We start from the raw sequence: 57,671 nt of genomic DNA, 5'->3' as shown, positions 1-57,671 counted from the left end.
TTTTTTTGACGCACTCGACGCCATTAGACTCCCAGAATCGCCGAATTGGTGAATTGGTGGGACAACTTTCGAAGGCAGCCCCAAGGACAAACGCTGCCACCCCTGGGCAGCCGTACCTACATGGCACTTGCAACCGAGCAAGGACATCATGCGAATAGTCGATCCGCAAATGCCGGCCACTGCAAACCACTGACCGGCAAGCGCAGTTCTTTTAATAGCTATCTACCAGCGAGCGATAACTCAGCGCAGCCAACGCGTCTTTACGAGTTGTATCCTGATTGAACTCGACGATGATCTCGCGCGGTTCGTCAGGATACAGATCAAAACCATTATCTGACGCGACGTATGGCATTCCCTTGAAATCGAAGGTGAACGCATGCAGGTATTGCGCTGAGACAACACTCAACACGACCGAACTTTTCGTCGCCTTCTTCAGGGTGACTTTGGCCTGAGCCTTAGGCAGCTCAATAAAGCGAGGTGGCGCGAGAAGCACCGTTTGCTGACTCACAGTCACACTGTCGATATCAAGCGCGATACGCAGATAGAGATTGTCGCGACCATGCTCCTCCATTGCCTTACCGAGCTTGAGCTTCTTTTGCTGTCGGCTTTCACCATAGCGGAGTGTCACCTTTTTCGAGCCATCCAAAAGCTTGCGACCGTCCAAGTGAAACAGATCCCAACGCAAAAATCCCTTAGCCGTTTTCGGCGAATCATAAACCGTAAAGAGATTAACCTCATCGACCGTTGTCTTGCGATAGTTGCCAATGCCCACCTGCTCATCACCGGGCACAAATGCACTGACCAGTGCCGGCGCAAAGAAGCGCTTTGCAGCATAGTGCAGCGCCTTCCAACGGCCTGTATATTCAATCGACGACCAAGATGCGACAGGCCAGCAGTCATTAAGCTGCCAGTACATTGCCCCCATGCAGCGTGGCATTAAACGGCGATAATGCTCAACGCCAACTTGCATGCAGTAGGCTTGGTTAAGCTGCGAAAGCCAGATCAGATCATCCTGAGATTTCGGAAAGCGATACCGTTGAGCCACGTAATGCAGAATCACCTGATTGCCCGCGGTATTCTTCTGGTGGTTCTCCATGATCGGGCCAAAGACGTTGGAGCCCTCCGGTGCGAAAGTGGCATTGGTCTCCGGCGAGGAGTAGCTCTGCATTCCGAACTCCGAACAAAAGCGGAATTTCCACTTTTCATAATCCTTAACCGGATGACGTGCGTGCCACACATCCCAGTAGTGCGTGTCGCCAGATTTCTCTCCCAACTCATGTCCACTCTCAAAAACGCCGCGCCACTCCGAGCTTGGCCAGTAATCGGTGCCTGCACTGAGAGACTCAACTATCGGCGGCAGCAGTTCGTGAAACAGCTTTTCGTAATCGCGCTTCAGTTTGGGGCGATCTCCGAAGAATTTTTGATTGAGCTGCGGCAGCTCATTATTGCCACACCAAAGAGCTAGGCAGGCGCGGTCACGCAGGCGGATAACCTGCTGCTCCGCCTCGACCTTGACACTCTTCAAGAAACTACGATCGGCTGGAACGAGAATGCAGGAAAACATAAAATCTTGCCAAACCATGAGCCCCAGTTCATCACAGAGATCGTAGAAATCCTCACTCTCATAGATCCCCCCACCCCAAACGCGAACGCAGTTCATGTTGGCTTGAACGGCGGCGTTTAAATCACGCGCATAGTCAGCTCGCGACAAGCGGGCAACAAAGCAATCAGCGGGAATCCAGTTAGCGCCCTTAGCGAACACCGGTCGCTCGTTCACTACGAATTGAAATGACTCCCCCCACTCATCCGCTGACCGATCCAGCCGGACAGTACGCAAACCAATGCGTTTTTGCTTTTCGTCGAGAACCACTCCATTTGAATCAAAGGCCGTCAACTTAACGGTGTAGAGAGGCTGCTCACCCTGACCAACCGGCCACCAAAGCTTGGGGTCTGAAATTTCCAATTGCGCGCCGTCTTCCGGCTGGAACTCTGCAGCAATCACGTGCTCGCCTTCCAAGTCAATTTCGACCCGGCATGTCACCCCTTTGGTTCGTCCATCAAAGTCAGGAATAACGGAAAGCTCAACGGTCTTACCTTCATGGTGCTGATCCACGCGAAAACTGTTCAGCTTAGCAACTGACCAGGCCTCCAGGCGGATATCTCTCCAGATACCTGCAGTGACCAAACGCGGCCCCCAGTCCCAGCCAAATTGACATGGCTCTTTCCGGATTCGCACTGAGTTTCCGACCGGATCGAGATGGTCTACCGGTGGCGTAAAGCTCGTCCGGTTACTACGAATGTAGTCCATCGCACTATCAAAGCGGACCCGTAAAGAATTAGCACCGACCTTGAGATGTTTTTTAACGTTCCACCGATATGCGATAAACATATTTTCCGTTGCCGCAACCTTCTGGTCGTTGACCCAAATCGTGGCAACCGTATCCAAACCGTCAGCGCATAGCTCTACCCGGCTTTCCGCCAACATTTCCTCACTAACGTCGAAATTTGTCTCGTACTCCCAATCGCGCTCCTCGATCCACTGCAAGTCCAGTTCATTCGTTCCGTAGTACGGATCAGGAATTTTCCCCAAGGCCAAGAGGTCAGTATGCACACAGCCAGGAACTGTTGCCTTGTACCAGTCATCTTGCGAGCAATCACGAAAGCGCCAATCGGCAGAAGCTAAGGATAGATTTTGCATGAGGTATCTAAAATTGGATGGCTAATTATTGGGTTATAGAAATCGAAGTCATGCAAACAACATGTCACACGATCATAGAGTAGGCGACTCGATCACTTACTCACCTAAGAAGTCAAGTAAACGTTATACTCTGTTCTCTATTTTGGCCATCACCACAAGCTCTGGAAGGATACAACGATACAATCACGCAGTGAGTAAGCGATTTCCGGATCATTCGTCGCAACGTCCAGCCCCGACACCCCTTCGCTCAGTAGAAACCCCAAACAGAGCGCATGTCGGTCAACTGATGCGATCGACAAAGTAGATTGGTCATCAGTGCCAGCAGCTCACGGAGTCGTGTCCCCTCTTGGCCAGCCGACACGTAGGCGCTGACCTTGAGGGGCAAAACTGACATCGATTTGGCAAAACTTTGCCGAATAATTCTTAGGCTGCAACGCGACCTGTACTTAAATCACGCCCAACCATACAACTCAAGCAGCCTTACTCAGTAATTCTTTACGTCCACCGTCACAAGTTCCGGCGCATCAACTTTCGTTGACGAAGAACCTCCTGCGTCGGCGGTTAACCAATCCGGTAATACCTCTGACTCCAGTTCAGTGATTTCATCAATGAGCACGCGTGCGGTCGCGATAGAATTCACGATCGGGTCCATAGACAACGCCCGAACTAGCAAATCGCGATCCTGCTTCATGATCGCCTCGATTGTGAGCTCGTGTATATCAAGGATGTGGAATTGCTGCCCCCGCAATCCATGAGGAAATGGCCCAACCTTAAACGGACGCGGCCCGGATTCGCCGATTGCACAATGTAGCTCCAGAAAGGCATCGGCCGGAAGATTATCGACTGCGAGCCCTCCATCTTCCACGCATTCTGAATTAGTGCGGTTGATGAAATAAGTGCGCCCATCTTGAACGACCATACTATGGATTACATCCGTGGCGTGATCAGATCGCATTGATTCATGGAAATCTGCAATAGGCTTGGCACCCGAAATATAATCCTCGATCTCATTCCACATCGCATCCGTCGTCTTATCCCGCTCATCGCAATTGAAAACAGCAAGCGGCGGAATTTTTTCCTGAATCGCCCCCTTGCCTTGATAGAATGGGAGGTATTCTTTCGTATGTCCCGTGCAGGTAGGAACTGCGCCAAAGAGATCATAGAGCTGCGCTGTGATGAAATTGTTGAAGCGACCTTTTGCGTATCCTGCGTCAACTTCTGTCAATGAGTTGCGGTGAAATGCATCGCGAATATCCGGCAAGATGTCACGGCCATCCAACTCTGCCTTGAGCATAAACGTGAAATGATTCACACCAGCAATACGCATATCGAAACGGTCGATTTTGGCAACGTCTTCGCCAATCAGTTCAAGGTAGCTTCGCTTTTTGTTCGGCATGTGGTGTGTATCACAGAGGGCAAAGCTTTTAATCTTCGAATGTCGCATCAGACCGATACCCATCGTCGCTGACGGGTTGACATAGTTGATCAACCACGCTTCCGGGCAGAGTTCTTCCATGGCATGTGCGATCTCCAAAATTGCTGGAAACTCACGAAGCGTGTGAAAGATTCCAGCCGGCCCAATCGTATCGCCTGAGCACGAACGAACACCGTACTTGGCACCTACCTCGCATTCGATGCGACGATAGTAGGTGTTCTTTTTCGAAAAACTAAGCACCACGAAATCCGCACCGGGTAATGCTTCGCGGAAATCTGTCGTGCACTCGATATTAATATCCTTAGAGTTGATCGCCAACCGCGCGAGCTTCTCCATTCGCTCAAGATTATTCGTTTCAATATCCACCAAGCTGAGCGTGCAGTTGCTGAATCCAGGTAAGTGGGAAACGGCCCAAATTGCTTGCCGTCCGAAAAAGAGGCTGCCCGCGCCGATAATTACAATTTTAGGGGTGTGCGTCATAATGTTGCTAAATTTCCATCATTATAGAAGACTGCTATCCCTTTTACTAGAGGATAGATGATGCTAAGACAGGACAATTGATGCACGCAAAATTCAGCACCTACCGATTTAATAATCAGCCACCTGACGATCTTCCGCTCACGGTACGCTCATGCGGATCGTATTCGCTGACTGCACAAAGCAGCGTCGAAGCGCCTCGAAAAAAATGGTTTAGCGAGCTCTTCTGGAGCCAGGAAGGTTGCGGCGAATTCGAATTGGATGGCAGATGGCTCAAGGTCGATGGCACTGCTGTTTTCTTCCTGCTTCCCGGAGAAACTCACCACATCCGCCCCATCAGCGACCATTGGACTTACCATTGGCTAACCTTGGATCACCCCGATAGCGCGCGCTGGCTCCAAGGATTTGGTATGTCTGAGCGAATTGTGCCGATGTCAGACTGCCCGGTACATCTGTTCAAGTCATTGTATAAGATAATCGACTCAGCCGCGCTAACCAGCGATACCGAAGCCGCGCAAATGGCACACGAGATCCTACTTACGACTCGAGATTTGCGAAGAACCGCCAACCTCGCGAAAAGCACATGGCTGGAAGAGTGTCGCCAGCGCATTGATCAAGACTTTGCAGATAGCCAACTAAACATTTCGCAACTAGCTCAAGATTGCGGCGTCCATCGCACGACACTGTTTCGCAGTTTCCGCCAGCATTACTCGATGCTACCATCTCACTATCTACAGAACCGCCGACTTCACCGAGCCATGGATCTACTAAAGCAAACCGATCTGCCAATTAAGGCAGTATCACATGATGTCGGTTTTAGTGATCCGAACTACATGGCGCGCCTTTTTAAAAAAGTAACCGGACAAACTCCGATAGAATTTCGTATCGCTCACCGCCAAGCAGATATCACATCCCCCAATCATAGCTAAGTTTCATAACCGACCTTGTCTATGTTAGCAACTTTCGGTGAGGGAACCAATACAACCAAAAGCAATCGGCTTGTTAGCGGGCTCACACATGGCGCTTCCTAAAAATACATCTTCTTGACGTCGATCCGCTCATCTTGATTGAGATCAGTGGTCACAAAGATGAGTGCTGAACGCCCATTGCGAACCGTCCATACGCTGGAATAAGCGATCTTGGCATCACCGGGCTTTTCACTGACTTGAATAGCCATGGCGATACTCATGCCGCCTTCGGCATTCAATGATACGTCGACATCTTTCTCTCCATTAGTCGGAATCTGGAACCGCTCATCACCAAATTTTACGTAGACCGGGAAACTCGATAGGTTAAAAAAACGATACTGGTTGGTGCCGCCATCGGCTGGAGAAAAATTGATAGGCAATATACGATACTCGCCAGTATTCCCGTTTTCGACGAATATTAGCAGTTTCTGTTGATTGGGATTCGGCGTATAGGTCGCAACGACTTTCTCGATCGGATTACCTTCTTCATCCTTTCCAGCTTCCCTCAGGAATTGAACAGTCTTTGAGCCCATGAAGCTATATTCCTTGGAAGGACTACCATTGGGAATCCAGAGAGGAATCTTTTCACCTTGCGCATCCCTCACGTAAACATCGCTGATCAACTGCGTCCAACTAAGCGCACTGAAGCGCACCCGGCTCGTTCCATCGTTCTGCGCCATCATGGACGCCGGAGCGAATGATAAAAGTGCGATAGCAAATAAAAATAATTTCTTCATTGGTAAACTAAATGTCGTCTTCACTCAGCCAAGAGAATGACACGATTTTAAACTTTCTTCCGAAATCGCTGGATGGCTTTACTAGCTCGCGCATGGACGTCGTATCTGCTCCCGAAGACGCATCAGGTTCGGGAATACGCTGTATTTTGGCCTCACACCAAGCGCGCCCGACGACTTGCTGAGTCAATGGATCAACCGCTTGGCCGTAAGCCCGGATCGTAAATGTGTCAGACCGAACCGTTAGCTGCGGTCCTATTTGCTGCAGTATATCCCCCTGCAAAACAAACCCCGGAAACCCCATGTTGGTGCGATCAGTCTCCGATAGGTTACCACTCAACAGATTTGTCATCTGACTGAAAGTCTCGACCTCCTCACCTTCGACCAGGCCAGTTAATTCATTAGTCGCATTGGAGCCATCCACACCCGAATCCAAGGCAGCTTGCAAGGCTCCCTTCTTGCCGAGCTCACTGTTCTCTAGTTTGCGATTCACGAATGAAGCCAGAGAAAGAAAAGGGCCACGATCCTTAACTTGCTTTACAATCGCTTCAGCCAACCAACCAATTTCTTCTTCATTCAGGCGGCGATATCCCTTCCAAAACTCTGACACAGAATCCTCTTCTTCCCGCTGATAGCCACGATTGTATGGCCGCGAAAAGCGAGATACCAGCGCATCCTTTTCTGTCACGATACTACTACTGCCCGTTGGATCATAAATCGGAACACGCAATTCGGATACGCTTGCGAGTATCGCCTTCCAGGCTTCAACCGATGTCGAGTTAACGTTGAACGCACCATTAACCCACATTTCCGCAGCAGTCGAATAGCCGGTTAGTGCACGCTCTTCCTCATCTTCACTGACTTCCACAAACTCTGCATACCGTTCGCCATCCGTTTTACTGGACGGAATAAACTCCATGCGCGGGTTTTTTACAACATCGTCCAAACCTAGCCCACCACTCGCAAGCAGCGCTTGTATGTCCTCACGATCAGTCTCACCGGCGGGAATATCAAGCGAGGAGAAGAAGAACCCATCCCACAGCCGCTCATTCACCAAGTAAGAGAAATCGAAGTGCTTCAGCCCGGTAGCATCACCGAAACCTTCAACCCTTGTGTCGTCCAAGGGTATGCGTAGGCTCGCATAGGAATTACCGACCATGTAAGTCGGATCGAAATGATATCGGCTCATATTCGCGTGTTGCAGTTGCCCGAGCGAAAGCAGTGGCTGGCGAGGGCGTTCGAATAAAATCACATTCGTTTGCCCTTCGGCACTGCTGATACTGTTGCCCCAAAAGCCGAGTTGCCGGTCGTTGGAGTCCGTGAAGGTCTCCGGCTCTGCCTGATTTCCGCCTAACGCCCCCGTGTAATATAGGCTGATGTATTCGGAGCGACCGCTTTCTCCATCCCAGTCAATTTTGCTGTGAATGGCCCGAATGTTTGCGTCAATCAGATTGCGGATTGAGTCAGTGGGAGACGCTCCATTGAGCGGGTCACTGGTTCTCAGCGCAACGGCAATCGTTTCAAAACTATCCTGATATGTTGCGGCCGTAAATGAGGAATAAGCACTTGCAAAACTGGACGGCTGATCGCCGCTACCCGGTGCCCATAGGTCTTGGATTTTCTGAATGACCTGGTCATTGTTGAAGGCGTTGAAAAAGAAAAACAGCTCACCAAATTCTTCGTAATCAATACTGATACTGGTGGGAGCATCCTGCGCCAATGCCCGGTCAAGGATGTCGCGCTCTTCCCGCGATAACCCCCACTGCGGATGAGCTCCAACCCCATAGTCTGCCAATACACCGGGCGATAACTCCTCTTCCGCTTCTTCAATAGAAATTGCCCCGGTTTCATTGGCAATCGGCGGACCACCGAACTCTTTTACATTACCATCCTCGTCCTTATTATTCAGAACAAATTCAATGGAACCAACGGCAGGCCATTTTTGTGAGAGCTGGTTACTTTCGTTATTATCCTTGATTTTCCCATCCTCTTCTTTTTTCCGGTCAACCGCTTCGTCATTCCCGATAAATGCAAAATGAACCGTATCCCCTGGCTGGAAGTTTTCTTCCTTAAAACGCGAGCTGTATCGCCCACGATTATCCTCTTGGTAAACTTCAGCCTGATAAAACGCGACTGACTCATTGGTAATCGCACCCGTTTCTTCGTCCGTCAGTGGAAAGGTTAAGGTTATCTTTGGATTCAGCGTCCAAACCATACCCAAATTCGGCGCTCTTAACTTCGAGTTATATGGATTGTACAATGAAATAACCGGCATGAGTCTGAGAGCGGGCACGACGTGTCCGTTCTTGGTGCGAGTGCTGAGCGCATGGGAAATCCGTATCTGAGAAATCACCGGCAAAGCCCAGCTGCTCTCTTGATACAGGTCGAGACCTGCCCCTGGAGAAACAGGATCGTACTCAGATTCATAGGGCATCAAGCTGCTGTTCCGAGGCGATGTCGGCTTGTAGCCATGAGTCGCCCGATGAGGCGTGTATTTGTCCACCTCGCGGCCTTCAGAATTCATTTCCTTGGCACTTAAGTGGATCGTCTCGTTGCTATCACGACCGTTGGATGAGGGACGATAGTGTTGATAATAATCCCGCAGGATGCCCCAGTTGGGACCACCGCTTTTAATCAAAGGGTCATTGACGAAAAAATAGGGCTCGGCAGTCAAAGGATCAGCCGCGCTATCATCGCCGATTACGCTTTCAGAAAACATGGCTGAAAATGCGGCATCCACCTCGAATGCCTTCGTTAAGTCCCGTTTCAGAGCGCCATCCTTCACGTCAACAAGGAGACCCTTCGAGTAAGTCGTCAAATCATGCAAACGTGCGCGCCTCAAGCTATCGATATCTGAGACACCATCGGAAACCCAATCGGGTGTGCGAATACTTTGGTCAAATACCATCGGCAGGGAAGTATCATTGACCGGAAACTGATCCAGCCCATCAACATATTCCACTGCGCTGCGCTGCGATACCTGAAAAGAGCGGTTTAACTCATCAACATCACTACTGGCGGCATTGCGGTCAGCGATACTGACAAGCGCTTTCGAATTGTCACCCGTTACCCAGAATGCGTAGCCGCCCGACTGCACCCCATCGGTTACAACATCCGTCATTTTCACGCTGACAGCTGGCACCTCGTATTCGTCGGATGCAGACGCAATGGTAACCCAATCCTCGCCAACCGAAGCAAGTGGTGAAAGGTAATCGGCATCGGTTGGATTCAGGTTTTCATTGCCACTGACAACCCAATAGGCGAGCGAGGCGCGCTCTGCCGCATTCAGTGTATCCCAATTCTCCAACTGGCTATTCCACACCCCGAGCCAATAAGGGTTCGCCATCGTATCCTCATCAAACCCATTCTCTCCGGTCAAGATGTCAGCACGGGCAGTGACACGGGCATCCGGTCCGGCAATACGCTTTAGTTCGCCTATCGCCATCATCAGCCCCAGATAGGCATTTTGCCTGGCACGGTTTTGATCTGATTCGTTCGATGTAGAGGCGAGCTCAATTTGCGTCATTGTAGCCAGCCCCAGAATAAGCAGGAACATGAACCCCATCAGACTCAACGCAATCACCAGCGCAAAACCAGAACGACGACGGCTTTTCAATACAAACGCGTCGCCATTGCGGCTTGCTGGAGTTGGGCTGAGCGGGGACATAAAGATACGAGCTCCCAAAGGGACATTTACTTAAACGGCTCTTTTTTAGCGAACCATAGTACTGAATCGAATTTGAAGATACTGTTTAAAGTACAAAGCTGCCCCCAGAAACGCTCCTAAATAATGCGATAGTGCAAACATCTCCGCTGGCCTCACCCTTGTTCGCTGGGCGCTGGTTCGGAAGCGCTGGCTGGATTATAATTTTCCGGAAACTTCGGCCAGTGCTTGGGCTTCGGAAGCTTGCTATTCGTTTCGACGGCACCCATGTCTGGCGCATCGCCGGTGTAATAGTCATTGAAATTCGGGATCCGTTCACCGGCATCATGCCCGGGCGTTCCAGGCGCAAGCCAAAGGCGACCATCCGGTGCGCGCTCATAAATAGGTGAAGCTTGAACACCGTTCACTTGAGCGCCCTCCCGGGTTTCCAGGCGGCCATCAAACATGTCGTAATCAAAGTCATTGCTGTAGGTCCGTTGGCGGTCAGCAATCGCCCAATCACGTTCACTTCGCATCTGCAGGACATTATTTCGGCTGGTGATGTTTTCCTGGAGCTTTGATTTAGAGGTAAAAACTATCCCCGACTGAGCGCCACTAGCGGGTTCCGTGCTACCTTCGAATGGCGGTGGCTGCAGGGCTGTATTGTGGAAAATATACATTTTTCCGCGAGTAAATTGCTCTCGCTCGTTACCCAACTTCACCAGGTAGTGTCCGCGCAGATCGTTTTGGCTCGTTCCCGAGTGCTTACGCGACTCGGCGTAAACGTTGCGGAATAGATAGAGCGGCCCCAGCGAAGGCGAGGCCGCACCAATAGCGCCATAAGTCATGTCCATGTAGTTACTCCAAACACGCACATTCATATCTGCGCCCTCGATCTCCAACGCGTCGTCCCAACAATGGGAAACAAAGTTGTCGTGAATGTCGCTATCGCGATTCGGGAAGCCGCCATAGCCGAAATTTGCCGTCTCGCCCATGCCATCGTTAAACATGTGGTCAATATCGGAGTAGATTCGATTAAACCGGATCACGAACTGCCCCTTCCCCTTTTTGAAGGTGATGCCCTGTGGTCCTTCCGGGTGTTTGCTATTGGTGCCAGGGCGCTTCTCTGCCCATGAATTGCTGTCTGTCCGCGGGTGGTGCAGTTCACAATTCTGAATAACGATTCGCTCCAATTGCTCAGACTGACTGTAAATGGCCGAACATAAATTCTTGGCCTGTCCGCTATCATACTGATCACCCCAGCCACTGATGTCGCAGTCTTCGATCACGACGTTGTTGACGTCACCAAGCATGATGCCATGGGTCGCACCACCTTTCAGCGTGAAGCCGCGAACAATCACCCACGATGCGTTGACCTCCATGTTGGAACGAAAGTCCCCTTTGACGTCCCAGACGGCACCTTTTTCAGCCGGTTCATATAATACGTAACCTTCTTCTGCGCTGCCGCCTTCGGTGATTATATACGTGCCGTCCTGATTAGCCGGTGCCTTGACGGTACGCGCAATTTTAAAATCGTCAGACCACGTTGCGAACGGAACGATCCGCTCTGGACCGTCTTCCAACTGAAGCCGCGCTTCATACTTCGTCCCTGGCTCGAGATAAACGATGCTGCCGCGATACTCCCCTTGGTGGATGGCAGCCTGCTTTATGTGTTCGGTAGCATCAAACCAAAGCGGCAAGGCCTCGCGCCACTCGCTGGCCCCCTGCTTGCGGTATGCTACGGAAACGGTGCGGTCAGCAGCACCGCCATTTGGCTTCCAATACAATCCAACAGATTCAAAGGTCGGCACGGCATACGGAGCGACCTCCTCCCCTTTATATGAATAGGGCGGCAGGACTTTTAGCGAAATATCGTTAAAAGTGGCACTCTCGCCGACAAATTCTTCCTTTTGCTGCCAGCGCAATAGGATTTCCACATACTCGGCACCATCGGAGTTAAAAATCTTTTCAACGCTTTCCCAATCGGTGGTCTTGTTGCGCGAGGTGCTATTGCGGTCCATTTCGCGCCCATTGGCGTATCGTTTAATTTGAAGAAATGCCAGATTTCCGGTGCTTGCCTTGATTTCGCCAGTCAGTTGATAGCGGGTATTTTTCTGGACATCGATGCGCTGCAAAATCTCGCCAAAGCCCCGTTCCGCTTTGATCACCTCTACCTTCAGTCCGCCTTCGCCGGCCGCTTTGGTAATTGTTTGCTTAGAACGTATCGTCCAATCGGCGGGTTTCTTATCCTCTTGCCATTGAGAGTAGTCACTATTCTTGATAAGGTTATCCGCGCTAAGCCCTGACCAAGCAAAGCACGCCAGGAGCAATAAAAAGTTAAGAGATCGGGTTTTCATACAACGGGAATATTTGGATACCACAAAGGTATCACGGTGGTATTTTCTAGAAATTAATAATTTTACGCAATCACCGCCTCCCACCGAGCATCGGCGCTGTTAATCTATTAAACTACTAAGTTGCCAATACGCCCCAAAAGCTTTGACCGAGTGTATTGAATACGTTAAACAACCACGTTTTCGATCAACTGCCAACACTACCCTAGCTTATTTCTTTCGTTGTAACCCCCTCCCTCGATTCAACTGACATCCCCCAATCCCCCCCCAGTTGCAGCCCGCGATGCAGCCCTGAACACCGCGGACCTGTAGCAGAGACGAGTTTCTAACGCGGCACTCGTGAACCAACGACAAAGCTAACTATCCTTATCTCAACCGCTTTATAAGCCGATTAACCGTATCATCCCCATGGGCCCTCGCGTGACGCAAAAAAGTATCGCCGAACACTGCGGTGTAAGCACCGCTACGGTATCTTACGCCCTCCGCAACAGCTCGCGAATCCCAATGGCAACGCGCAACCGCATTCTAGCGGTCGCCAAAGATCTCGGCTATCAGCCGGACCCGGGGCTGGCTTCGCTGGCATCTCGTCGCAGCACGCGCGGCAACGTCCCGCTTACGTCGTCTGTCGCCATTGTTCACCCCAACGCGAAGGACTCTCGCCCCAGTAAACTGTTCGAGTATCACTCCCGGCATTTCAAAAAACGCATGAGCGAACTCGGCTGCCTGGTCACAGATTTCCACATCGATCATGACCGCTACCGCCCCGAGAGGCTTGCCCAAATCCTGCGCACCCGGGGCATGAAAGGCATCCTGCTCGGCTGGGGCCAATGGCCCGAAAGCATGAAACGCTTTCCCTGGAATGAGTTTGCCGTGATCTCCACAGAGCGCACAGATCTAGCCTCAAGCATTGATAAAGTAAGCATGAACCACTTCCATGCGCTGGATGATATTTTCCAACACCTAGAAGGCTCATCATATAAGCGCTATGGGATGATACTGCACGACGACTGCCCCAACAACACCGTCAAGCACATCCTGGGTGCCTACTATGCCAATCTTTACGAACGCCCAAGTCTGGTAGGAATTGAGCCGTTTCGCTATCATTTGGGCGAAGAACCCGACCGCCTCAAACAGTGGTATGAGCGGCTGAAGCCCGATCTCATCATCAGCCATCGTATCATCGATTTAAACTACTTTGCGCGTGCCGGAATAAACATCCCCGATGAAACCGGCCTCGTCATTCTGGAGATTGATGAAGAAAGCTCAGTGGATTTCTCAGGGGTTTATTCGGGTGCCGAAATGGGACGCACCATTGCCGTTTCACTGGCGCGTAAAATCCGGAACGAGGAAATCAACGCTACGCGCTCAAACGGTAAGCTGACTTTCGTTAACGGTGTCCTGCACGAAGGCTCCACCTGCCGAAAAGGAGGTCGGCAATGAATATGAAAACGCTGGCCGAACACTGTGGTGTAAGCACCGCCACAGTTTCCTACGCCCTCCGCGATGATCCGCGTATCACCGAAACGGTGCGCAAGCGCATTCAACAAAAAGCCCAGGAGCTTGGCTACCGCAACAACCCGCTGAGCGCCTCGCTGGTTGCCTACCGGCAAGGCGTTGGGGCCAAGCCGATTCAGCAAACCGTGGCAGTTCTCTACAGTAACCCTGCCACCTCACGACGCAGCATCCTCTTCAAGCCGCACTTGGAAATCCTGCGGCAGCGCCTCGGCCAGTATGGCTATGTGCTCAAGGAGTTTCATCTCAATGACTGCCAATTGAGCGCGGACAAGCTGGCCCCTACCCTGCATGATCAGGGCATTCGCGGCATCGTTCTTGCCTGGGGTGACTGGGGTTCGCGCTTGGAAAATTTTCCCTGGAATGAGTTCGTGGTTGTTTCCGCCGAGCGAAACGAAATACACCCATCGATCGATCGCGTTAGCATGAATCACTTTAGCGCAACTGACGAAGCTTTCGAGCGCCTGCGCATCGCAGGAGCTTCGCGCATCGGCCTTATTTGCTACGACGACCTCCCCATACGCGTGAAGAAAAACATTGTCGGTGCCTACCTCATGAACCACCACCAGGACGAAGGTTGCACCGCAGAAATACCGCCCTACTTTTACTCTATGGGTGAATCGACTGAGCGCTTTAAAAAGTGGTTCGAGACTTACCACCCCGACGGACTGCTATCCCACCGAATTATTGACCTAAAATTCTTTTCCGACGCGGGCTTAAGCTTCCCCAAAGACGCAAATTACGCCGTCATCGAAGTCGATGATGTGCGCTCCACTACCGAAAGCTGCCTGATCATGAACGATGAACTCGGCCAAGTTCTCGCCGATACCATTGCCGGCAAGCTGCATTACAACGATCATGTGGACCTCAGCAGCGAAGGTAATCTAATCTTGGTCGACGGCCAATGGCAGCCAGGAAAAACCACGCGCCCGGCTAAAAAATAACCCCGCAGCGACAAGCTTCTAACAAGAAAAGCCAGCCACTGCGGAGTTCCCCCAAAATGAGTATTTACGAAACCGCGGTCGGTTCCTTGCTCGCGATCTCCTCAGGCACTTCGCCGAAATATTCCATCGCCATCAATTCTTCCTCAATGGACAGGATTTGCGTGTGCATGATGTTCGGTGAATAAAGAGAACGCTGATCTGCGATTCTTTCCGCAATCATGGCCTTTTCCAAATAGATGTTGGCCTTCTTCAAGTCTTCAATGCTTTCGCGAACATTAAAACGACCAGGCGAAGTTGGCGCGGGAGGCCAACGCGAATCCGACACAAATGCCGAAGTAACGGCTTTGCGCGCCTTTTCAATAAACTCTGCGGCAGCCTCGTTGTGTGAAACAGCCTCGCGCAAACGCTCGACGCCCTCGAATACGGCATGACAAACGGGGTCAAGAATTCGAGCTTGTGGCGTGTTCAACCAAGCGCGCGCGGTACCACCATGCCAGGCACTGCCCCGCTCAATTGACTTAAAGTGCTTGTCATCCAGCTGAATGACTTCGCTCTGGTCGATTAGCTCCGACGGTGTCGCAAACTCATAACCGCAGGCAGTAGCGGTCTCCAGCAGACTTGCAAAACGGTCAACACTTTCGGGCTCGTGCTCAAAGAAACGCGCATGCCCGAACTGCTTCACGTAAAAGTAAGCGCTCGTGCCAATGTATTCGGCATCTTCCGCATAAGGAATCACGAAGCTGCCTGTGGCTTCAGCACGGTCTTTCCAGCGTCCCAACAAACCGGTAATCTCATCCAAAGAGACTGGCTCGGTGCGGTTGCCCTCGGTCGCGCCCATCAGATACCAAAGCATGGGGTTGGCAAAGAAATCCACGCGGAACAGGAGCTTCAGACCGGAGGATGTTTGCGAAACATTCGTCAGGTAGCGCTGATACTGCGGCTTGTCCTTGATGAAATCCTCAATGCGGAACAGCTTGCTCTTGTTGCTGTGTCCGCGTACGTCGTAGTCTAAGCCGGTCGCTTCACGAATTTCAGGGAAGCCCAGGAAGAACGAATCGCCGTCCATGACCAGAGAGTCAAAACCAGCCTCTTGAAAAATGTCTGGCAAAAAGTCAGCCCAGCTACACTCGGGATTCCAACCAAGGCGAGGACGGTGACCGGTATATTTTTCCCAGGCATTGAGACCGTCCTTTAAGCTACCCAAACCGATCTCGGGCGGGAGGTTGGCCAGCATGATATGAGTGAAAGGCGAACCCACCCCCTCAACCAGACCTGCATCCATCAACGCCTTCAGCTTGGCTAGCACTTTGGGGCGTGTATCCGCCATCACCTTGAGCGTTTCACCCGAGGCCTCAAAGCCGATCTTGGCACCGGTTTTCTCGACGAGATCAAAAAGCGGTTCGTAGGATTGATCAATGACCCATGGGCGACGAGCCGGATCCAGCTGGCTGTATTGCAAATTACCGTGGGGCAGAAACAAGATGCGAGGTTTCATAATATATGATTAGCGTATTGATTAAACGAAATGCGCAGCAGTTGCCTTATTGGTTGAATGCGCGCAAAATATCTATCCAGGATAGCCACCTGACTTTCCAAATGAGCCTGCATTGATCACCCCCCTTTCTCAAACACCAGAGAGCTTAATCTATTAAACGAGAAATCCAACACAAACGCTTTGCCAATCCGCGAAAGCGAATAATAGCTTAAATTCGCAGCCTATCCGTGTTTCGTTGCGCAAAATCCAACCGCCCCCAACCTGTAAAAGCATGAAAAATCTCAACGTGATCTACCTCCACGCCCACGACGCGGGAACCTACGTTCAGCCTTACGGCCATGCCGTGCAAACCCCACATCTACAGAGCCTGGCCGAGTCCGGCATGATGTTCCGCCAATCCTTTTGCGTAAACCCAACCTGCTCCCCCAGTCGCGCATGCCTCCTTACCGGGCAAACCGCACACGAGAACGGAATGCTCGGCCTGGCACATCGCGGTTTTCGGCTCGATGACTATAGCCGAACCTTGCCCAATTTCCTGCGCGAAAAAGGCTGGCGCACCGCCCTTTCCGGCGTCCAGCACATTGCCCACGAGCCCTACGCTTCGGTCGATGAAATAGGCTATGATGAGATTCTTGACCAAGTTATGATCAATGAGTCGAACGAGTCGCGCCGCCGATATTCCAATGACTCCCATGGCGTCACCCAAGCTGCGGAAGACTTTCTGGCCCGCGAGCACGACAAGCCCTTCTTTCTCGATATCGGCTATTTCCCTCCACATCGAATTGGTGAAGGTGACTTCCCCTCCGACTTCGAAGTCCCGAACCCTGCCTATGTCCGCCCACCGGCCCACTTGCCCGATACCGAGGAAACCCGGCAAGACTACGCCAATTACATGGCTAGCGTGCGCACCTTTGATGCCTACGTCGGCCGTGTAATCGAGGCAATCGACCGCAATGGCCTCGCCGAGAACACGCTGCTAATCGCAACAACCGATCACGGCATCCCCTTCCCCGGCATGAAGTGCCGCCTCACCGACCACGGTATCAAAGTCATGCTCATTATTCGCGGCCCAGGTGGATTTGCTGATGGCAAGGTAACCGACGCCATGGTCTCGCATTTGGACATCTTTCCCACCGTTTGTGAAGCCTTGGGCCTCGCAGCGCCGGAGTGGACCAGTGGTCAGCCATTGCAGAAATTAGCCCAAGACCCGAAGGCCACCCTCCATGAGCAGATATTTACCGAGGTCAATGTTCACGCGGCCTACGAGCCCATGCGCTCGGTGCGCACGTCGCGCTGGAAATATATTCGCCACATGAATCCGCAAAGTCACGTCATTCTGCCAAATTGCGATAATGGCCTGAGCAAAAGCTACCTGTGCGACCATGATTGGGATGCAAACCCACCCGCGACGGAGGAGCTATACGACTTGGTCCTGGATCCAATGGAAGCTCGAAACCTAGCTGCCGAGCCGGATCACCAGGAGATTCTTGCCGACATGCGCGAGCGCCTCGACAAATGGATGCGTGACACCAACGACCCAATTCTAAACGGACCGCTCGACGTGACTGGAAAAATCATCACTCCATCCGATACCTACTCTCCCTCCGGGGAGCCCAGGCCTGCGTGATTCTTAAAACCGAGTGACTCGCAACGCCGAGTATCAGGCTGGCTACCGGTAATTAATTTCCGGGTATGCCGGCCTTATTCTTTATCTTTCTGCTCGGATGACTCGTCGAACGCCTGCTTATCCATCACAGAAACACCACCCTCTACACGGCCATCGTCCAGCGGGTTATCCGTGCGGTTCGCCAAATCACGGAAGAGGCGACGGGCATCAATAATCCCGCCTACCATAAACCAGACAGTCGTTACCACTCCAATTAGCAAGCCAACAAGGATATAGGTGATGAAGAAATAAGCGCTCCACCACGAGTTCGGCCAGGGGCTAATCAGGTTCCAGACAAAGACGACCAGGAAGCAAAAGCCAAATTTGTAAACGATCGAGAAGTAAAAAACCGACCAGGCAATAATGCGGTCGCCCTTCGTGTAGTCCGGGTTAATGCCCACCAAATTCTTGACGATGTTTCGCGGTGCCCAGGAAACCTCGATATGCTTCTTACCATCGATGCTGTATTTACCGCGATGCAGCAAACGCTCTAGATTGTAGGGCTGGCGACAAGTAAGCATCGAAACAATCACGTATGAGCTAACGCCAAGGATGATGGAAATAAAATAAAGCTCATAGGAATTGATAGGCAGCTTCACTGCGCTCATTTCCCATTTGATGTAGGGATTCAATGGAGTCGATACCGTCACCAGGAAATAAGAAAGCGAATCAACCCAGCCCTGTTGCTCTAGAAACGGGAAAACCAAATCCGCCCAATTCCGTTGCAGGAAGAGACCAAACATCGAAAAACCGCTGCCACAAATTAATGCCGCATACGCACCGGCAGTTGTGCCAAAACGGCTATATAAACCAAAGACCATGATCGGGCCTGCGCCCCCCATCCAGATAGCGGTCATGATCGTGATGAACATGTTCAGGAAGTCCAGATTCACGAACAGCATTGAAAAGCACCAGAAAATCGCGGCCATGCCGAGTGAGGTAACCCGCAGTAACAACAAGTGCTGCTTTGGGCTAGGAGCCTTTTTCAGATTCGGTAAAATGATGTCCTGCACCAAAGTCGACGAAGAGTTGAAGATGCGCGAGTCATCCGTCGACAGCATCAGCATGATCATCAACAAGCAGAAAAGCCCCGTGAGACCGATCGGAAAAATTTCCTTCAACGCAACTGGCATCATCATCTGAAAGAACAGCGTCCGGTATCGCTGAAACTGGTGATTAGCCTCCGGGCTATCACCCAGGACTTCTTGCGCTGTATCGAAGTAAATGGTATCGAGATTTTCCTTTTGCGACAGTGGCGGATCCTCACCGATGACATGGCGCTGCACCGGTATTGCGGCAATGCGCTCATTGAGCTCGGCACGCTTGGCCTCATCGGTCACCACTTCGCCCACAATGGTCTCGGAAAGCTTCGTGCGAATGCCGTGGGCTTGCTCCGCGTAGTTGCGATGCGTCATCACCGTGATGATCAGGATCGCAATCGCGATCCCCATAAATGTCGACAAACCCGCACGCCACGACCCCAGCAAACCCGCCATTTTTTGTTCGTGCGGCGTGCGTCCAGAGCCAGAGGTGTCGTTGCCAATCCAACTAGCGCGGTTTAGGACCATACTGACCACGTGGACAAACAAGGCGAAGATGTTAAAGTCGCGTAAGCCCGAAACATCCATGGGATTCAGAAAACTCTGCCCATCGACACGGTCCAGCATCGTTGGCGAAATTTCATTACCCCACGAGACATTGAGCAAGAGATAACCGGTAATGATGACAAAGACCGGGTAACAAATCAGCCCTTGAAAACAGTCTGTCAGCAGCAGTGAAACACGCCCTCCCGGCCAGATTACAATCATCGCCATGATCAGGACCAGCGTCACAATGATTCCATAGCACGGCAGCGGAATACCGAGGATAGTCACCTCATGCGGCAGGCCGAGGTAGTAGATAAAAAAGTTAGCCGCAATCGCCGGGCCAATGGCATTGGCCATCATCTCGGAGCCTGTGCGGATCGTGGCAGCAATCACCCGCAAGCGTCGGCTGTAGCGCATTTCCAAAAACTGCCCGATGGACAACGATTTGGTTTCCCGAAACCGATAAACGCAATAGCCGGTTAAGCCCATGATGATGCTAACCGGCATGATCATGATATACCAAAAGGCCATTCCATAGCCGGTCTGGTATTTCATTTCCACGAGCGCCACCAGCGTCACGATACTCAGGGTGCTCGTCATATCCCCCACCGAGATCACGTAGCGACCAGCTACACGACCAGCAGCCAGAAAATCAACCACACCGCGGATATACCTGCGCGAATAAACCGATAATGCGAGAATCGCAACAAGCGGTATCAATACAATCAGCCAGTCAATGATATGCATGGGCGTAACCAGACGTTTTTTTAACGCGGCAAAGAAAGCAATTACCCGCGATTCGCTAGGGCTGCCTCAGCTTTGGCGAAAGCGGCTTTGACCGTTTCAAAAACCGGCTTCTTCTCACCCGATTGGCTAACCAATCCTTTGCGATTCCATCCTCTTTGAAAACCGTTTGCGCGCAATGTGCTACGGAAGTCTTTGAGCGCCCAAGGCGTCCACCCCGAAAGCTTTTCCGTCCGCTCAAACAGCGCAAGTTGCTCTTCGTAAATGCGCTTCTGACTCTCGCAATTCCACAGCTTCTCAGCATTGTAATCTGCACCAACCGGTCCCGCAGCACCGAATTCGGTGATCAGAAGTGGCTTGTTACCAACAACGATACGCGCATCGGGAAGTTCCTTCACGGGCGGGTTATACCAGCCACCGTATTCGTTTAACCCAACGATATCCACGAACTCATAAATCGAATGACCAACCGACTCAACGTCATATGCATTGTCGCGGTAAGGCGCATTGAAAGCTGCGGTGGCTGGGATTGATGGATCGAGCTTTTTGATGGCATCAAATGCCCGCCCCATGACCCGTTTTCGTTCTGGTAGCTCCCACGTCTCATTCGCCATTGCATGACACAAAATGCAAGGGTGCCCCCGGCTGAGCTCCACCATGCGAACCGCGCTGTTGTAAATGATTTCCTCAGTGCGGGCATCGGCATAAGTAATCTCCCAATAAACCGGAATTTCATCCCACACCAAAAGGCCCCGCTCATCGCATTCGCGCAGCCATTCTTCACCGTAAGGGTAATGCGCCAACCGCAAGTAGTTACAACCGGTTTCCTGCGCCAAGTCGATTAACGCGCGAACATCTTCCAGGCCTCGCGGCTTGCCGCCCTCTTCGCCCAGTCGCTCTTCGTGCAGCGCAATGCCCTTTAAATAAATGGGATCGCCGTTAACGAATAGCTCTGCATCGCGCCAGGTAACCTCCTTGAAGCCGATGCGCTGGGTGATCTTATCCACGACCGTCCCATTCTTCACCAACTCGATTTCCGCAGCATACAACCGTGCTTTCCCGGGCTGCCAAAGCTGCACGTCAATTCCCTCTAGCGCAACGTTCAGTTCATCTCCAGTCAGGGAAACGGTCTGAGTATAACTAAGCTCCGGCAGAGTAATCCGAGCTTCGTAATCCGTGCCATTCGCGATGCCTTGAAATTGCAGGGCGTAAGTGCCGTTAACGCTGGCTTCACCTGATTGCTGGCTGAGAATACGCGTGCCGTGATAACCGGCATGCGCGATAAATTCATGCGGTGTCGAGACTAGCCGTACGCTGCGAATCAGGCCACCGTAGTTAAACCAGTCATACTTTTCAGAAGGGATGCGATGTGGCAAGCGGCGGGCATCGACACGTATAACCAACAGATTCTCAGCCTGGCAGGCATCCGGCTCGATCTCGAAGGACAGCGGTAGAAACGGCAGCTCCACCTCACCCACTTTCTCCCCGTTCCACCAAACTTCCGTTGCGTAGTTTACGCCATCCAATCGCAGGAAAATGCGGCCCAGACCTTTGAGCTCCTCGAGCTCTCTTTGATTAAACTTCAGTCGTCGGGCATACCAGCCGAAGCCTTCAAAAAGCAGCCATTCTTTCTTCTGCGTATTCCAGTCACCCGGCACACTAATTTGCTCAAATGCATCCACATCGTACTCGACCGCGCGATCCTCTTCCACAGGATTGAGCCCTTCGAAAATATTGCGACTACGCTTGAGTCCGAATGCGCCCATGTTGTCAGCATAAAAGCCCCACTGGCCATCCAGTGACAGACTTTGCCGGTCGTTTAATTGCAAATAGGCAGCGATGCCAGAGGACTTATCTTGTTCAGAATTCATCGGGTAAAAGGGTCAACGTATCGTGCAGCAAGTCTCCGCAAAGAGCAGAGTGGTCACTCACTACCGCATCGAAATATACCGATTCACCTTCTCGCAAAAGACAAAGCCACGAGCTGTTAATCTATTAAACAGTATATTAAATTAAGCCTTTGCACGCCGGTAAGCCGTGGGAGAAAAGCCCGACTTTTTCCGAAACCAATGCGTGAACGCTGTCGAGTCGTTGAAGCCAAGTTCATAAGCGATTTCCTTAATGGGCTTACCCGAATGCTCCAACCAATGCTGGGCCGCAAGGTATCGCCGCAGATCGAAATAGCTACGCATCGTTTGACCAAAGGTTGCATGAAAGAGCGTATCCGCATGCCCAAAGCTAAGGCCAATTCGGCTAGCCAGCCCCGTCAGCGAAAGCCTCACCGAAAGTGGGTGCGCGTCGATCAGTTCCTTCGCTTTCATCATTCGCGCATCCTCGTGACGCGAATAGCGCGGTTGTTGCCCGACATGCTCCATAAAGCCCACATATGCCAGCAGCCACGCCTGGAAAAGTTGGTTCATACGCAAGAACTGGCGCAACGACAATGACTGAAACTGCATCATGTTACCCTCCGACAAGTGCCACCGTTTTGAGGAACGAAGCATGGCAAGCGCCGCACGTTCGAGGTCAGGAAACTTGGATGAGGCAACCGTTAGCACGTGCTCATGCTCAAACATGGTCAACCCATCCGGCCACTGCATGTCGAATTTCACGGATAAAATTTCGGCGTCGTCGGAAAACTCCCGGGACACATTTTTATGCGAAGCGAAAACCCAATTTCCCGAACCGATCGTCTCAGGTATCTTCTCACCGATGGACAACGTCCCCCGCATGATCAGCCATGCTGAGAGTTGCTTGGCGTCAAACCGTCCCACACTCCGAATCGGTCGTCCTCGATAAACCCAGATCAGGTGCGAATTCAACTCGCGCCAATTGGAAAAAAATAAATCTGTCGCATTATCGGCCATCTCAATACTGTTATTTTTATACCTAATTAATCTTCATTTTCAACAGGTTTATCCAGCTTTCAAACAATCCATTAGCATTTAATTCAGCTTTGAATGTGGCCATTTTAAGATCACCAGAGAATACTCGTATGCCTCAAACACCCAATTTGATTTACCTGGTCGCTGATCAATGGCGCGGCGACTGCCTTGGCCTATACCGGAACCAGCATCCGGTCATGACCCCGCACCTGAATCAACTCGCCAGCGAGGGGGTTAGTTATCGCCATGCCTATGCCGATTGCCCGCTCTGCATGCCGCAGCGCATGACCATGCTTACCGGCAAGACGGGCTCCCAACTGCGTTGTGTTAAAAACTTTAAGCCAGACAATGCGCCGGAAATTGATCCTGCCCAAACCTTGCCTGCGCGACTGACACGCGAGGCCGGCTACCAGACAAAAGCCATCGGCAAAATGCATTTCGCGAATCATCGCGCGCGCTACGGATTCGAACACGTCTCACTCCATCCCGACGACTATCTCTGGTGGCTGGACGAGCAAGGGCAGCGAGGCACGTTCCGCAGCCATGGCTTGGGGGGCAATGAAGTTTACCCTACCGCTGCGACCACCGAGGAACGCTATTACCACACGACATGGATCATGGATCAGGCGATTCGATTTCTTGACCAAAGAGACCCGGAATGCCCCTTCATGTTGTTCATCATATTCGAAGCACCGCACAGTCCGTTCGACCCGCCACCTCCCTATGACCGGATGTATGATAACTTCACTATCCCCTCGCCCGTTGAAGGAGACTGGCGGGAGTCTGAATATCCGGCCACTTTTGAGGCGCGCCGCATTCGTGGCAAATACGACTACATGCAGCCCGAAGCGATCCTCGAGGCGAGGCGACGCTACTACGGGCAGATATCTCAGATCGATTACCAACTTGGCCGACTGATTGGCACACTGCAGAGCAAAAACCTGTATCGCGACACCGCTATCGCATTTACCTCCGACCACGGAGAATGCCTCGGAGACCATGGCATTTTCGCCAAACATTGCTTCCTCGAATCCGCGGCCCGCGTACCTCTGATTCTGCGCCTGCCTCCGTCGATGCGCGAGGGGACAACAATGGCCGGTCACGACACACCAACGCTCACTGCCGACATTTGCCCGACGTTCCTGGAGCTTGCCGGACTCGACAGAGACGCCGACGCAGAGGGCCAATCGCTATTACATGCCATTAATCGCGAAACCATCTTTGGCGAAACGCCAGAGAGTGCTATGAGCATCAGCCAAGGCTATAAATACATTTACTACCCAGCAGGCGGCATTGAGCACCTATTTAACGTCACGGACGATTTCGATGATCGCCAGAACCTTGCGCAAGTTGCCGACTTGCAGCCAATCAAGAAACAGCTTCGCCAAGAACTGACAACCTACCTGAGGCAAAACGAAAGCCCCATGGTAGAAAACGGTGAGTTGGTAACGCTACCCATCAATGTCGACTACCAACACCTCAGGCAGGTCAACCCAGCAGCCTGTCGCGGCCCGATGTATGGCGGTGACGGCTATTAAATTTTTAGAACCAAAGTAAACATCATGAGCATTACCTCCACCCAACAAGCCCTCACCCGCCACGCATCGAATCCCGTTTTGGATACGCCTGACATCCCCTGGGACTGTATGTCTGTGTTTAATGCCGGCGTCTGCAAATGGCAGGATGGCTACGCCATGCTTTTCCGCACGGACAGCGGAGCCAAAGAAGCCCCTGATTGCTATCAAACCCGAGTCGGCCTTGCTCGTAGCGCCGACGGCGTCAACTGGACAGTCGATAAAGAGCCAGTCTTCAACATGGCAAAAATGCGCGAATGGCTGAAAGCCGAATACGATGAGCGTATGGATGAAGACGAGCTGGCCAGAATATATGACCCGCGAATCACGGTCATCGAAGACATGGCCTATCTATGCTTCGCCCTCGACACCAAGCACGGCATCCGTGGCGGCATTGCCCGCAGCGAAAACTTGCGCGATTGGGAACTACTGCACATCTCCCTGCCGGAAAACCGCAATATGGTGATGTTCCCCGAGCGCGTAAACGGAAAGCTAGTGCGCCTAGACCGACCATTCCCGCTCTACCTTCGCGGAGGGCGCGAGTCGTTCGATATCTGGATCAGCGATTCCGAAGATGGCAAGTACTGGGGCAACCATAAGCTCCTCCTTCGCGCTGAAGAAGTTTCTTTTGGCAACGCCAAGATCGGCCCCGGCGCACCGCCGATTAAAACCGAGAAAGGCTGGCTAACCACCTTTCACGCCGTCCTAAGCCACCCGGACAAAGACCTCGGGACCTGGGCCACCAACCGCACCTGGCATAAGGAATATGTCGCGGGTCTCATGTTACTCGACCTCAAGAACCCATCGAAGGTAATCGGTATCAGCGAGCAGCCGTTACTAGCTTCAGAAGCACCGTATGAAACTGAAGGTTTCCGCGGTTCAGTCATTTTCCCCGGCGGCTTCATCGCTGAAGAAAATGGCATGGTAAAGATGTATTACGGCGCAGCAGATACCGTCGTGGCTTTGGCCGAAGGAAAGCTCGAAGACTTGCTCTCCTTGATCAAGCCCGTTTAGACATCCAAGCACGCGATCTAGTCCGATTGACAATTTCAAAGGACTGATCGGCAAAGTGTATTTATCAAAAAGCCCCGCATATTCTGCGGGGCTTTTTAATAACTAATATGAGTGATGTAGACGCCTCTTACTCGACCCTCAGGGCGACCAATTGGCATGCATCCAGATTAAGCCGAATGTCGCCTGTCGCGGATGGCTGCAGGACTTCACCAGTCGCCGCATTCGTGACTCGGCCTTGATCGGGCAGCGTGACCGTGACCTCGCCAACCGCAGTGTAGCCCGGGTTCACGACGGCATAATAGGCACCATGCTTTCCAGCATCAATTCGGCGAACTACGACCTGCTCATTCGAAGCAGCGCCGGGAACCACCTTTGAAGGAAGCGCCGGCAACGCAAGATAGGCTGCATTGAAACGACGGACATAAGCCGGCGATAAACGATTGAAGTTATTCGATGTTAGATAGCCGATGGCTGTAGGGTTTCCATTAGCCATGGCATTCACTTCCGGTAGCATAATGTGCGGTCCTACGCGTTCCATATCACCAGCAAAGTAACCCACCGGATCCAAGTCTTTCCCATCCTTGCCCTTTGGCACCCGCAACATATCTTCGTTGAGGCCATAGTGGCGAATCATGACCATTCCTGACTCCGTCTCGAAAGCCTCAAGTGCCATCGGATCCGAAACTGATGACAAGCGGTTAAACGAATAAGTCGGGTAAACACCATTCGTGTCCTTGTAGCGCTCTGGATCGTAGACTGGCTTAGCATGCTCATGCTCCCACTCGCCCCAGGTTTTACGCACATTGGTGAGCGCCTTGTATGACCAATGGTCATCAATTGTCTTTTGCAAGGGAACGGGCGGTTTCTTTAAATCGACACCTTCCCAAGCCGATGGGTCTTCCGCGACCAAGCCGGCGACACCACCCTCGGGATGAATCCAACCTGGCTCAGTCGGGTCTGCCGTATAAAAAATATCAGCACCTTTTACTCCCTCACTGCGGAGGTAATCCCGTAATTTCAACAAGAACTCCTCGCGCTTGCCATACCACCATTCGATGTAGGCATCGTAGGTTTCACCACGCTTGCTGAGCTCTTCTCTGGTCACCTCACCGCGACCCGTTTCTTCGGCAAAACGCTTACGGGTCGAGTCTGCAAACCCGATGGGAAGCTGGCTGGAGCGCGGGCGCAACCAAGCTCCGATAATTTCCGCTTTATCCTTTTGATCAACAATGGTCAGCTCCAGCATCTTGCGGAAGTCTTCGTAGGTATCGGGATCTGTCAGGTCTGCCCGCGCCGTTTCCGTGAATTTAATGTGCGTGTAATTGTCGCCCTTAAGCGGTTCGGCCCGACGCTCAAAACCAAGCCCCTTAATGCCTTTACTACCCGCATACTCATAGTAAGGCAGAACGCTTAAGTCATATTCATCCGCGATTTCGAGTATGCCAACCCATCGGTTGGGAGACTTGTTTTGGTAAACCCATTCATCACCACCGTATTTTGCAGAATCCCAGCCTTGATTCGCACCGAATTCCAGAAGGTCCTTTGCCATGGTGTTCATACCCAGAAAACGCATCAGCTCGGCTTTGCCACGGTAATAATCTTTTTCATCCACCCAGCCCCATTCTTCACGTGGGCCGCCAATGACGCCATCGGCCATTTCTTCGCGGAAAAACAAATGCCGTCGTGGCAAATCCTCTGGAGGATAGTTAATTTTCAAGTCGAACTTCTCAAAATCGGGTGCTTTGTATAAGCGAATTTTTGAAACAGCAGCACCTTGAGAAAGTGGATCCTGCTCGGGCTCAAACTGCGCAATATAAACCCAGAAACCATCTTCAGGTTTCATGGTGCGCTTGGTGTCCGCCACATTCGGCACCTCTGCCTTGCGAATGCCTCCCGTCACAGAGGTCCGATCCTGCAAGCGCATGAGCATCTGCACGGACTCGAACTTTCCGGAAAGCGGAATCTCTAAAGACTCGGGGGACTGGTAAACATAGCGAGGATACATGGCGTCCCCGACAGTGTTGCCTGTGTAAAACCCACGCATCGTACCATTCCCGCGATTAAGCAGAATGGCAGAACGCGGTGCATCCTCCGGATAAACTACCTCAAGAATGTAGTTACCATTTGCCTCCAGGCCTTTTCCCTCCCCGATCAGGTAGCCGAAGTATTTTACTCCCGGCTCGTCGCTGGGAAGCGTGCGGACAGGCTCCCCCAAGATAGTCTCAACCTCACTGATACCTTGCGGATACTCCCTGAAAAGGTCCGGAGAATCAGGAGACTGCGAAACATCAATCTCCTGAATGAGCTCAAGATTGGGATTAACAGGCGCTGCGACGCTTAGCGATATGTAGCCTAAGCAACTGGCAACGAGGGATAAGAGTTGGGTATGTTTCATAATTCAGAAAAGCATGCGAGTATTCAGACCTTAAAGCATCTCGGAGTATACCGCGCATGCTAAGCCAGGATTCTCGACATCTAGGGTTCTAATTTCTCCTGATGAGAGCCGTAGCGAGAAACTCAGGACAAATCAAGTAAAACGTTATAGTTAAAATTTATAATGACCAGAAAAAAATGCAAAAACAAGCTCTGGACAGCTGTCGTAATCAACCAGCATGAGCTTGAGCAATCTATCGAAATGCATGGCGGAACCTCCGCCGATAGAGATTCCGCCAAGGAAATTTAGTAAGCAAACGATGTCATTGATTACTTACCGTAAATCACGATTTCATTGAAGTTTGCGCCTCCGATTCTTGTGATGCGAATGTACTGGGATTGCGTAATATCGACGTCATACACGAACTCACTCCAGGAGTTATAACTTTTCATTTCGGATTGGGTCAGGGTTGTCCAATTACCCGGCGAACCAATCTCAATGCTCAGCGATCCGGTGTTCTGAGTATCGTATAGATAAATACGATCGATGCTGTAGACTTGCCCCAGGTCGATGTAAGCACTTGCGGCACTGCTACCGGGTGACCAACCCGTGACAGGGTCGGTATCTTCCCGCTCGCGCGGATCACCAGACAGCGCCTGCTCGTCTACCATAAGCGTTGCATCGCCAAGGCCGGATTCATTAGTGACCATGGAGGGCGTCAAAGCCAGCTTTTGAGTCATCTCGAACTCAGGCTCATCGTAGTCGATCATAACGAATACCGGACGCTCAGAAACGTCTAACGTGACACTGCCGCTATTAATGTTCAACTGGGTCTTGATGCCATCTGGGTCTCCCTCCTGCAGTTCGATCAAATGCGCGGTATTGGGCGTCCCCTGAAGCGCCAGAGAATAGCCATTGACCTCGACCTGATCCGTAGTCGGGCACCAAACCGCATAGGCTTTGGTAACGCCGTTACCGTCCTTAAAGCGATAGATACGCACATCGTCATTCCCGGAATCTTGCTCCGCTTCGAAATAAAGCCCCTTTAAACGGTTCTTCATCGTGTAGAGGTACCACCATGAGATTTTAGGAACAAAGCCAGACCAGCGATCGGACGTTAATCCTGTTGTTCCATACAGTCCGGTCGATGCAGAGTTCACATCAGATAGGCTGTAAATCATGGCGCGGTCGACGCCCCCTGCAGCAATTGCGAGAAATGCGCGTACATTCCACTGAGCCTGAACTTCCTGGGCGGAGAAAGTACCGATGATCGGCGCATGCTGTGGTGACGTTTGCGCGGTATCATAACCGAACTCTGAAACCCATAGCTCAACCCCGGGCATATAGCGGTCACAGTAATCGCGGAACACACGAAGCTTTTCAGCTAGGTTGTCCTCTTCCGGGCTAATACCCTGCGCGTTTACATGCTGCTCACCTTCGCGGTCGTTGCTGTAGTGGTGAATGTTGATAACATCCCAGGCTAGCTCTCCGCCAATGCGATTGTAATCACACCACAGCTTCATGGCTTTGATGTAACCAATATCCATCTTTACAATGCCGCCCATGACATGCCGGGCATTCGGGTCGGCATTCCAAACACCCAGATGGTTGCCCATCGTTCCCTGGTGGCCGTCCGCATCGGCGCTGGACATCGCGGCGTATTCGTAAGGTGTGAAATACTCTTGGCGGGTTTTCCACCACTGGTTTTGCTCGTTCCAATTCTCATAATATCGGATGTAGTCCAAGCCAGTGTGGCGGACATTGTCCGACCGGAGCTTCAACAAGCTGTCGTCAACCGCTTGGCTGCCATAACGGGCAACCGTTTGAAACATATGGTCGGCATGCTCCACGTAGGATGATGCAACTTCACTCGGGCGGCCGGAATTATCTGGAATAGGCTTCACCGCTCCAGGTTTCGCGTTCAACCAGCGCACCGAGTCCTGCACAGTCATGACTGTGTCCAACCCGACGGTGACATAGTTCTTATACATATTGTCGTAGTTGACGCCGGTATAAGCCGGAGCAAATGAGTTTTCGTTATTCGGATAGCCGGGATAATTTGCAAAGCCATTATGCCCCTCGCAATACTCCCAGTCACGATATTGACGAATAAATCCAAATGCTTCCAAACGGTGCAACGGATCCCACCCGTGGACATTGACGCCTAAGAATTCCTCAAAGGGAGGTGGACTGTACGAGACAGGTTCAGGGATCTTTTCCACCGTCCCATGCGGGGTTCCATAAACCACGATCTCCGGCGTCGCAACTCCAACAAAATCACTGTAGCGCAAAAATCGGGTCGTAATATTTACGGGATATATTTTCCACTGTTGATAAGCGGTCAGGTTATCCACGATAAGCTCAGTCCAATTGAATGGCTCGCCATGGGAAATCTTAATTTCGCCGGAATTATTGCTGTCATAAAAAGCAATATAACTGATGTCATACTCTGCACCTAGATCGATAATGGCATGCAGCGGAAAATACCAATTGGCCACCGCCTCATACACCGAAGAGGGAGCATTCGCATTGGGCAGATCAAATACGGGATCGCCGACCAAAGCTTGCTCATCGACGATGGCCTCCATGTTCGTTGCCGACGTTTCGTCAATGATCATACTGGCATCGAGGTGAACCTTGGTATGCACGGAAGTTTCGGCGATCATCTCACCGATTTCAGTGGCATCCAGTGGTTCACTGTAGATGCGAACGTCGTCAATGTACCCATCAAATGATACACCATAGTTCGCATTGAGCGTGCCGATATGAAAGTTGGCGGTTGTGTCGGGAATCTCAGAACCAATTGGCTGCCCCTCGTATTCAAGCATGCCGTCCACGTAAAGCTTCAACCTCCCCTCTGGCGCAGAGCCGTCGAATACCACTGCTAAGTGACGCCATACATTCACCTCGGTTACGATGTAGCCCGTCGCAAAGCGTTCGGAGCCGATGTCAATGAACAGTTCATTGTTCTGCCAAATAAAAACACTCACCGCCCGCTGCTGCGAGTGACTGTGGCGCTTGGAAAGAATCCCTCTTGGTTGCCCGTCCAGCACACGGGGGCTGAACCAACAAGAAAGCGTAGCCTCAGCACCGTCGAAATCATCGCTATCGAGAGCATCGATCCAATCTCCGTCGCCGTCTAAAACTGCGGCTCCATAGTGCTTGCCGCGTGGTGAAAATGCTGCGTCTCCGTTGAGCATCGCATCGTGCATACCTGCCGAATCAAATGCCACAACACCAGCATCTTCATTGAAATCCCACTTCGCGACCAATCCGGCCGGAGGCGCAACTGCCGTGGAAACACGAATTGCATCAGCGATCACGTAGCCGTTGGTCCCAGTGTTTTCGATGAGGACGCTACCGGTGCTTCCAGCATTAAATGAATAAGTGCCCAGGGGAACCCACTGCCCGCCGGCAACAGTTTGATCAACCATGAATGAGTCCGCTCCGGTCGCGTGCGTCACGGTAACCGGAACATTGCTGGCTCGATTCGTGAATGAAGTCCATCGAAGGGATATTTCATAATCGCCAGTTGCCGGAATGTCCGGTGTAAAAGTAAAAGTTTTCTGCCCTTTAGCGGAATTATTATCATGGGCATAATTCACGCCATAGTAGCCGGGAGTGGAGCCTGAATTAGACCAACTGCCAGTAGTTGAGACATCTGCAGAATCTAGATTGTCCACAACGAAATCTACTGCCATAGCACTGCCGCAGAAACAAAGCAGGGCAGACAGCAACGAGGCGCTTGTTCTTAAATACAAGTGTTTCATTAATATTGGGGGTTAGTATTGAATGCATACAAAGCATTCGCGATGAGATTGCGTCGATATCCGCTAAGCCTATCTTATAGCAATTAGCAATAGCTACCTTATCGCATCTGACCTATAGATATCGAATCAATACAGTTGGGATTACACACAGAGAATAGATTCTGATGATTTGGAGCAATAAACTATCTTCATCTCTCTAAATATCTGTGGCCATTGCTTTGAATAGACAATCAATTTGACCATGAATCCAAAGCACCAGGTGCATAATGAGTACAAAAATCCTCAGCTAATCCAGCAAAAGTAAATTTGCCATCAAACTGAACAAAAGCACTTTATAAAACTAAAGACCCAATCAATCCGAATCTAGTATGGTTAACACAGAAGGCACAGGCAGCAAAGGCATCTTCCAACCACACCCCAATGATTAACTGATTATTCAACTCATGATCAGCGCTTGTAAATATTAGCACTAATCTTCATTTAGCATCATACTACAATATCGATGACACGTAATACAGATTTCAAATAGTCCTTAAACCTTACATTCACTTCCCATGCATCGGCGATTGGCCGCCCAGACAAAGGCTCAACAGGCATATACGGAGGCGGGCCAAACTCCGGCGTTATTGTTATATAAGCATCGCCGGCCATATGTCGTGCACGCAATATTCTTTTCCAAAGCTCAACATGTCGATCAGTCCACTCAGCATACAAAGGAGACAATGGGTCTGGAACCTGAGGCCCCTCTGAAAATCCGACGCGCGCATGAACGTGCGAAGATCGCTGAACTGCCATTTCAACATTCTCTTCTTGATTGCGCAAATCACTCTCGTGAACGCAGAACCAGTGTGAAAAATCCGCATTAAGCCTCAGCTGCGGGATGGTTTCGAGGTAGCGTCTCGTTTCCGGGCCATTGTTTAATGGGCGGCCACGATGCGTTTCATGCGTAATTAAGACATTAGCCTCCTCAGCCAAAGAACTGGCAAGTTGAAATATTTCGCAGTTTTCATCGAAGCTAAAGACGTCACATCCGGAATGGCTGTTTACGAAGAGTGGGCTAGTTTCAATCGCAAAGGAAAAACGCTCGCGTAATGTATCCAAATGTTCCGAAACAGAGTTTCCTTCAGTTGTTATCTGGGCGATCAACAGCAACCCTTCGTCGGCCACTTGCTGGGCGATTTCCGATGCTGACTCTGGCTGGGCTGGCAAGAAAATTTCCACTGCATCAAAGGCATCCGCCTTCGCCCGCCGCAGGAAATCATCCAAGGGGGCATCCCACATTTCCCACTTGGATTTAGCGAAGATTAGATCCATCAGTGTGCCTTCACGCCAAGCTTGCGACGAAGTTCATTAATGTGCGAATAGCTCTTGGTTGGATCGGCCAGAGGCTGGTTCAGCACATTCTTACCTCGGGCAAGGTACATAAGGTGCCGGTCATGATAATCTTCGCTTAGCTTGGTCGCTGCGGGGATGAATCGCAGCGTCCAACCACATCGGCGCATATCAGAAGTGTTTGGTGGGCTGCCATGTTGTGTCCGTGCATCATGAAGTGAGCACTGATTACGCTCCAACTCGCATGGCACAGCCAGCTCGTCTTTTCGGTGGCGCTTCACGATTTCAGAATCAAAGACGCTCTTACTCGTATCGACGCCCTCATATTCCGAGAAACCCTTTTGTCCGGTGTTGTGCGTTTGCGGTATTACATACATACACCCGTTTTTCACTGTGGAGGGATCTATGGCCAACCAAACTGTCGCGACCTCCATCGGGTTCAACATACGCCGCCAGTATGCGCTGTCTTCATGCCATGGCACTCGCCGACCATCCCCTTGTGGCTTACAAATAAAATGGGTGGAAAAGAGAATGATATCTGGCCCGAGCAACGGCTCAACCAAGTCAACCACTTCAGGAGCCAGCGCCCACTCGTTTAGCTTTGGGTCAGCAAAATGCGGCGTATCCATTTGCTCCGGGCGTTCATCTTTCGGCCAGTCAGCGAGTTTATCATCAAAATAAGCCGATAGAGCGGAAAACTTTTCATCCGAAAAGACCTTGAGTTTCGGAATGACGTAGCCCTCCCGCTTGTAGTGATCAACCTCTTCGGAGGTAAGGCGAGGGTTAGAGTAGGTAATCATGGCTATCAGTATATCAAATCCGGCAGAGAGAATCGTCCTTTCAATTAGCAAATTAGTGCTCTATTGTGATATTATGAAAAAGATCCTGTGGCACCATATTTGCCGAGCTAACGAATGCCTCCATATTGCCACCATTGAACTCAAGCGAATGCATAGCCCTGCAATGCATCAGCATGATTTCTACGAATGCTTTCTCGTTCTGGAAGGAAACGGACAACAACACACCCCTTGTGGAAGCGAAGATCTACAACCTCATGTGCTCTACTTTGTTCGCCCAGAGCACTCGCACGCCATCGATGGCCACAATAACTTGGTCTTTCTCAACATCGCCATTGAAAGAAATACTTTTGAGGCGACTTTCGACCTGGCCAACTTTAAACACAACCATTGGCTAACGGGCACCCCAATTCAGATTGAATCACTCAACCAACAACAGGTTATCGAATTTCAGCAACTAGCTTCAAGTGTCGCCAATCAGCGCGGACGCTCAGATGCCGCATGGCTGCTCTTGAGTATTTCCCGATTATTGAATTCTAGGCATACTTACTCCGATGAGCGACCGGACATGCCCGACTGGATGGCCAAAGGGCTATCTAAGGCGATCGACAGTGAAGTACTGACCAAAGGCCTCCCGTTACTGAATCAGATAATGGGGAGATCACGTGAACACGTCGCCCGCAGTTTCCAGAATCACCTCGGAATGACCCCCACAGAATGGCTCATCAAGGAACGTATTCAACGCGCCTGCTTGTTACTCTCTACAACACGTTTACCACTGATAGAAATTGCGCTCGATTGTGGCTTCGAGAGCTCCAGCTACTTTCACAAATGCTTTCGTCAATATATGCATACAACCCCACGCCGCTACCGCAGCAACCTCATGCGGATTCAGAATTAGTCCATTCAGTTGCAGCGATCCATTCCGCTTCGCCCGATTATACCCCCTACTCTATCCCCGCTAACGACCCCGCCATGAGGCCTAATCCAGGTGCTTAGACGCAATCCATGCACCTGGTGCATGGCAAAGCCCTTTGCGACCACCCAGGGCAAGGTGTATCGTTAACTTTATTAACTATTCCCCCGGTAGATTTACCCACTAGGGCAGAATGCAAGACCAACTGCATTGAATAGGATAACTGCACCGCCCCAAGGCATAAGTTCGATTTAAACCCTCGTCCCAATAACCTCTTGAAGCGCTTTCTCATACCGCCTTTGTTGCTGATTGCAATCTTTGCGTGCAATTCTGCCCTATTGGCCGTGAATCAGTATCGCGTGTCAAATGTCGATGGCGGCATGCCCTATCTGCTTCACTTACCCGAAGTTTATCACGACGAGCCCACCCGAGAATTTCCGGCCATCATCTACCTCCACGGCTATGGTGAGCGTTGTGAAAACGGCACCTACGGAACGACTAGCGAACTGCACCACATTGAAAATGCCGGCAATACCCCGCCCAATCACACGCGCAACGGGCATTCGATGAAATTCACGGTCGATGACCAGGAGGAATACTTCATCGTCATCTCGCCGCAAATCCGTAAAAGCCGTGGTGACTGGAATGCCGAAGACGTTGTGGCTCTCCTGGACGAGATCTCCAGCGAGTATCGCATTGATGCGGACCGAGTTTATCTGACAGGCTTCAGCTTTGGTGGTCAAGGAACATGGAATGTGCTGACCGGCGATGCCAACACTCCGAATCGATTTGCTGCGGCGGCAATAGTGGCCGGTCGATCTCTGGTTGCAAACAGGCACTCGAAGATTGCCGATGACAACGTAGCCGTCTGGTCAATGAGTGGCCTGAGCGATCCCACTGAGCACACGCCCGAGCGAGTATTATCTGCCAACAATACGCTTCGTTCTTTTTTCCCGGATGCCGAGCACTTGGTGACGATGTACCCGAACTATTCTCACTCTTCGTCGCGGCAATACAACACCGGACACACCTACCACGATCCAAATATTTACGAATGGTTTTTGACTAAAAAACGCCAACGCCCCGGCAAGCCCGATCGAGTTAACTTGAGTAATCGTGCGGCTACGATCGCGACGTCGGGCGACGAGGAGTCCCCTCACCCAGCGATTCGGGTAAAGAATAGTTCCGGCTCCTATTGGGCCAGTAGCACTGACGACTATGAAAAAAAGTGGGTGCAGTTAGACCTCGGTGAGACATTCATGGTAGATCAAGTTTTTGTACGCTTTTCCTGGTCGACCAGCGCTTCCATCAAACCTGTCGCTCCCAAAGGGAGTATCACATCGATCGAAGCATCACCGACAGCTGGGCGCATTCGCGTGCACGCCCCTTACCATAACCGGCGCACAAAAATTGGGAGCATTGCAGCGCATCAAATATATCTAAAAGACACCGGTACCTATGATGGTGGCCCCTATGATATCCACAATGAACGTGACTACAACCGCGAGAATGGTTGGTTCGAGATTGAAGCTGACTATGTCGGCGACAGCACAGGCACGTGGTATGCGCTCAATGAAACCGTCGCCGCCTATACGATCTATGGGAGTGTCGATGGCAACGATTGGTTCCCACTTGCCAACGTAGAAGACAATTACGAGTTCAGCCGCCAACATAAGTTTGACGCAACCTCACTGCGCTACGTTCGCCTGAACGTTACCGATCCCAATCGCACCGATCTCGCGGAGCATGAACACCGCGCAAAGGTTTATGAGATGGTTGTGCTCGAAGCATACAATCCCCCAAATCCCCCGACACCTCCTTCAGGTCTAGTCGTGGCGGATGTGACATCCGGTGGCGTCAGCCTGGCTTGGAGCGGCGCGAGTGGGATGGTCGATCAATATCAGATTTACTGGAGCACAACCGATACGCAACCCGAGACCCCGCAAGCAACCGTCGGCTTTGCCCAAAACGCATTTACTGCCGAAGGCTTACTGCCAAACACTGAATATTTTTTCTGGGTCTCGGCCAGCAATGCCGGTGGCGAATCCTCTGCCACCAGTATCTCTCAAAGGACCGAGATACTAACAACCCCAATAGCCCCGACCAACTTCACTGCCTCTGGCGCAACCGCGACCAGTGTATCTCTAAGCTGGCAAGACAACGCTGACAATGAAAGCGGCTACAATCTCTATTGGGCAACCGACGCAAAACCAGCACTGCCCAACCAGCAGCTATCAACCGACTCAAGCAGTACGCTAATCAGCGGCTTGACGCCCGACACTCGCTACACCTTCTGGCTAGAGGCCAAGAACGCGGCAGGAACGTCAGACGATGTGAGCGCCACTGCAACGACATCTGCCTTTGAAGGCAGCTTGAGCATTGGGCTCATCTCGCGATGGAAGTTCGATGAGCAAGCCGGCTCGACTGCCTTCGATTCAACTGGATTTAATGATGCAATACTTTCCGGAGAAACCGCGCGAACGGACGAAGCCGTTGCTGGCCACTCTATTTCTTTGGACGGCACTGACGATTGGGTAGAAGCACCTCATCAAGAAGAATATAGCAGCAGCGCGATGAGCGTTTCCATGTGGGTTCGCCCTTCCTTAGCCGACTCCCAACCACGTGGTCTGATATCAAAGCGCCAAGGCCTTAGCGCCAGCCAACGATGCTTCAGCATTTTTACTCATACCAATTCATATATCAACTTGGACATCGGCAACCAGCGCTTCACCACGAACTATTCGCTCAACGAAATTGGAACGTGGAAGCACCTGGTAATGACATACGACGGAGCCCAAACCAGCGAGAACCTCAAGCTCTACATCGACGGTTCTCAAGTAGCCGAAAGCACGATCAGCACAACATCGATCCCATCGCTCACCTGCCCCGTCACCATAGGCACGTTGAACACCAACTACGGTTCTGCATTCGCGGGGCAGATAGACGAGGTCAGGATTTATAACCGTGCGCTGACAGTAGCAGAAGTAGAAGCACTGCATGAGACAGAGCCGTTTAGCGTGAATGAGACGCCTGATACATTCACCGAGTGGGCTGCCCTTAATTTAGGGAATCGACCCATCGCAGAACAGTCTCCTACCTCCGACCCAGATCACGACGGAATTCCAAATCTGCTCGAGTATGCCCAGGCCAGCAACCCAACTGATAACGCGTCAGTAAATCTACCCTATTCCACAATTCAGGACTCCAGCAACGCACACTACCTAGAGTTTAGCTATCGTCGCTTACAAGGCGGCAACGGCAGTAGCGAATCAGGCTACACTGCAAACAACCTACTTTATACAGTCCTCATTAGCCATGACCTCACCGCCAATAGCTGGGTAACCGGTGTAGACCATCTGGAGTTTATTCCTCCATCAATCGAACATGGCGACAACAGCGAAACGGTCACCGTTCGCGTCAAGCAAAGCATAGAATCCGCAGCACAAACTTTCATTCGACTACAAATCGAAGAGCTCAATTAACAAGCATATATCGACAAGAGATGATGAACATAGACTCCCCCCTAAGACGACTGTTAACGAGTACCCTACTCGCTAGTACCATCGCCTTCGGCATTGCGACCGAGCTCAACGCACAAACCAGTTCCAAGGTCGTCACGCAATTCTCGCCGCAAGACTGGAAGACCAGTGCGGACAACCGGGCTCCAGCTCAATACGTCCCATTGGATAATGCCGGCATGGAAGTCCAAATCGCCTACTCTGGCAAAGGGTTTGAATACCACCGCATGGAAAACAAAAACCCAATAACCATTCCCGGTGAGTTAAAAAACGTAACGTTGAGCGTTAACATGAGCAACCCGGGTGCGGGAGCGAAGTTAACCCTCCTAGATGCCTACGGCGAGTGGCAGAATATCGACTTTCCAAAGTTTGAATCCGAGAGCTGGCAAACCGTAACGATTCCAGTGCCAGAGACTATTCCACAACCAGTTTCGATTCACAGTTTCATGTTTCATAACTGGGGCACGCGCACTGAAAAAACGGATGTCGTAGTCGGTATGCGTGGGCTCGAAGTGACAACCGACCTCTCCCGCACCGATCCACAAACCGGTCAATTTCTTGACTGGCAACCAGACCCTACTGGCAAAAGTAAGCGAACGGAAGCACCCGATACACCGCTGTTCTCCGCAAGCTTCAGCTCCACTGCGCCGGGTCATTTTTTTGCGGGCACTGATGCTGAGCTGATTCTCAACATTCGCAACTGGCGCGAGCAACCGGCACAAGTCAAAGCGACTGTCTCGGTAACAGACCCGTCCGGAAAAACCATTTTCACGGAAACGCTTAAGCAAACAGTGGAGGCGACGGAGCAATTCACCTGGACACCCCCCGTAGAATCTTACGGCCCGCACCGAGCCGAAGTGGTTATCGAAAACGAAGGCTTCGAACCGGCCGAAGCATACTTGATATTCGCTGAAGCACCCAAGCCACATGACCTGACCGAAGCTGAGAAATTAGCCTCTCCCTACGGCATGAATGTCCATGGAGCGCAGGGGCTTTTCATTACGCCTTTTCGTAACGCCGGTATCGTCTGGTTTCGCGATTATGTTTTTAATTTTCACTGGCTTGAACGCGCAAAGAAGAATAACCGCAACTTCAGCGGCTGGCCGGGCTACCCGGGCATTGTCCAGACTTACAAAGACGAAGGAGTCATGGTGTTGCCAGTGCTCGCGCACTCCATTCCACGACCGAAGATCGTCGATGGCGAGGTGCAAGGAAATCCTCCACCAGACCGCGCTTGGGTTGCCCATTTGGCCGAGGTCCTTGAAGGCTTTCCACAATACAAATATTGGGAATTGGACAACGAATACTCCCTTGATCGAAATGTGCGTAACGCTGAGAAAAAGATGAACTGGGCCCACTATGAAAGGTATCATAAGACCTTTGGCGAAGCCGTGAAGCTTCTCGGATTTGGCGAACTCAAGGCAGTGGAGAACGGGCGCTACGGCATTCACCCGGACCTGGCGCGACAAGCAGTGCAAAATGGCTCTTTTGCAGACATCGATGTTGTCAATGTTCACCACTATGCCGGTGTCGATGCACCGGAAGTGAACGTCCGAAATTTCAACACTGGTAGCCTCGGCCGTGAATCCGGCTTATTCTTCGATAAACTACGGGACGTTGTGGCGGCGGCGCATTCCGACGGCAAAGATCGCGAAGTATTCATCAGTGAATTTGGCTGGGACACCGCAGCCGGACAAGTCGTGACCGAAGAACAACAAGCAGCCTACTTGGCACGAGCATACATGATGTTTGCCGCGGCTGGCATTGATAAGTCGTTTTGGTTTTGGCATTTCGACTCACCAAAGCCCGAGAAATTCTTTGACGCATGCGGTTTGATGACTGCCAACCGTGAGCCCAAGCCTTCCCTGTGCGCGATGGCCGGCATGACGCATTTGCTCCCAAGCTTAAACTATGTGGGCCGATTCAATGCAGGCCCCGGCACACTCGGTTATGTGTTCGAGGAAAACGGTCAATACATTGCCGCCGCATGGCGCATCGCTCAGGGAGACGAACCCCTGGAAATTGACTTCGGGAAAGACGCAACACTATTCGACCACTACGCAAACCCACTAAAAGGAACGAAGGCTACGCTGAGCATTTCTCCCGTTTACGCAGTAGGATTGTCGCCCGAATCAAAGATTATGAAGCAAACGGCTTACTCGATCGATTCACACTTGTTTATGGCAACGGTTGCCAATCAAGAGACGGAGATTGTCGTGCGCATTAACAATCAAAGCGATCAAAGCAATACAGTGACGCTCAAACCCAACCTGCCCGATGGCTGGAAGAGCGAAAAAGCAGAATACAGCGTTAGCTCAGCCCCTGGGCAAAACCAGACTGTCACAATTCCCTTTAAGACTCCTACGAATGCAAAGGGCGGTATTGTACCGATCAGCGTCGATATTCTCGAAAATGGTGAATCACTGACCAGGCTATATCTCGATGCCCACGTTCTAGAGCCTTATATCTTAAGCGTTGGTGGCATGCCCAACAAATCAGGTTCCGTTGAGATTATCGCGACGGTCACGAATCAGCGCAATGTTGCGACAAGCCCTACCCTGAAACTGGATCTCCCCCGTGGATGGCGCGCGATCACTCAACAAGTTGTCGTGGATAACCTTCAGCCGTTGGAAGAGCGTGAGGTGCCTCTAGAACTTGAGTGGAGTGCTGATTCAGAACTAACGACACCACCACTCGTCGTTCTGGAAGACTCGGGTTTCACTACACAGAAGGCTCTGGTCCCGCCAATGGCCACCGTTCACAAACTAGCTAGCGATGAAGGTTTTGGGGGCAATATATCCCAATGGCCTGCCAAGAATAAATTGCCCGAATGGATGGTCGGCTCAAGCTACGGCGAGGCCCAGACTGAAATCTGGATGGGGTGGACCGATAAGGGACTCTGGATCGCCTTCGATGTCGACGACTCAAAGGCCCTCGGAGCAAGCCCACGCACGTTTTGGCAGTCGGACTCTCTCGAGCTCTTCGTTGACACCGACAACGACAAGCAAGCGTCCAGCTTCAGTTCCGGAGATCATCAATTCTGGGCAGTCCCGCAGACTGAGAGTAACAGCGTCTTCCTAGGCCAATGGAAGCGCGCCAATGAAATTGAAGAAACTCGCTACGATATCGCCCTATACCAATCGTCCGCCAGTCAAACGGACACCGGCTACACGATGGAGTTCATCATTCCCTGGAATGAAATACAGGGATCTACCACTCCAAAGGTTGGCGAGCAAATCGGGCTAAACATAAACCTGAACGTCAAGGGACCGCATGGCCCGAGAGAAGTTTATTGGCCACGCCAGAAAGCCAATGGTCTCGCCAATCAACCCAAACAGTGGGGCACGATCCAGTTAGCCCAATAGTTAGCATTCCACGTGCCTGATTCACCATCCTTAAATGAAAGCGTCCACGCAATGACATCCGTTCAGAGCGTGAACCAAGTTACCCCGATGTTGAAATAAAAATTAAACATATACCAGTTGGCACCGACAGTTCTTTCATGATCTACGGCAACGCTCCTGCACATGCCTCGACCGGCTGGTATATCATCCAATAGCCATGATCCCCAACACCCCCAAACCACCCCCCCACACCAGTCGTTCCCACAGCAAAGGATTCGCACTGGTGATCGCTCTATCCCTGATGGCCATGATGTTCCTCATACTCATGGGATTGGCGGTCACCACTCAAATTGAGCTGGGAACATCATCGGTATCCAAACAACAAACCCAAGCACGCATGAATGCGCTCTTTGGGCTGAACGTTGCACTCGGCAACCTGCAACAACAACTGGGCATGGACCAACGAACAAGCGCATCGCCAATCTATCTGCAATCGGATTTGGCTGAAACCGCGCCCACTTACCACTGGACTGGAGTTTGGGACACCCAAAAAGTTAGCGCCGATGGATCCGCCAACCTCAACTACGGCAAAAACATTGGCTGGCTAGTATCGGGCTATGAAAAACATGCAAATGCGATCCCACCAGTAGGAAACTTACTCCGTGGCGATGGCACACCAGTCGACCCTGATACGTCAGTTGTATTAGTCGGTGCAGGAACGACTACGGGAGTGAGTAACTACGTCGCCGCCCCCAAAGTAGATATCGATTCTTCGGGCGAGTACGCTTACTGGATTGCCGATGAAGGACGAAAAGCGGATGTGAACTTAACCAGCCGACTGGAGCGCGGAGATGCAGCTCATCCGGATGTTACACCGAATGTGATGTCACGCATGGAGCTTAGCGCACCAACACGATATCAACCACATGTCATCAACGGCTTGGAATCGATAAAATGGGAAGACTCCACCGAGCTCGCAAAAGCAGTTGACCGAACCAGTAGCGCGCAAGACATGATCTTGGCAGATCCCGCGTTGAGCAATGGCAGCTCAACATGGGGTGCTGCGCTGAGAGAGCATTTCCATGACGTTACTTATAACTCAATAAGTCTGCAAACGAACACGCGGGACGGGGGATTAAAGAAAGACCTGAGTCTACTGTTCGAAATGGATGACGACGCCTTTGCCCTAACCCCCTACAGCGGCGAAACAGCTCGCCCGGAATTTGCAGATTGGAGCCAATTACCACCGACCGACGGGGACTCTTACATCGACCCAGCTACCAATGATCAAGTCAGCTACTTGTTTATGGAGCCGGTCCCTGAACATGGTGACAACGCCTTTATTCGCGGCCCCACTTGGCATAAGCTGCGCGATTTTTACCGTCTCTACAAGGATATCACCAAGAACAACACACGCCCAACAGTCACCATGCGCCCCTTCGGTCCAAATGCAGAAGACCTCGGAGTCAGAGGCGGCGAGAAAGGCTATTTCTGGACACTGGAATCCGATCACGGCGGAGACATCAAGAACGGCAACAACTACGTGAATACAACCGTAAATACTAAAACGGGATTTGCGAATGAGCCAGTCACCCGGCTCACCGAGCACGAAGTAATGCCCATCATGAACCGGGTCATCTACATTTTTTCGCTCTACGAAGACCAGAATGTTCCAGAATACGAATACATCCCCGAAGGCGAAACCACTCGGACAGGAGGAACTGCGCCTCGAGGCGGAGTATTTGAATCCACCGGGGGCACCACTGACGCAATATCACTGGTTATAGAGCCAGTGGTCTGCCTATGGAACCCATACAATGTCGCCATGAAGTTCAATGGCGGCATCAAGATTCAAACAAGTGGCGCATTTGGATATTTGTTTTCACTAGCTCCCAGCACATTAACCGCTGCAAACCAACACCTGCCCAACTATCAAACGACATCAGGCAACAATCTCCTGGCGTTTAATAACTTGGACAAAAACATACTGTCCATTCCACAAATCACCTGCGAACTCGCGGCAACAAGACGTATCATGGAGCCCGGCTACTTTGGGGCGATTGACCTGATTATCGGTGATGTCAATTCCACTATAGTTCTTGAACCAGGAGAGGTTCGCTTTTTCTCCGACCCAAGATCAGAGCCCACGCCATATACTGACCTCATTCCTGTCGCAGATGAAAATACGCGTGCGATTCAATTGGCACCCGGGTTCAATAAGCAAGGCGGTATCTTGCTGGGGCGTCGCTTAAACACATTCCATGATCCAGCCAACAACGGCATCATTCATCAAGTCAATAGCAGTAATTCACCGATGATGGATCTCAACATTTACCCGTGGACTGGTTTTTCAAAAAGCAACTGGGGAGACAGGCGATCGATAACCAGTAACAATATTACCACAACCAAAGCCTACGTCCCTGAAAGCGAATTGAGCAATGGTGGTAGCTTAGTTGAAACCGACACTACGATTCAACAGATTTTCATCGCACTCCATGGCCCAAAAGAAAACGGCAAAGCCGAGAATTTACATCATCTCCTCTACGGACAAGGCGGCAGCGGCGGACAGTTCCCCATGCTGATCAATCCCGCCGCGATAGGGTCTTACCCCAATAAAAGAATGCCGTTTATGTACATCGGCTTATATCAGAATCCAGTTCTACCGGACTTGGCCCTGGTGCCATCGCCTGCCGAGTTTATCGGTAGCATGTCACCATTTTCCGGAAACGTGGATGGGCAGTTTTCGCATGGAGTAGAATCCACGCCCTACACCTATCAAATGGGCCCGATGAGCAACTACACAGACATCCAGGCACTAAACGATCGCGGTTTTTTCGGCGAGGGTTACTCCTCAGAATCAGAAAGCCACTTAGTCGTTTCTGAAATTCCGACATATCCGCTTCGCTCTCTGGCATCGCTGCAGCACGCCCACATCGCCGACTCGGCCTATATGCCCGGCCAAGCCATTGCTAATTCCTGGCCCGGTGGCGGCTTTGAGCTCGATGGTGTTATCGGTGAGAATAACAACGCACGCTACACGCAATACGACCTCTCATATCTATCCAACCAGGCTCTTTTCGATGACTACTTCTTCTCTTCGCTTACGCCCCAAATGGACTTAAGCGCCGATGTGCAGCAAGTCGAGAATCTCACCACAACCTTGTCCAACATCGTTGAAACATCGCGCACCACAAACAAGCTTCCAGAGCTAAGTAACGAGCGCATGAAATACGTTGGGCCACCGGATTTAATGGATGGTAGCCAAAGTGCAGAATCAAGCCAGTTTGTCCAAGACTTGGGAGCCGTCGATGGCTTCAGCAAAACTGCTCGCTACTTCGCAACGACCGGCGGATTCAACGTCAACAGCCTCTCTGTGGATGCCTGGGATGCGTTGCTTGCTTCAACCCTAGGTAACGACTTCACCTATCTTGATCCGCTCACCGGATATGCAACCGAGAACAACGCCGAATACACCATATTTCCGCGAACAACGCTACCCAATGGCCCAGTCGCAGAAGCTTGGCGTGGCCCCAAAGGTTTGGATGCGATTCAGCGTCGAGCATTGGCTCAAGCAATCGTGAACGAGGTCAAAGAACGCGGCCCCTTTCTATCTCTATCTGATTTTGTAAATCGGGAATTGTCCAAAACCGATAATGGTAAAAAAGGCGTGATACAAGCCGCAATAGATTCTTTGGGCATTAATAAAGATTTTCTCTACGAAGATGCATACACCGAGGCGAAGTCGTATTTCCACAAGGAGAACCTAACCGCAAAAACAGGCGTAGGCCTGCCCCAGTATTTAACGCAAGCCGATGTGCTCACGCCACTCGCCCCCTACCTATCCGCGCGATCAGATACTTTCATCATTCGATCATACGGCAACGCCAAGAACCAACTCACTGATGGAGTGGAAGCTGAAGCCGTCATTGAAGTACTTGTCCGCCGAACACCTGAGTTTGTCGAGTCAGCCGCAGATTCGCCTGACACACATCTTACACATTTAAGCAGTGACGTTAACAAGCAATTCGGTCGACGTTTCGAGATAATCTACGCGAGGTGGCTCAGTAAGGAGGACATATGATAAATCACAAAAAAAACATAATAATGACATGTCTGCTGTCACTGGCCGCTTTGATCGCCCAGGGCAACCAACCACAAATAAACATAAAGTTCCGGGCGCTGGCCATTAACTATCCCCACAGATCTGCCATCTATATGGAGCCAGATGGCGGGACCCCGATGCGCATCTACCCCAATAGCAGAACCGGTTGGATAAATTACTCCGGCCCAAATCCGATTACATTTTATACTGAGTCTCTCAACTCCAAGAAAGAAAAGGTTCGGACTCCGATCGGCAGCATTGATGTTTCAAATGCGCCCCAGGCACCCCTACTCGTATTTTCACAATCAGATTCAGACGGCAAACAATGCATCATCAACATGCTCGATGACAGCCTGGAGACTTCACCGGCTGGTAGCTATCGCATCTTCAATTTCACTACGAAGCAAATAGCCGGTATGATTGATAACCAAAAGTTTCTCCTGGATCCCAAAGCCACCGCATATGCCAGAGTGGCCAATCCCAAGGATTTTGAAGTCACCGTTAAACTTGCAGAAACCTCCGAGGGGAAAGCAAAGCACCTCTATGCCTCGACCTGGACTTTCTCAGAGAACTTTCGCTATCTGGTGTTGATTACACCCAGCGATGACCGAACGCGTGGAAACATCGACATACGATTAATTCCCGACTTGATCCTAGAAGAGCAAGGATAACCGATTACCGAAGCACTTCGTGTCTCTTGCTCAATAGGAGATAAGAAAGGCCGATAATTTTCTGATAATCTGGGCAAGTATTACTGTATTCGACTGAAGCTCAGCACCCGTCCAGTTGTCCCACGAGGACCAACACAGTATGGGCCGGTAAACAATCCGCCAAATCCGCCAATTAGCTCGGTGGATAGTAAACGGCTCTGCCCGCGGCCAATAATTGTCCATTCATTCTCTGCCGTCTCGATGGAAAAAATCAGACTACTAGGTGCTCCCTTCCACCCTAGCGGGCCACTCGTAAGTTCCATGCGTAAGCGGTAGGTATCCTTGGCCTCGATCACTGCCTCCTTCTTCACATTTAAATCGAGCACCTGCTGAGTGAACCGGACGCGAACACCCGCATCATCATGCATCTTGGAAACTCCCATCGAAAAGTAACCATGAGATTCCATAAAAGCTGAAATGCCGATCTCGGTTTCCGCATGATCAATGGCTACTTGGCACTCAAACATAGACCCGAGCGCATCCATGCGAGTTCCCAGCCAAGCTTTAATCCCGGCTTCTGCAAGAGTTGGCGAATGGGAAAACAATCGAAGGCCACCCGAAGCACAGGACTCAAAAACATCACGGTATGCCCGCCCGATAGTTACCCAGCGATGATGCAACATAAGATCAGTCGAATCAAAATTATCCGTCCATACGCGACATTCAGCATTCGGATTACGAGTCAACGCCACGGGCTTTCCTTCATTTACTATCGGCCAACCATCAGAAGACCACTCTACCGGAACTAAAAATGTCTCTCGCCCAAACAGGTGAACGGGCGGATAACCCATAGGACGCACACCCAGAAAAACCATCCACCATTTTCCATCTGCGCCTTCAACGAAATCGCCATGCCCAGTATTCTGAATCGGAGATTCAATACCGGAATGTGTTAGGATGGGATTGTGTGGACAAGCTTCCCACGGGCCCCACGCAGTTTCTGATCGGCCAATCGCTACCCGGTGGTTCGCCTCAGTCCCACCCTCAGCCGTCAGCAAATACCAGTAACTGCCGCGGCGAAAAAGGTGCGGTCCTTCAGTCGCCTTCCAGCCAAAGCCCGACGTGAGAAACTGCCTTGGACTAAGCCCCACTCCTGTCTCAATATCGATCTCAAATTGAACGATACCATGCGCTTCATTCTTGCCGCCATCAGCAGTCACCTGGCATAGGACAGTCCCATCTTCAAGAAAAGTGACCGAGGGATCGATTCCTCCCTGGTGGTCATCATCAATCCAAACAGGATCCGACCATTCCGCTTCCGGGTCATTAGCGGATACAATAAAATGTCCTTTATTTCCAATTAATGTGGATATTAAATAAAATTTACCGTTATGGTATCGAAGAGTCGGTGCGTAGATTCCAGATGCGCCCAAGCGTTGCTCCGGCACAAAGTCCAATTGCTCAGGCCTCGATAATATATGCCGCACAAATTCCCAATTGCTTAAATCAGAACTGCGATAAAGCGGCACTCCCGGAAACTGGCCGAAGCTGCTGGTTGCCAGATAATACACATTGCCAACCCGGCATATCGTTGGATCTGGGTGCATCCCACTCAAAATTGGATTACTCAAACTTATATTGTCCATAAATGCGTTAATTAAGTTAATTCCACAGCAGCAATTGCCAACTCAAAATCAATAAATATATATTATAAATATCTCGATTAAAACAACCTCAGTCAAGGCCATGGTTTTAATATATTAACCGGAACAAATTTCGCGAATTCAATGATCATAAAACAGACACCCAAATTCCAATATAAAAGCACAAGCCCAGATCAACGACATTCATTTTCAATGGCTTCATGTCATTCGCATTTCATGCGACCGGCAATATTATCTGAAAAATCAATTGTGCTTTTCTTAAAAAATTTTGATTCTAATACTTAAACTATGAACATCCGCGAAATTGCCCGAATTGCCGGGGTCTCCCATTCCACGGTATCAAGAGCGCTACGAAATAACCCCCATATTTCTCTTCCTACCCGAGAGCGCATTCAGAAGATCGCGGCGGAGAATGGCTATCGCCCGCATCCCATGGTGTCTAAGTTGATGGCTCAACTTCCGCACGTTCGGCATCAGTCAAGATCCACAATTGCCTTAATAACTTGCTGGAAAAACTGGGAACGCGTCAACTTTCTGAAGCAAATGCATCAGGGAACCCTGGAGCGCTCCGACGCATTGGGCTTTAAATTGGAAGAGTTTTCACTCTATGAGTATAAGATGTCCGCAAAACGTCTGAATGGCGTATTGCATGCAAGAAATATTGAAGGAGTCATTATATTCCCATTTGACAGAGAGCACCGCCAAATTGAACTCGACTGGCAACACTTCGCAAGTGTTTACATTGGTCGTTTTTTACAACACCCAAACATTAACCGAATATCGACGAGTTACTATGCGAATATGCTTCTCGCTTTGAATCATTTAAAATCGCTAAACTACCAGAGAATTGCACTCGCACTAACTACGGAAATGAGACTCCGTTCCGAAGATGCTTATGTCGCTGCATATTCAGCATACCAAAAAGAGATACCACATAAACTGCGGATACCGATATTAGTGACATCCTCCACGCCGGAAGCGGATTCTCAAAAAACGGTCGCCGGAGAGTATGAATATACTGACCAACTAGAGTCTCGGGCTACAATTGACTGGCTAAGAAAGCATCAAGTAGATGCCATCATCACAAACTCAACGCCAAGACTCGAAACTCTTACCAGAGGTGGCATAAAAATACCTGACGAGATGGGCTATGCTAGCCTTGATTGCACCAACTTAGACGAAGCAATCAGCGGGATTGATCAACAGCCCATTCTATTGGGCAGTGCCGCCGTTGATATGCTAACGGCCCACCTCCATCGCAATGAAATCGGCATACCACAGTATCCCAAAATTATGACCATTCAAAGTAGGTGGCGTCCTGGTAAAACAACCGTGCAGCAGAATCAGCACCCAGAGTATTACAGGCCTTAATCCCACTGTTCTGCACTGAACAGCCGCGGTCCAGCAGCATTGAAAAACGGCAACTGGTTTCAGCCAGTTGCCGCCGTTTCTACCAATCCTAAAATGCTTCGACGTTAATCAGCGCACTGCCTTTTGCGACGCTTCGCGATCAAGGCCAATGAAAAAGCACCTAGAAAAAGAGCATAAGTCGAAGCTTCTGGAATCGTAGTCAGATTCACTTCATCCAGAGCAACAAACTTTCCGATCATATTCGATGCAGGTACGAATGCCACAAATAAGGTTTTGCCATCCATGCCCGCAGAAACACTGCCGATCGAAGAGTAGCTCTGCTCAGTCAAATTGAAGTCATTAATGGCATCCACAATGCCTGAAGCCACGACTCCATCTATGGTTCCATCGGCGCTATTGGTTGTCGTCGTGAATAGCTGCCATTCAAATTGAGCCCCTTCATAACCCTGTGCGGTTGGGAAGTGGGCACCGTGCCAAAAACTAAAGTTGAATGTGTCACCTTCATTTAAGACATATCCCGTATTCACATAGAAGCCACGCTGATTCGATTGAGAACCTGAACTGTTGTCAGCGCCGACCACCGCGTAATTCGAGCCGTCACTTGGAATGCCAGGATTCGTTCGACGTAAGAGACCCCTGACCAACCCAAGGTCACCGGACAACGTGGTCGCCGTGCCTCCATCCGATGGCCCGATCCACCAATCAGTCGCTGTTTCAAAGCTACCATTTAAGACATAGTCGGGTGCCGTCCCATCAATGATGACCGTCTGAGCTTGAGCAAAGCTGACGCCAAGCACGCCAATCGCAGCAAATGAAACCAACCGTTTCGCGTTTAACCAAGAAATACCTGTCTGTGAGATCATAACAATAATTGGGTTTGGGGGTTCAATTAATTAGTCTGTAGAAAATATCTACTTCAACTAATGCAAATACCCCTACCTCAGCAGGTCAGGACGATCAACATCGCCACTATGCACCAGGTGCATAAATCCTGCACCTACTGCCCTCTTTGACACAAAAAACCATCGGTCGAGCGTCCCAATCTTGGATCAAAGTATTAAAGGATTTCCTCCCTTCGCACCTACATCTCTTTCAGCCCCTCGTGATAACCACTGCCAAATCGGCGTGAGTGATGCCCAGAAATAATTTACGGAGTTTGCAACCCGGATGCAAAGTCACACAGAAGATATCCAAGTGGCTGACTCCAAATGGCTCTGTTTTGCGGCATTTGTCGCAATTAGCCAGACGCCACCAGCTCTAACTCAATCTTACCCGCACATAAAGTGGCACGGGGCAAGAGAGTCGAACGCGTAACCTGGCAGCCTATTGCCAACCTGAGCCTGATTCAGGTTGGCGAGCTGTCTCTGCCAGAACAAGGACTCGTGATCGCCGAGCAAGCCCACGCATTGCCCTAGGACAGACAGCGCTACCACGGACTCATCGAAATCCAAGCCAAAAACTGCTTCCGAGACTACCTCTGGATACTCGGCATCCGCAACAGCCATGACAAGCGCCTACCTGCTGGACTAATCCCGGCACCCAAGTAAAAGTCTGCGACAATCTCGTCTTCCACAGCTCAATCAAGTTCAGCCGTAAGCACACAGGCTTCACCCTCTGGGACCTACAGGATGTTGCGCGTGAAGCAGTAGTAGGTACGATCCACAAGGAAGGCGCAGAACTAACGCATTGATGCCCATAAGCAGTCACGACTACCCGAGATCGCTCCGCCCAAAACCTGATCATCTGATCGATCGACTCCGGCGTCATCGCCAACCGACTCGTCCATCAAGTGCTCAAGGAGGCGCGGGTGCCCTCATGCGACGCCTTCAACCCCCGCACAGCGTGTAGCATCCACAACGCCTTCACCGAAGCAATGAAGGGCATGAGTCTGGTACGACTACCCTGCCATACTCAGAAGCTCACGAGACTGCTGGATTATCATGTCGGAGTGAACTGAGTTCTGAAAGGCGTTGGCTAGAAAAGCTCCCGCGAATGCGGGCGGGGCCTTTCTTTTAAATGCCGGTAATCGAGCTTTGCAATTGAGCCCGCTTGAAATATTGCTCTGGCCCCATAGAAAGAGACCAGACCATGAAAGGCAAACAATACACGACCGAACAGAAGGTCTACAGCATAACACTCGGAACCCTTGCATTCATGAGGTCGGAAGAATTTTTAGGCATTACGCGGAGACATGCTTGAGGCATGCTCAACCGAGGATCGCCTCGGCCAAAAACTCAACTGAAGGCACGGCCTTTGACTCGGTCTCAAAAAACTCAATCGTATTAAGTCCGGGCTTCAATAGAGGTGCTGGCACGTATAGCGTTTTTTGTGGGCCGATCTCCCAGTAGCGCCCGAGGTTGAAACCATTCAACCAGACAACGCCGTGGTGACCGTCGTTAATGCGCAGGAAGCAATCCGCAGGTGCATCCACCTCGATTTCCGCCCGGTATAGGCGGGGAGTGCCATCCGCAGTAGCGCCCCCCCATTCCACTGCGGAGAGGTCCTCTAAGGGCAGCGGATAGTTCTTCCAAGTGTGCAAGAACTGAAGCCCCAGGCGTATGCCGTGCGTCACTCCTTTTCGGTCATAGAGTTCAGGCCCATAATTAGTACGACCTAAGTTTTCGACCAAGACTTGTAGTTTGGCACTAGACTCGGAGATTGTAACAGGAATGCCAACCTGCGGCTCATTTCGCTCAACCACACCGAGGAGTACTCCATCAACATACACCCACGCGCGGTCCCTCACGTCCTGAAGAAATATTTTCGACTCGGGGCGTGGCCCGAAAATCTGCGTTTCATAGAGAATAAAGCCAAAGCTCTGATCGACATCCTCCATGCTCAATGGAGCACCGGATAAGACTGGCGTAGAAATTTTATCCAACTGATCCAGCAAAGGAGCAGATTGAAGTGTCTTTGCCATTCCAAAAGCCACACCTGAGCTACGCTCCGGAATCGGTCCAACTTCCGCACCATGCTTGGCGAAAACTTCCCGAAATTTTTCAAACTTCAGCGTAGGATTTCCCTGTTCGTCCAAGGGTGCATCATAGTCATAGCTAGAGACGGTTGGCGTATAAGTCTCAAATTTGTTTGCCCCATTGCAGAAACCAAAATTAGAGCCCCCATGCATCATGTAAACATTTACCGATGCATCATTGCTCAAAATCTCATCCAAGGCTTGGGCTGCATCCGTTGCATCACGGCGATTGTGCTTTAACCCCCAGTGATCAAACCAGCCAACCCAGAACTCCATACACATCAATGGACCTTCTGGCTGGTATTCGCGTAGCTTCTTGAAAGCCTCGGTCGCGTTGGATCCAAAGTTAGCGGTTTTTAATAAGTGGGGCAAAGTCCCACCTTGCAGCATGTCATCTTGCGGTCCATCTGATGTAAAGAGCAAGACGTCAACTCCATGTCGCCTCAGACAGTCCTCCATCCATTGTAGATAATTCTGATCAGTGCCATAACTTCCGTATTCATTTTCAACTTGAACCGCAATTACTCGACCGCCGCGACTACATTGCAAATCGACAAACTCCTGCGTTAATCGTTCAAAGTAACGATCCACGTGTCCAAGGTAGGCCTGATCCATACAACGCAGACGGAGATTGCGATCCTTCAACAACCACCCTGGAAAACCTCCGAATTCCCACTCTGCACAAATATAGGGGCCGGGACGCACAATCACATCCAAGTCAAGCGATGTGGCGATCTCGATGAACTTATGAATGTCCAGCATACCGAAAAAATTATATACACCAGGCTTCGGCTCATGCAGATTCCAGGGCACATACGTCTCAACGGTATTCAAACCACAAGCTTTGAATTTACGGAGACGGTCCTCCCAATACTCAGGCACAACCCGAAAATAGTGCAAAGCGCCGGAAAGTATGCGAAACGGTTTTCCGTCACGCATGAAGCGGTCGCCCTCAGTGGTTAGTAAAAATTGTCTCATCTTTTAAATCATTAAATTGCATCTATTTGGCCTCCATACAGCTAACTAAGAAAGCCCCTGCCCCATATATGACGGGACATCTCTCCAGAATAGGAGGTCACAGCTGAGCAAATATCTGAAGTGCCTGGACTTAATTCCAGTCAATACCCAGAACACCCATGCCATCTTTCCACGGATCGGTATCTTTTTCTGGAGATGATTCGATCGCATTCGCTAGCTGTGTCCGGTAGTGACGCACCTCCTTGGGGTCTTTTGTCCAATCGATTCTAGTACGGACATAATCGTCATTCGCAGCGAGGGTCGCGCGGGCTACTTTGAGCCATTCTTCATCAGGATTGTCAGACTGCTCGTTGAGTTTGATCTGATGTTGAAGGATCATGTAGTAAGCAAGGTCTTCGAGACCATCGCGATAGTTTTCAACCCGTACTGTGGGCAAGAGGTTCGCATCTTCATCGATGGCAAAATAGGCCCCATCTCCATTCGTCCCCGGAAAGGTCGTGGGATTCCAGTCGGTGTATGGGTATTGCGTGATCCCGCCGTATGTGCGCCACCATGCCGTATGGTAGTATAGATAGCCATCCGGCTTGTATTTGGCCAACATCATGCCGGACAGAATCCGGTTATCGATATTGGGATAATCCGTAAAGATATTTGGATACGGGTGCGGCGGCCACACACATGTGTAGAGCCATACTTGACGACCGAGCTTACGAGCCTCTTCGGCCAGCGTTGGATTGTAACGGGAAATAATCGGGCACCAGCCAGTCAGGGACTTCATCACGGAATCAAATCCATAACTGTGATCCTGCGAAGTCGTCATAATCAGATCCACTTCTGGAAATTGCTTCGCAAATTTCTCTGAAAAGGTATTAATATTCTCGTACTGATCACTGTTTCGCTCATCGTATCCGTAGATGTAAACGTGATCCATAACTCCTAGTTCTTTGGCCTTCTCGTAGTGCGGGCGAAAGAGTTCCACCGTTTCATCCGAGGTGCCCCAGAAATAGCCTAAGCATACACTCACGAGCTGCCCTTTATCGTGCAGATACTCGACGATGTCCCAGTCAATCGTATCGACCCGCCCCTTCTTTGGCGTACGATAGATGCTATCCATATTGATCATATACTCTGCGAGCTTGTCCGCATAATCGAATTTAATCTTGTTCCAGTTCTCATCAAAAGACGTTTCATCGCCAATGGCAGTTACCTTATCCAAATTACGATCCACAAAGGTCAGTGCCGTTGGGATCGGCGCGTGCTTGGGAACATTGAATGCACGGACAGTTACGGTGACGTCATAGGACATGACTTTCTTCCCGTTGCTGGAAATAATGACCTGTCCGGTGTATTCACCAGGCAGCTGATCGCGCTTAGCCGCCAAACGGACCCACCAGCTCTGCACATCGCCCATGGCCACATCAATCGGCTCATCTTTCGCCATAAGCGCATCCGGCCACCAGCCTATATACTCAACATCAGGCGCAGTCTTATAGGTAGTTTCGGTATAAGTAACCAGTTCGACACCAGTCATTGCCCCGTCCAGAATCGCACCGCCCGGGCCCTTCAACTCACTCAGTTCAACGGTAACCCTCTCGGCTGGCTTCTCATAAGGCATCACGGCGACCTGAAACGCTTCTTTCTCGCCACCGGCCAGGCTGAGCTCAATGGAGTCAGCCATCGTTAAATGAGCCGGCAGGTGCTTCGGCATGACCTTCACCATCGAATCAGCGAGTCCAACGACAAAACCAGCTCCTTTGTCCCCGCTATATTCAGGCAAGTAGGATTCAGCTTCCACGAAGCGATCCGCAGTCATCTGCAGTCGCTTCATTTTCAAAAGAACCGCTTGCTGCTCTTCGGCCGATTCGCTCTCTGCGAACTCGGCAACTAATCCATCCAACTCATGATTCAAAAACGAAACGACGTCCTCTGAGCTCAAATTCAAAGTTTCAAAGTACGCACGCAAGTCTTCCGCTTTGCTTGCAGCAAACTCAACTCGGTATACATCCAGATCGGTTGTCAGACCACCGGAATCCTCAGTAATCGTAAACGTTTTCTTGGGCTTACGATCTTCACCTTCTTCGGGCTTATCCAAAGGCTCCTCGCCCTCTTCCAAGAGGCTGATATTATCCAAGTAAAAAAGCACTTCCTTGTTCACTTGGCCAGTAAAGGTGATCGCATTGATATTGTGCGTACGCACGGCCTCAGAAAACTGCAATTCCGTGACTTGGCGAATGTGACTCAAGGCTGGCAATGTCACTTCAAACGCAAATCCGGTCACTTCACTACCAACCAATACATGGATCCGTTGCTCTTCCTCAGTGGGATTGATGAAGTTCATCGCGATGCGGTCAGCGTCTTCCCAGTTGTTATCCCACACTCTGGATTCAAAAGTCGGAGCAATCGCTTTTGGCGGAGAATAAAATCGAGCCGAGGTCGTGCCACTCACTGCGAACTCCTCTGAAGCTTCGACTGTCAGATCCGATTGATTGTATTCCCAATCCTCAAATTGCCAGCTGTTTTCAAAATCATAGAGCACATGTTCAGCTTGAACGTTTTTTTGTAGCCCCAGAACAACCAGCGGGGACAGGAACAGAAAGTATCTTAGTTTCATAATTCGGGTTCTTATATTTCCTATACAGACTAGTTGAGGTAGCCAATAATGCAACAGGTTTTTTTGTTACTTTCCAAATTTATCGATACTCTGCGAAAAGAACCCTAGCGCCCTGCGCCCTAGAGAGACTTAAGCTGAAAACTGATTAACGGTCGATTTCGGCCAACGTTCCAACAGGAAACGACTTAAAAAACAGGATTCGATGAATATCTTGCGAAAGGGGCTTGACGCTGGCACCCATCATTATGTAACGCACACATTGCATTCTGTAACAAGATAATCATATTCGCGAATCCTACTGCCTCGCAGGGCGATTCTCCAATAAATCTAGATCTCGTTTATGCCGCGAAAAAAAGGACAACAAGTCATCAAACTGGAAAAAGAAATCCTGAAGCTTCTGAAGGACGGGAACTGGGACCCCAGCAACCCGCTACCCGTCACGCGGGATCTGGCGGACAAGTTCGGTGTGTCCAATGTGACTGCCCATCGCGTCTTGCGCCGCTTCAACAAGGAAGGCTTAGTCTGGCGCAGCGACAGCGGTCGCTATTTCCTGCCCAGTGGACGCGAAATGGCAGAACGCCCCAAACCCGTGTTCTGCTTGGTGCGCGAGCTCACCGCGCGGCATGTAAGCTATCGACTAATGCTCCAAGGATTTAGCAGACAGTGCGCCGAGGCACGTCGCAGCCTGCTGTTCCCATCAGATGTCCGCCTAGTCACTCTGACCGAACCAGAGGAGGCCCCTCAGTTCCAAAACTCCGTGGAACAGCTCAAGTCATTTCGACGAGTGTTGCGCACCAACCCGCAAAGCCAACATGGCTTTCTACTCGACCATCTTTGGCACGAAGACGTGCTCGACCACTGCGTCGACGACCTGCGCAACGCAGTCCTCCTGTGGCGATCGACAAAGGTCGAGGGCATCTCTTCGGTCAGTATCGATTACGACACGGCAGGCCGCCAGGCGATCAGTCACCTTCTGGACCAGAACTACGAGCGGATCATCATCGCGATTCCCTTCAAGGGTGACTCAGCCGTCGACCAAATGGCCGAGGCAGGCGAAAAGGCCGCCCGCGAACTGACCCAATTCAATCCGGAGGACGTTTGCCTGGCCACAAACAACCGGGAACGCCAACAGCTGGTCGAACTCATCCGCAACGCCCCCGAGCGCATTGGAATTTTCTGTCTGGAAGACAGCGTCTGCAAACTCCTTCTCGATACCATCCGCTTGGCCGGCATCCGCTGCCCGGAAAAAGTCGGCATCATCTCCGGAATGGGAACCGAGATCGCTCACTTGGGCGGATTGTCCACAGTCGATATCCCCTTCGTCGAAATGGGATCGGTCGCGGGAAAACTTATTGGTGATCGCATCAAACAGAACAAAGTGCTGCCAACCAAAGTGATCCGCAACTTGACCACCTAAGCCCCACCTCCCCTACAAGGGCAAATGCCCCCTACCTGGGCGACAGCAATCACACTGTGCGCCGCATTCACGGCGATGTTCATTCCACTTCAAGAAAGCGAAAATGGGGCTGCGCGTGAAATCC

The 57,671-nt window shown here is 51.0% G+C and carries 31 protein-coding genes; 13 read left to right on the top strand and 18 right to left on the bottom strand.

The window, feature by feature from the left end; genetic code table 11:
- Positions 1-211: 211 nt before the first annotated feature.
- The 3 genes from O3S85_RS13995 to O3S85_RS13985 all read right to left on the bottom strand — a co-directional run bounded on the left by O3S85_RS13995 (position 212) and on the right by O3S85_RS13985 (position 4,613).
- Positions 212-2,698, bottom strand: coding sequence for a beta-mannosidase (locus tag O3S85_RS13995; RefSeq protein WP_269541121.1), 2,487 nt, complete (start codon positions 2,696-2,698; stop codon positions 212-214).
- Positions 2,699-2,945: 247 nt separating this feature from the next.
- On the bottom strand, positions 2,946-3,092 hold the full coding sequence (locus O3S85_RS13990; RefSeq protein WP_269541119.1) for a hypothetical protein: 147 nt from the start codon (positions 3,090-3,092) through the stop codon (positions 2,946-2,948).
- A 90-nt stretch (positions 3,093-3,182) separates the two neighbouring features.
- The gene (locus tag O3S85_RS13985; protein ID WP_269541117.1) at positions 3,183-4,613 is read right to left on the bottom strand and encodes a family 4 glycosyl hydrolase; all 1,431 of its coding nucleotides are present in this window, start codon (positions 4,611-4,613) and stop codon (positions 3,183-3,185) included.
- An 80-nt stretch (positions 4,614-4,693) separates the two neighbouring features.
- Between O3S85_RS13985 and O3S85_RS13980 the strand changes: the two genes are divergently transcribed.
- On the top strand, positions 4,694-5,539 hold the full coding sequence (locus tag O3S85_RS13980) for a helix-turn-helix domain-containing protein (protein WP_269541115.1): 846 nt from the start codon (positions 4,694-4,696) through the stop codon (positions 5,537-5,539).
- A gap of 98 nt (positions 5,540-5,637) precedes the next feature.
- Here O3S85_RS13980 and O3S85_RS13975 read toward each other — a convergent pair whose 3' ends face one another.
- From O3S85_RS13975 to O3S85_RS13965, 3 genes are all read right to left on the bottom strand, one after another.
- A complete protein-coding gene (locus tag O3S85_RS13975; RefSeq protein ID WP_269541114.1) occupies positions 5,638-6,315 on the bottom strand; it encodes a hypothetical protein in 678 nt (225 codons plus the stop codon).
- Positions 6,316-6,322: 7 nt separating this feature from the next.
- On the bottom strand, positions 6,323-9,979 hold the full coding sequence (locus O3S85_RS13970) for a pilus assembly PilX family protein (RefSeq protein WP_269541112.1): 3,657 nt from the start codon (positions 9,977-9,979) through the stop codon (positions 6,323-6,325).
- A 152-nt stretch (positions 9,980-10,131) separates the two neighbouring features.
- Positions 10,132-12,312, bottom strand: a complete 2,181-nt coding sequence (locus tag O3S85_RS13965; protein ID WP_269541110.1) for a right-handed parallel beta-helix repeat-containing protein — start codon at positions 12,310-12,312, stop codon at positions 10,132-10,134.
- A gap of 405 nt (positions 12,313-12,717) precedes the next feature.
- Here O3S85_RS13965 and O3S85_RS13960 point away from each other — a divergent pair, with 405 nt between their 5' ends.
- Complete coding sequence (locus tag O3S85_RS13960) at positions 12,718-13,749, top strand: LacI family DNA-binding transcriptional regulator (RefSeq protein ID WP_269541108.1); 1,032 nt, start codon at positions 12,718-12,720, stop codon at positions 13,747-13,749.
- A complete protein-coding gene (locus tag O3S85_RS13955) occupies positions 13,746-14,765 on the top strand; it encodes a LacI family DNA-binding transcriptional regulator (RefSeq protein WP_269541106.1) in 1,020 nt (339 codons plus the stop codon). The genes O3S85_RS13960 and O3S85_RS13955 overlap by 4 nt, the downstream gene beginning before the upstream one ends.
- Positions 14,766-14,829: 64 nt before the next feature.
- Here the strand turns inward: O3S85_RS13955 and O3S85_RS13950 are convergent, their stop codons facing one another.
- Positions 14,830-16,260, bottom strand: coding sequence for a polysaccharide deacetylase family protein (locus O3S85_RS13950; RefSeq protein ID WP_269541105.1), 1,431 nt, complete (start codon positions 16,258-16,260; stop codon positions 14,830-14,832).
- Between the two features lie 271 nt (positions 16,261-16,531).
- Between O3S85_RS13950 and O3S85_RS13945 the strand changes: the two genes are divergently transcribed.
- Positions 16,532-17,887 carry a sulfatase family protein gene (locus O3S85_RS13945; protein WP_269541104.1) on the top strand — a complete coding sequence of 452 codons (1,356 nt, stop codon included), beginning with the start codon at positions 16,532-16,534 and terminating at the stop codon, positions 17,885-17,887.
- 74 nt (positions 17,888-17,961) lie between these two features.
- On the opposite strand, the gene O3S85_RS13940 is transcribed toward O3S85_RS13945, so the two are convergent.
- The 3 genes from O3S85_RS13940 to O3S85_RS13930 all read right to left on the bottom strand — a co-directional run bounded on the left by O3S85_RS13940 (position 17,962) and on the right by O3S85_RS13930 (position 23,123).
- Entirely contained in the window at positions 17,962-20,259 is a 2,298-nt protein-coding gene (locus O3S85_RS13940) for a sodium:solute symporter family protein (RefSeq protein ID WP_269541103.1), read from the bottom strand.
- Between the two features lie 41 nt (positions 20,260-20,300).
- Complete coding sequence (locus O3S85_RS13935; protein ID WP_269541101.1) at positions 20,301-22,127, bottom strand: glycoside hydrolase family 2 protein; 1,827 nt, start codon at positions 22,125-22,127, stop codon at positions 20,301-20,303.
- A gap of 141 nt (positions 22,128-22,268) precedes the next feature.
- Positions 22,269-23,123, bottom strand: coding sequence for a helix-turn-helix domain-containing protein (locus O3S85_RS13930; RefSeq protein ID WP_269541100.1), 855 nt, complete (start codon positions 23,121-23,123; stop codon positions 22,269-22,271).
- Positions 23,124-23,251: 128 nt separating this feature from the next.
- Between O3S85_RS13930 and O3S85_RS13925 the strand changes: the two genes are divergently transcribed.
- Positions 23,252-24,679: a sulfatase-like hydrolase/transferase gene (locus O3S85_RS13925; protein WP_269541099.1), complete on the top strand. Its 1,428-nt coding sequence runs from the start codon at positions 23,252-23,254 to the stop codon at positions 24,677-24,679.
- 24 nt (positions 24,680-24,703) lie between these two features.
- Complete coding sequence (locus O3S85_RS13920; protein ID WP_269541097.1) at positions 24,704-25,729, top strand: glycoside hydrolase family 130 protein; 1,026 nt, start codon at positions 24,704-24,706, stop codon at positions 25,727-25,729.
- Positions 25,730-25,856: 127 nt separating this feature from the next.
- Here O3S85_RS13920 and O3S85_RS13915 read toward each other — a convergent pair whose 3' ends face one another.
- From O3S85_RS13915 to O3S85_RS13900, 4 genes are all read right to left on the bottom strand, one after another.
- Positions 25,857-28,124 (bottom strand): hypothetical protein, encoded by a 2,268-nt coding sequence (locus tag O3S85_RS13915; RefSeq protein ID WP_269541096.1) that lies wholly within the window; start codon positions 28,122-28,124, stop codon positions 25,857-25,859.
- Positions 28,125-28,432: 308 nt separating this feature from the next.
- Positions 28,433-31,873 carry a golvesin C-terminal-like domain-containing protein gene (locus tag O3S85_RS13910; RefSeq protein WP_269541095.1) on the bottom strand — a complete coding sequence of 1,147 codons (3,441 nt, stop codon included), beginning with the start codon at positions 31,871-31,873 and terminating at the stop codon, positions 28,433-28,435.
- 486 nt (positions 31,874-32,359) lie between these two features.
- Complete coding sequence (locus O3S85_RS13905) at positions 32,360-33,187, bottom strand: sugar phosphate isomerase/epimerase family protein (protein WP_269541094.1); 828 nt, start codon at positions 33,185-33,187, stop codon at positions 32,360-32,362.
- Positions 33,187-34,005, bottom strand: a complete 819-nt coding sequence (locus O3S85_RS13900) for a phytanoyl-CoA dioxygenase family protein (RefSeq protein WP_269541092.1) — start codon at positions 34,003-34,005, stop codon at positions 33,187-33,189. The genes O3S85_RS13905 and O3S85_RS13900 overlap by 1 nt, the downstream gene beginning before the upstream one ends.
- A gap of 73 nt (positions 34,006-34,078) precedes the next feature.
- Between O3S85_RS13900 and O3S85_RS13895 the strand changes: the two genes are divergently transcribed.
- The 5 genes from O3S85_RS13895 (at position 34,079) to O3S85_RS13875 (ending at position 46,553) form a co-directional block, all read left to right on the top strand.
- Positions 34,079-34,903, top strand: a complete 825-nt coding sequence (locus tag O3S85_RS13895; RefSeq protein ID WP_269541090.1) for an AraC family transcriptional regulator — start codon at positions 34,079-34,081, stop codon at positions 34,901-34,903.
- 290 nt (positions 34,904-35,193) lie between these two features.
- On the top strand, positions 35,194-38,400 hold the full coding sequence (locus O3S85_RS13890) for a LamG-like jellyroll fold domain-containing protein (protein WP_269541088.1): 3,207 nt from the start codon (positions 35,194-35,196) through the stop codon (positions 38,398-38,400).
- Positions 38,401-38,420: 20 nt separating this feature from the next.
- A complete protein-coding gene (locus O3S85_RS13885; protein WP_269541087.1) occupies positions 38,421-41,801 on the top strand; it encodes a sugar-binding protein in 3,381 nt (1,126 codons plus the stop codon).
- A 286-nt stretch (positions 41,802-42,087) separates the two neighbouring features.
- On the top strand, positions 42,088-45,861 hold the full coding sequence (locus O3S85_RS13880; protein WP_269541085.1) for a helix-hairpin-helix domain-containing protein: 3,774 nt from the start codon (positions 42,088-42,090) through the stop codon (positions 45,859-45,861).
- Positions 45,862-45,884: 23 nt separating this feature from the next.
- Positions 45,885-46,553, top strand: coding sequence for a hypothetical protein (locus tag O3S85_RS13875; protein ID WP_269541083.1), 669 nt, complete (start codon positions 45,885-45,887; stop codon positions 46,551-46,553).
- Between the two features lie 80 nt (positions 46,554-46,633).
- Here the strand turns inward: O3S85_RS13875 and O3S85_RS13870 are convergent, their stop codons facing one another.
- Positions 46,634-48,178: a glycoside hydrolase family 43 protein gene (locus O3S85_RS13870; protein ID WP_269541082.1), complete on the bottom strand. Its 1,545-nt coding sequence runs from the start codon at positions 48,176-48,178 to the stop codon at positions 46,634-46,636.
- Between the two features lie 306 nt (positions 48,179-48,484).
- Here O3S85_RS13870 and O3S85_RS13865 point away from each other — a divergent pair, with 306 nt between their 5' ends.
- The gene (locus O3S85_RS13865; RefSeq protein WP_269541081.1) at positions 48,485-49,567 is read left to right on the top strand and encodes a LacI family DNA-binding transcriptional regulator; all 1,083 of its coding nucleotides are present in this window, start codon (positions 48,485-48,487) and stop codon (positions 49,565-49,567) included.
- A gap of 104 nt (positions 49,568-49,671) precedes the next feature.
- On the opposite strand, the gene O3S85_RS13860 is transcribed toward O3S85_RS13865, so the two are convergent.
- The 3 genes from O3S85_RS13860 to O3S85_RS13850 all read right to left on the bottom strand — a co-directional run bounded on the left by O3S85_RS13860 (position 49,672) and on the right by O3S85_RS13850 (position 56,130).
- Positions 49,672-50,430: a hypothetical protein gene (locus O3S85_RS13860; protein WP_269541080.1), complete on the bottom strand. Its 759-nt coding sequence runs from the start codon at positions 50,428-50,430 to the stop codon at positions 49,672-49,674.
- 1,343 nt (positions 50,431-51,773) lie between these two features.
- The gene (locus tag O3S85_RS13855) at positions 51,774-53,519 is read right to left on the bottom strand and encodes a glycoside hydrolase family 35 protein (RefSeq protein ID WP_269541078.1); all 1,746 of its coding nucleotides are present in this window, start codon (positions 53,517-53,519) and stop codon (positions 51,774-51,776) included.
- Positions 53,520-53,649: 130 nt separating this feature from the next.
- A complete protein-coding gene (locus O3S85_RS13850; RefSeq protein ID WP_269541076.1) occupies positions 53,650-56,130 on the bottom strand; it encodes a glycoside hydrolase domain-containing protein in 2,481 nt (826 codons plus the stop codon).
- A 340-nt stretch (positions 56,131-56,470) separates the two neighbouring features.
- On the opposite strand from O3S85_RS13850, the gene O3S85_RS13845 reads away from it, so the two are divergent.
- The gene (locus O3S85_RS13845; RefSeq protein WP_269541074.1) at positions 56,471-57,547 is read left to right on the top strand and encodes a substrate-binding domain-containing protein; all 1,077 of its coding nucleotides are present in this window, start codon (positions 56,471-56,473) and stop codon (positions 57,545-57,547) included.
- The last annotated feature ends 124 nt before the right edge of the window (positions 57,548-57,671 follow it).

This window comes from Cerasicoccus sp. TK19100 (assembly GCF_027257155.1).
GTDB classification, from domain to species: domain Bacteria; phylum Verrucomicrobiota; class Verrucomicrobiia; order Opitutales; family Cerasicoccaceae; genus Cerasicoccus; species Cerasicoccus fimbriatus.
This window is presented reverse-complemented; position numbering and strand designations above follow the sequence as displayed.

Coding starts and splice junctions, on each gene's coding strand:
- O3S85_RS13935 (WP_269541101.1), bottom strand. CDS start 22,127: ATGAATTCTGAACAAGATAAGTCCTCTGGCATCGCTGCCTATTTGCAA.
- O3S85_RS13970 (WP_269541112.1), bottom strand. CDS start 9,979: ATGTCCCCGCTCAGCCCAACTCCAGCAAGCCGCAATGGCGACGCGTTT.
- O3S85_RS13905 (WP_269541094.1), bottom strand. CDS start 33,187: ATGGATCTAATCTTCGCTAAATCCAAGTGGGAAATGTGGGATGCCCCC.
- O3S85_RS13880 (WP_269541085.1), top strand. CDS start 42,088: ATGATGTTCCTCATACTCATGGGATTGGCGGTCACCACTCAAATTGAG.
- O3S85_RS13950 (WP_269541105.1), bottom strand. CDS start 16,260: ATGAAACCTCGCATCTTGTTTCTGCCCCACGGTAATTTGCAATACAGC.
- O3S85_RS13855 (WP_269541078.1), bottom strand. CDS start 53,519: ATGAGACAATTTTTACTAACCACTGAGGGCGACCGCTTCATGCGTGAC.
- O3S85_RS13985 (WP_269541117.1), bottom strand. CDS start 4,613: ATGACGCACACCCCTAAAATTGTAATTATCGGCGCGGGCAGCCTCTTT.
- O3S85_RS13865 (WP_269541081.1), top strand. CDS start 48,485: ATGAACATCCGCGAAATTGCCCGAATTGCCGGGGTCTCCCATTCCACG.
- O3S85_RS13955 (WP_269541106.1), top strand. CDS start 13,746: ATGAATATGAAAACGCTGGCCGAACACTGTGGTGTAAGCACCGCCACA.
- O3S85_RS13920 (WP_269541097.1), top strand. CDS start 24,704: ATGAGCATTACCTCCACCCAACAAGCCCTCACCCGCCACGCATCGAAT.
- O3S85_RS13940 (WP_269541103.1), bottom strand. CDS start 20,259: ATGCATATCATTGACTGGCTGATTGTATTGATACCGCTTGTTGCGATT.
- O3S85_RS13975 (WP_269541114.1), bottom strand. CDS start 6,315: ATGAAGAAATTATTTTTATTTGCTATCGCACTTTTATCATTCGCTCCG.
- O3S85_RS13925 (WP_269541099.1), top strand. CDS start 23,252: ATGCCTCAAACACCCAATTTGATTTACCTGGTCGCTGATCAATGGCGC.
- O3S85_RS13980 (WP_269541115.1), top strand. CDS start 4,694: ATGCACGCAAAATTCAGCACCTACCGATTTAATAATCAGCCACCTGAC.
- O3S85_RS13930 (WP_269541100.1), bottom strand. CDS start 23,123: ATGGCCGATAATGCGACAGATTTATTTTTTTCCAATTGGCGCGAGTTG.
- O3S85_RS13945 (WP_269541104.1), top strand. CDS start 16,532: ATGAAAAATCTCAACGTGATCTACCTCCACGCCCACGACGCGGGAACC.
- O3S85_RS13965 (WP_269541110.1), bottom strand. CDS start 12,312: ATGAAAACCCGATCTCTTAACTTTTTATTGCTCCTGGCGTGCTTTGCT.
- O3S85_RS13885 (WP_269541087.1), top strand. CDS start 38,421: ATGATGAACATAGACTCCCCCCTAAGACGACTGTTAACGAGTACCCTA.
- O3S85_RS13910 (WP_269541095.1), bottom strand. CDS start 31,873: ATGAAACACTTGTATTTAAGAACAAGCGCCTCGTTGCTGTCTGCCCTG.
- O3S85_RS13860 (WP_269541080.1), bottom strand. CDS start 50,430: ATGATCTCACAGACAGGTATTTCTTGGTTAAACGCGAAACGGTTGGTT.
- O3S85_RS13895 (WP_269541090.1), top strand. CDS start 34,079: ATGAAAAAGATCCTGTGGCACCATATTTGCCGAGCTAACGAATGCCTC.
- O3S85_RS13850 (WP_269541076.1), bottom strand. CDS start 56,130: ATGAAACTAAGATACTTTCTGTTCCTGTCCCCGCTGGTTGTTCTGGGG.
- O3S85_RS13875 (WP_269541083.1), top strand. CDS start 45,885: ATGACATGTCTGCTGTCACTGGCCGCTTTGATCGCCCAGGGCAACCAA.
- O3S85_RS13845 (WP_269541074.1), top strand. CDS start 56,471: ATGCCGCGAAAAAAAGGACAACAAGTCATCAAACTGGAAAAAGAAATC.
- O3S85_RS13960 (WP_269541108.1), top strand. CDS start 12,718: ATGGGCCCTCGCGTGACGCAAAAAAGTATCGCCGAACACTGCGGTGTA.
- O3S85_RS13915 (WP_269541096.1), bottom strand. CDS start 28,124: ATGAAACATACCCAACTCTTATCCCTCGTTGCCAGTTGCTTAGGCTAC.
- O3S85_RS13900 (WP_269541092.1), bottom strand. CDS start 34,005: ATGATTACCTACTCTAACCCTCGCCTTACCTCCGAAGAGGTTGATCAC.
- O3S85_RS13870 (WP_269541082.1), bottom strand. CDS start 48,178: ATGGACAATATAAGTTTGAGTAATCCAATTTTGAGTGGGATGCACCCA.
- O3S85_RS13990 (WP_269541119.1), bottom strand. CDS start 3,092: ATGTCAGTTTTGCCCCTCAAGGTCAGCGCCTACGTGTCGGCTGGCCAA.
- O3S85_RS13995 (WP_269541121.1), bottom strand. CDS start 2,698: ATGCAAAATCTATCCTTAGCTTCTGCCGATTGGCGCTTTCGTGATTGC.